Source organism: Arthrobacter sp. efr-133-R2A-63 (assembly GCF_030209795.1).
GTDB lineage: Bacteria > Actinomycetota > Actinomycetes > Actinomycetales > Micrococcaceae > Arthrobacter > Arthrobacter bambusae_A.
The window spans coordinates 1-56,488 of record NZ_JARVRG010000013.1; the positions used below are offsets into that span (position 1 = coordinate 1).

The following is a 56,488-nucleotide window of genomic DNA, read 5'->3' on the forward strand; positions in this document are numbered from 1 at the left end:
CCATCCAGCGGCTCCCACGTCTCGCTGCGCTCAACGCGGGGCCCTCGCCGCCGTGGGCCCATCCAGCGGCTCCCACGTCTCGCTGCGCTCAACGCGGGGCCCTCGCCGCCGTGCGTGCAAGCGCCACCATTAGAATGGACAGATGACCACTACCGTCGGCCCCGGCACAGCCCCCGGCACCTATTCAGCCAGCAACACAGTCACAGACGCAGGCTTAAAGGGAAAAGAACGGACGGACATCTCGGAGCAGTCGTCCACCGACCTCCTCAGCGCCGCTGACATCCCTTGGAACCTCGTGATCTGGAACGATCCCGTCAACCTCATGAGCTACGTGAGCTACGTCTTCCAAAGCTACTTCGGCTATTCCGAGGCAAAATCCAACAAGCTCATGCTTGAGGTCCACAAGAAGGGCCGGTCCATCGTGGCGTACGGTGGCAAGGAACAAGTGGAGCAGCACGCGGTTGCCATGCACGGCTATGGTTTGTGGGCAACAGTTGAAAAGGCAAGCAGCGGCGACGGCCGGGGACGCAAGGGCGGCGCACGTGGCTAAGGCTTTCAAGTACGGACTCAAAGGCATCACCGGGTACCTTGAGCCCGCCGAGCGCGATCTCCTGCGCGGACTCCTGGATGACGTCATTTCAATGCTCGAGCCGGAGCTGTCGAGGAACGAAGATCCCCTGACGGCCTTGATCGGCCTGGACATGGACGTCAAGGAACCGTCCGACCGAGCCCTTTTGCGGCTGTTGCCGAACGTCATGAAGAACGACGACGCCGCGTCCCTCGAGTTCCGCCAGCTCACCGAGCGCTCGCTGAGGGAAGGAAAAATCGGCGCCCTCCGGGCCGCCGCGATGGGCCTGGACCGAAACGAGCTCGTCCTCACCCCGGAGGAGGCGAAGCTTTGGTCCATGGCCCTCAACGATGTCCGTTTGGTGCTGGCGGAGCGCCTCGATATCCGCGACGAAGCGGATGCCGACCATGTCCACGCCATGCAGGACTGGTCCCAGGCCGAAGACGTAGAGAGCTACCTGGCGCTCGTCTACAACTTCACCACGTGGCTCCAGGAATCGTTGGTCCAGGCCATGATGACCTCGATGGACCGGAAGCCCTGAGTGGAATTGCCGGGCCTTGTGGGCCTCCGTGTGACAAAACAGACACGAGGCCCCCGCCACATGTCATGGCTGCAGCACATGCCTTGGCTTATTCTTCTAGAATCATGAACTCAGCATCGGACCCGGTATCGGGTGGGGAGAGCGCCGCCGCCGCGCGGGAATCACAGCGCAAGCCGGATTCGCTGCGCAAGCCGGAATCACTGAACAGCCAGGCACACAACCCCTTGCTGGGATCACGCCCCATCGGTGTCTTCGATTCCGGTGTCGGCGGACTGACCGTGGCACGGTCCATCATCGACCAGCTGCCCCATGAGTCGATCATCTATGTGGGGGACACTGCCAACGGACCGTACGGGCCGCTCCCCATCGCCGAAGTCCGGGCCAATGCGCTTGGCGTCATGGACGAGCTCGTGGACTCCGGTGTCAAGCTCCTGACCATCGCCTGCAACTCGGCTTCGGCCGCGGTTTTGCGCGATGCCCGCGAACGCTATACGGCCCGTTACGGGATTCCCGTCATCGAGGTCATTCAGCCCGCAGTCCGCCGCGCTGTGTCCGCGACAAGATCCGGCCGGATCGGCGTCATCGGGACATCCGCCACAGTGGGTTCCCGGGCCTACGAGGACACCTTCGCCGCGGCGCCGGACCTGACGATCACTTCGGTGGCCTGTCCGGAATTCGTGAGTTTCGTGGAAGCCGGCATCACCACCGGTCCCGAACTGCTGGCCGCGGCCCACGAATACCTGGAGCCGCTCAGGGACGCAGGCGTGGACACCGTGGTGTTGGGCTGCACGCACTATCCCTTGCTCACCGGCGTGATCTCCTTCGTCATGGGGGAAGACGTCACCCTTGTGTCGAGCGCCGAGGAGACCGCCAAAGACGTTTACCGCGCCTTGGCCACCCACGGGATCCAGAGGACCGATCCCGGTGTGCCGCGGCACGACTTCATGGCCACGGGCGACGCTGTCCAATTCGAAACCCTGGCGCGCCGTTTCCTCGGCCCGGAGGTCCTGTCCGTACGCCACGTGGACCACGTGGCCGCCCAATACCCGACCGGAAGCCTCGCGCGGATCACTCCGGAAATGTTGGAGGCCGCCCGCGCCGGCGGCCATCATGCGAGGACGTCCAATTTCGTTGATCCTGCAGCATTCACCATGAACGAATTCGGCGCGGCCCGCGGGGGCCGCATCCAGTGAAACTGACCATTGTTGGCTGCACGGGTTCCTTCCCCGGTCCCGGCTCTCCGGCGTCGTGCTATCTGCTGACGGCGCACGACGGTGAGCGCCAGTGGAAGATCGTCATGGACCTTGGCAGCGGTGCCCTCGGGGCCATCCAGCGCTACACCGACCTCGAAGATATCGACGCCATCTTCCTGACCCACTTGCACCCGGACCACTGCATGGATCTCTGCGGACTGCACGTGGCCGTCCGCTGGAAGCCGGGTGGCTGGGGACGGGAGAGGATCCCCGTCTGGGGTCCCGCCGCGACAGCAGACCGTATGGCCACCGCCTACGGTTTGGAGTTGGACCCGGGAATGCACGAGGAATTCGACTTCAGCAACTGGAGTGAACGCCAATCCGTTCAACTCGGGCCGTTCACCGTGACATCGTACGCCGTGAACCACCCGGTGGAAGAGGCCTACGCCTTGCGCGTGGAGGTCACAGAGCCGGACAAAGACGGCAAAGCCGTGAGCCGGGTCCTCACGTACTCGGGAGACACCGACTCGTGCGCCGGACTCGAAGACGCCGCCCGCAACGCCGATCTCTTCCTGTGCGAGGCCGCTTTCGAAGAAGGGCGCGACGACGGCATCAAGGATGTGCACTTGACCGGCAAACGGGCGGGCCAGGCCGCGACGGCAGCAGGAGCCCGACGCCTCCTGCTGACCCATATCCCGGTCTGGACATCGCAGACCAAAGTCATGGCCGAGGCGCGGCCCGAGTTCGCCGGCGATGTCGCCGTCGCGGTTGCCGGAGTCCACTACACCGTCTGAAGGCCGCCGCCCGACGACGGGATCCGGCTGCGTCGTCCGATGGCGCAGTCCAACTGTGCTGTCCGGCGAGGGCCACGGGATCGCTAAGCTTGCAGTATGACTTCCGAAGCCACATCTGTCCCCGTCATCCGTGCCGACGGCCGCACACCCGATCAACTCCGTCCCATCAGCATCACCCGCGGCTGGTCCAAGCAGGCCGAAGGTTCTGCCCTGATCGAATTCGGCAACACCCGGGTGCTGTGCACGGCTTCCCTGACCGAGGGCGTTCCGCGCTGGCTTAAGGGCGAAGGCCGCGGCTGGGTCACGGCCGAGTACGCGATGCTGCCGCGGGCCACGAACACCCGTTCCGACCGTGAGTCCGTCAAGGGCAGGATCGGCGGACGCACGCACGAAATTTCGCGCCTGATCGGCCGCTCGCTGCGTTCCATCATCGACACCAAGGCCCTGGGCGAGAATACGATCGTGCTGGACTGCGATGTCTTGCAGGCCGACGGCGGCACGCGCACCGCGGCGATTACCGGCGCCTACGTGGCGCTCGCCGAAGCGATCCGCTTCGCCCGCGAGAACAAGATGATCGCGAAGAACGCACAGCCGCTGATCGACACCATCGCTGCGGTTTCCGTGGGAATCATCGATGGCATCCCGATGTTGGACCTGCCGTACGTGGAGGACGTCCGCGCGGAAACCGACATGAACGTGGTGGTCACGGGCTCCGGCAAGTTCGTTGAAGTGCAAGGCACCGCGGAGGGAGCCCCCTTCGACCGCGACGAACTGAATGCCTTGCTGGACCTTGCCCTGATCGGCACCGGCGAGCTGGCGGCAATCCAGCGCGAGACCCTGGCCGAGGCCCCGTGAGCGGGTCGACCACGCCGCGGCTCGTTCTCGCCACCCACAACAAGGGAAAACTGCGCGAACTCCGGGAACTCCTCAGGGGGCAAGTGCCAGGACTCGACGTCGATACCCAAGTGGTCGATGCGGCCGCAGCCGGCGCTCCCGATGTTGCCGAGACCGGCGTGACGTTTGCCGAGAACTCCCTCCTCAAGGCACGGGCCGTGGCTGAAGCCACAGGTATGGTGGCAATCGCCGATGACTCGGGACTGGCCGTGGACGTCCTGGGCGGAGCGCCGGGCATCTTCTCGGCCCGCTGGTCCGGCCGGCACGGTGACGATGCCGCCAACCTCGAGCTCTTGCTGGCGCAACTCTCCGACGTCCCCGACGCCCACAGGGGAGCCGCGTTCGTGTGCGCCGCGGCGCTCGCTGTACCGGCCGCCGTCGACGGCGGGGCGCGCGAGGTGGTCGAGTACGGACAGCTGGAAGGCACTCTGTTGCGCGAACCGCGCGGCGCGGGCGGATTCGGGTACGACCCCGTGCTGCAGCCCGAGGGGCTGGACCGCAGTTGCGCGGAGCTGAGTTCCGAGGAGAAGAACGCCATCAGCCACCGTGGCAAGGCGTTCAGGGCGCTGCTACCGGCCATCGTGGACGCCTTGCGCTAATACTCCCGCCCGGCATTAACCGGAAAAGGCGCCCCGCAACTGCAGGGTGCCTTTCCTATAAGTCAGCGGGTTTAGCGCTCGCCGTGCTTTCCGGCGTCGCTTCCGTCGACGAACTCCTCGGTGGGTTGCGCGCCCCGGTCCGTGGCTTTGCGCTTTGCCAGGATGCCGCGGAGGACCTCGACGGCCACGGGGACCACTGAGAGGAGCACGATGACCACGAAGATGATGTCCAGGTTGTCCCGGACCCACGGGACCTTGTCGCCGAGCAGGTAGCCGAGCAGCGTGACGCCGCCGCCCCAGAGCGCCGCCCCGATGACGTTGAAAATGAAGAACTTGCGCTTGTCCATCTGGGCGACGCCGACAATCACCGGGACGAAGGTGCGGATGATCGGAACGAAGCGGGCAAGGACCAGGGCCTTGCCACCGTGCTTTTCGAAGAAGGCGTGCGCGCTCTCGACGTTCTCCCGCTTGAACAGCTTGGAATCAGGCTTGTTGAAGATGGCCGGTCCGGCTTTGGAGCCGATGAGGTAGCCGCTCTGGTTGCCGATGATCGCAGAAACGACGATGAGGGCGGCAAGAGCCCAGATATTGAACTTGATGGTATCCGTGGCGACGAGGAGCCCGGCGGTGAAGAGCATCGAGTCGCCAGGCAGGAAGAAGCCCACCAGGAGTCCCGTTTCGGCGAACACAATGCCGCACACGAGCAGGACTACCCATGGGGCCAATGCGGGGTCGGCCAGGAAGACCTGGGGGTTCAGCCAGTCGGGGAGGAGCGCGGACATATGCGGCTGCACCTGCCCTGCACCCCCCAAAGCGGATACGGCAAAGTCGTTCATCGCAGAAAGGGTCACCCTTCAAGGGTACGGGACAACCGCCGTCGGGCCCTTGCGACTGTGCCTGGGGGTGTCTGACAGACACTGCCACCAATCGCCCGACATGCGTAGCGTGGTGGACGTGGAGAGAAGAGACGAGAACTTCTGCGTCCGCAGCCAACTGACCATGAATGACGAGGAAGAACGTTTGATGCGCGACGTAGCAATTCCCAGGACAGCGGCCACGGTCGCTCCTGCGTCAGCTCCGGTGTTCCCGTGGGGCGGTCTCCTGATCCTCGCCGCAGCAGGCTTCACCGCAGTGACTACGGAACTCCTCCCGTCCGGGCTGCTGCCGCAGATCAGCAGGGACCTGGGGGTAGACGAATCGGCCGTTGGCTCCCTGACGGCCGCTTATGCCGCAGTCATCGTCTTCACGGCCCTTCCCCTGTCCAGGCTCCTCGGCGGACGAGTCCCCCGTAAGGCGTTGTTGATCGGCACCGTGCTCGCGTTCGCGCTGAGCAATGTCCTGTTGGCGTCGAGCCCGAGCCTGGGATTGGCAGTTGCGGCAAGGCTCCTCGGAGGCGTGGCCCACGGGATGCTGTGGTCAAGCATGGCCCCCTACGTCGCCAGGATCGTTCCAGCGCGCTCCGTCGGAAAAGCAATGGCCATGGTCTTCAGCGGTAACAGCATCGCGCTGGCCGTCGGCGCCCCGATCGGCACGCTCATGGGCTCGGTCCTCAGCTGGCGCGCCTCCTTCCTTATTCTGGCCGGAGTCGGTGCGGTTCTCGCGTTCCTGGCTATTTGGTTGCTTCCTGGCACCCCCGACGAGGACAGTACTACGACGCCGACGCTCCGCGGGGCCCTGAAGCTCCCCGGCGTGATCGCGGTGGCTACAGCCTGGCCGCTCTTGCTTTTGGGCCACTTCACCCTCTTCACCTACATCGCGCCGTTCCTCCATGTCTCCGGCCTGCCGGATGCCTTCACGGGCATTTCGCTGTCCGTGGTGGGGGTCGCCAGCCTCGTGGGGATCTGGATTGCCGGCCTCACTGCGGATTCCCATCCGCGGCGCTCCCTGATTTCCGCGGTCGCCCTGCTGGTGCTGGCCTTCGGCCTCTTGCCGCTGCTTGGCGGCACGTGGGTGGGTGAGCTCGTGCTCGTGACCGTGTGGGGAACCGCCTTCGGGGCCGTCGGCATCTACAACCAGGCAGCAATCCTTCGCGCCGGCGGAGAGCACAAGGACGCCGCGAACGGCTTGACCGTGGTGACCATTCAACTAGGCATCGCCGTCGGCGCCGGATTTGGCGCCCTGGCCCTGACTACTGTCGGAGCCCTGTGGGTGCCGCTAGCTGCAGCCGTCCCGACGGCGGCAGCGCTCGCAATCATCCTGGCCAGCCGCCGCGGCGGCTACCCCGCCGGTCCCCGGGAGAATCGGCCCCGCTCCATCGCGAAGCGCGGGCGCTAGGCCTCGCCAGCTTCCTCCGGCGGGGCTACCTTGGGCGCATGAACGAAGAGCGTGCGCCAAGGCGCCATGGGCGGGAAGAGGAAGGGAAAGCCCGGGACAAGGCGGGCAAGACTATCCCGGGCGAAAGCCCGGGCGTCAAGGTGGACCCGGACTTCATCCCGGATGAAAGCTCTGAAAACCCTAATGAAGAGCGCGCCCGGGAAACCCCCGAAGAGACCGGAAGCTGATTCTCCGGACAGGCATCCGGCAACTGACCGCGTGATGCCGAAAGACCCCGTTCCATCATGTGTTCAGTTCCATCATGAGGGGCGGTAGTTCGTCGGCAAGTTCCCGGGCGAGGTATCCGGGGCTTCCTTTCCGGCTGGCCAGCCTGTCCCCGGCTGCGGCATGGAGGTGCGAACCCCAGCAGGCTGCCTGCGCATCCGTCGTTCCGCGGGCCCGGAGTCCGGCGATGGTGCCGGCCAGGACGTCTCCGCTACCGGACGTTCCAAGTCCTCCGGAACCGGTGGTGATCTCCCAGCAATCCGTGGACCCGGCTGTATCCGCCGGGCCGGTGTTCGGGGGTTGGACAATGACGCCCTGGCAACTGACCACCGCCTGGTACTGGTGGGAGACTTCGGCGATGTCGTTGCGGATGTCTTCAGGATCCTGCCCGAGGAGCAGGCCCAACTCGGTCAGGTTCGGAGTCAGGATGAGATGCCCGGCCCATGGCTGGATATCAGGCAAGAGTCCCCTCAGGACCCCCAGTGCGTAAGCATCGAGGACAATCGTCTGGTTCCCGTGGATCCGTTCCTTGACTACAAGGTTCCGGAGCAGTTGGGCCGTCTCGTCCGCGTCATCAAGGCCAGGCCCGATCAGCACTGCTTCCGCTGATTCCAGTTCCGGCTGCAACGCCTCGTGGGCTGTCGAACGGACGGAGCCGGAGGACGTTTCGGGCAAGCCGATCACCCCTGCCTCCGGCAGGGCGACTGCCAAAGCAACGGCCGTGGATTCAGCAACGGCAAGCGTGAGGCGGCCCGCGCCGGCACGAAGCGCGGCGGTGCCGGCGAGGAGGGCGGCCCCCGGTGTTTTGCGGCTCCCACCTACGACCAGCACCGTCCCCCGATCGAGCTTGTCCGAACCTGGTGCCGGCAGCGGCCAGCTTCGCAAAAGGGTGGGGGTTACCGGGATGGCCGGCAGGTCACGGACGGACATCGGCGTCGCTCCCGTGCTCGGTGAGCGTGACTCCTTGCTCCAGGAGATGGTCTGCGATATTGAAGCTCTGCAGCGTCCAGGGGCCGTGACCTTCGGCGCGGATATACCGCGTAACGGAAGCGTTCAGAATGGTGTTTGTGCCGGCTATATCCAGCAGTTCCTGTTCGGAAAGCCCCTCCAGAAGGTACCGGAAAAGCAGGATGACGGCGTCATGGCCGACCACGAGGACCCGTTCTCTTCCGGAGATCTGTTCAAGATCGGAGAGAAAGCTCCGCAGCCGCAGCGCGACATCGGTCCAGGACTCGCCACCCGGAGGCCTGTAGTAGAACTTCCCCAACCATCGGCGACGCCGGGCCTCATCGGGCAGCCTCAGCTCCACTCCCTTGGCGGTCAGCATGTCCAGGACGCCAAGCTCGCGGTCCCTGAGCCGCTCATCCACGAGGAGCGACACCTTCCAGCCCGCCGCCCCTACGACCATTTCCGCGGTGCGACGCGCCCGGGCGTACGGAGAGCACAAGACCACGTCCGGGCACTGCGACGGTGGGAGCCGGCTGAACGAACTACCGAGAGCGGTGGCCTGCTCGTAACCGAGGGGGGACAGGTCGACGTCGGCATCCCGCGCCGGGACCTCAATGACTTCCGCGCCGGACAGTCCAGCCTTCGAGGCTGCTACGTTTCCCAGGCTCTCCCCGTGACGCACCAGGATCAGCTCGACGGCTCCATGGCCGGATAGTGCCCGCATGCTTTCGCTCACAAGAATCTCCTTCGTCGAGACAGGGACCGGACTGCTTCGGTGTCGCCCCGATAGCCACACGGTCATCGGCGTCGCCGGAGGACGGCGTCTAGCCAAGTTCGGCGCCGCGTCCTTCCCTTGGGTCTATGCTACTGCTAAGCATGCTTATTATTCCGCGATGCTTGAGTTGACATGGGGAGGAGCAAAATGAACGTCCTGATCAAACTACTTGGCCTGGTTGTGGGCATGGGTGCCGGAATGGCGGCGAACAAGGCCCTGGAGGCCATCTGGAGCAAGTCCACCGGGAATTCCGCGCCGAAGGATGCAACCAATCTGGAGGACTCCCTGCCCGGCGTGGTGCTGTTCGCCTTCGCTGGGGGCGCCGTAGGGGCGGTCATCCACGTCCTGACCCAAAGGACAACCAAGAAGGCGTTGATCAGGCTGCAGAAGACGGCGGACGAGGTCTGAACGTTTGCAGGTGACAAGGCCAACAACCCCTGCTGCGCCATGCGGATCCCTTTCCACCTGTAACCTTGACCAGTGGCATTGGACTTTACGGCGATCGACTTTGAGACTGCGAACGGCTTCAGGGGTTCTCCGTGCTCGGTCGGCCTCAGCAAGGTCCGCGGCGGCGTCGTGGTGGAGGAAGCTTCATGGCTCATGCGGCCTCCGGTAAACCATGACCACTTCGAGTACCACAACACCCGGATCCACGGCATCCGCGCCGAGGACGTCGCCGGGGCTCCACGCTTTGGCGAAGTCTTCCCCGAAATCGGCGCTTTCATCGGCGACGATATCCTTGCCGCCCACAATGCGGCATTCGATCTCGGCGTCATCCGTTCCGGGCTCGAAGTCTCCGGTCTGCCGGGCCCCGCTTACGAGTACGTCTGCACGGTGATGTTGTCCCGGCGGTGCTACTCCTTGGTGTCCAATTCCTTGCCCTACGCGGCGGAGGAGGCCGGCGTTCCCCTCGTGAACCACCACGACGCCGCCGAAGACGCCCGGGCCTGCGCCGGAATCCTGGTGGACATCGCGCACCGGAACAACGCCAACAGCATCGCCGAGCTCTACTTGTCCCTCGGCCTGGCCATACCCCGGCAACAGGCTTTCCAGCCCGGAGACGGACTCTCCAAGCAAACCCTCGCCGCGCTCGCGGCCGTCGGTGGAGGGCGCAGCGCGGTCGCTGGCGGGTCCGGCGTCGGGAATGGCGCCGGCCAGCTTGGACGCGCCTGGGGCAATTGGCCTGAAGAAGGCGACAACCCGGCGCCCAACCCCGCAGCGGAACCGGGCCACCCGCTCTTCGGGCAGACAGTCGTTTTCACCGGCGAGCTTGCGATGGCCCGGCCGGAAGCGAAACAGCGGGCAGCGGAGATGGGAGCGAGCCCGGAAAGCCGTGTGACCGGAAGGACAACGGTCCTGGTGGTAGGCGACGGCTTTGTTGCCGGCGATCTCCGGAACGGCCGCCTCACGGGCAAAGCAAAGCGGGTCCTTGAGCTGCACAGCCGAGGCCAGCAGATCGAGGTACTTTCCGAGGGTGAGTTCCTGCAGATGGTCGGCGGACGCTAGCGGCCGCAAAATTCACACGGAGCAACAAAGCTTCCTGTTGTGTAGCAGCGCTCCTAGCCTTGAGCCATGGCACAGGGAAAACAGGCCGATACCGCAGGGTTCACCGCAGCTCCGGCAGGCAGCCGATGGCGCGCCGCCTTCGCCTTCCCCAATCCGGTCAATGAGTATGCCGCCAGGATCACGGCCGGGCTCGTGGTTCTTGCGGCAGTTGCCACCCTCCTGAGCGGCCTCGGTGGGGGACTCGTGCTGATCGCGGCAGGGTTCTGGCTGCGGGTGTTGTTCGGTCCGAGGATCTCGCCGTTCGCTGTGCTATCCGTCAAATTGCTGGCCCCCCGGGTGGGGCCGGCCAAGCTTGTCCCGGGGCCGCCCAAGCGATTCGCACAGGGAATCGGCGCTGCGCTCAGCACGGCCGCCGTGGTCCTGTTCTTCGCCGGTTTCGCCTTGGGCGCCTGGATCCTGCTCGCCTTGCTGATTGTCGCGGCGTCCCTTGAATCGTTTGCGGGATTCTGCCTGGGCTGCGCCATCTTTGGTTTCCTGCAGAAGCACGGACTTATCCCCGAAGACGTGTGCGAAGCGTGCAACAACATCGCGCTTCGCCGGGTTTGACGCGCTCATTGGTTTTGGGCCTCCGGCCACCTAGCCCACGGTGACAGCGATAAGCCGTTGCGCCATGCCACGGATGACCTCAGGGGCCTCAAGGGCTTCAAGCCAGTCCGAGGGCAAAGCTTCTTCGCCATGGAATGCCCCGAGGATATTGCCCGCGATCGACGCGGTGGAGTCACTGTCACCGCTGTGGTTCAGCGCCACGGCTATGGCCTGGCGGAAATGGGCGGCCGGATCCAGCTGGCCCCCGGCGGTGGCGCCGGTTGCCAGCACCGCATAGAGTCCGACGGCGAGTGCCTCCTCCGCCACCCAGCCCTCGCCCAGGTGCGCCGTGAGTTCTTCCGGGCTGAGCAGGGTGCCGGCCGAGGACATCTCCAGCGCCTGGCGGAGCCGCTCGAGGAGTTCGGGAGCCGCATCGGGCAATGCCGACACCACGCCCAGGGCATGTTCGGCCGCGGTCCGTGGATCGGAACCCGCTGTCAGTTTGTGTACGAGGACGCTGAAGGCACCGGCAGTTTGCCGGGCTGAAGGGTGTCCGTGAGTCAACGATGCGGCATCAGTGCTCAGCTTGTAGACGGTGGCTTCGGAAATGTGCGGGACCAGGCCGAAGGGAGCGGACCGCATGACCGTGCCGCAGCCCTTCGATTCCGGATTGACGGGCCGAAATTTGGTCCCCATCTGGCCCGTGGCGAGTCCGCTCAGGCAGGCCTTGCCCGGATGCCTGCGATGCCGGAGGACCTCCTGGCTGTCGATCCACCGCGGTTGGGGAACAGGGGCTGACGACGGCAACACGATGCCCTGGGTCGCGAGCCATCGCAGGTAGGCCAGCCAGAGGCACGCCGTTTCATCCGCCGCGACGCCGTCGTTGGCCCATTCGAGGGCCTCCACGATGCCGTCGACGGTGTACAGCGTCATCTGGGTGTCGTCCGAGAAGTGGCTGCCGCCGTCGAGCTGGCCGAAAGAGGTGAGGCCTGCGGCGCCGAAGCGCGAACGGATGGTGGCGACGTCGTCGAACTCGACGGCGTAGCCAAGCGAATCACCCAAGGCACCACCCAACAGGCACCCGCGGACGCGGGACTCGAAGGATGGCACGGCGGAGGGGGACGGTTCAGCACTCATAGTGGTAATTTACCGTGGCTGCTTCGTCGCTCTTCACCTGCCCGCTTATTCGGTGGCTCGCGAACCAGGAGGCAGTGATGCGTGAACCCGCGTGGCGGAAAACCGAAAAACTCCGGACTACAGATTCTCCCTCGCAAATGAGCGGACCTTTTTTGCGTGGATCCGTACTTCGTTGGCGCTGCGGGCCGGTGCTGTCGCCATCGACCAGCTTGCTCGGAACATCGCGCCGCAGCCCGTGCGCATTGTCTTGTGCGTGGTGCTGTCCATCATCGGCGCGGGGCTCGCGACCCTTGCCTCCCGGAGGTGGGCGCAGATGGAGGCGGCGATGCGCAACGACCAGGCGTTGCCGTTCTTGATGATTGCAAGCGCCCTGTCCATCACCGCCCTCGCCTGCGCTGCGGTCGCCGCAATCGCGTTGGGCGGCTAGGCTCGGATTCAGGAAGCGTCCAGACTGGGCTGACACGATGCTGCGGGGCAAGGATGCGGTCCGCCGCGTGGCGTTGCCCTGGCTGGAGCATTCGCCTCCGCAAAAGAGAACCCGAACTTCGAATTAAGGAATCCCTCGAGATGACCACGACTGTGTCCATTCCCTCCTCCCGCGGCCCCGGGCTCCTTGCCCGGTCGTTCGCTGAAGCTCTGGGGACGCTGTTCCTTGTGGTTGTTGGCTTGGGTGTGTTGATCTTCATCAACCCCCAGGCGGTTCCGATGCCGGCCTCGCTGGCAAGCGGCCTGACTGTCGCCGCGGCCATGCTTGCTTTCGGTTACCTGTCGGGCGGCCACTTCAACCCGGCCATCACGGTTGGCCACCTGGTTGCCGGCCGGATGAAGCTCGTTGATGGGGCCGCATACGTGGGGGCCCAGATTGCGGGCGGCCTCTTGGGCGCTTTGGCGCTCTTCGCCGTCGTACGGACTGTGCCAAATATCCCGGATAGCCGAGCCGTCTTTGAAACCTCGACGTCGGGTTTCGGTGCGCATTCCCCCTTCCAGGTTCCGGTGACCGGTGTGATGCTCGTAGAGGTCCTCGGCGCTGCACTCCTGGTGGGGGTCTTCCTGGGGGTAACCGCCCGGCGCAATCCCAGCAAACTCGCCGCGCCGTTCGCAGTCGGCCTGACCGTCGCAGTCCTGCTGCAGCTGGGTCAATCCACCGGCAATCTCGCCTTCAACCCGGCCCGTGCCACTGCGTCCGCCGTCTTCAGCTCAAGCTGGGCGGTGGAGCAGCTTTGGCTCTTCTGGGTCGCACCGCTCGTGGGCGCCGCGATCGCCGGCCTCATCTTCCGAGGGTTCGGCGAGTCGACTCCTGCGGCTGTGACCGAGGTCGAGGAACCCGCAATTTCTGAGGACGCAGAATCGTTGCCGTCCGACGCCTGGGATGAAAAGTCCGACGACGACGCTGACCCGGCCCTTCCGGAAAGTGCGGCCGACGTTTCCGAGCCCGTTCCGACGCCCGTCGATGAGCCTGCCGAAGCCCCCGCCGCGGCACCCGTCGAAGAGAAGCCCGTCGTCGACCCGGCCCGTGAATTCTTCGATGGCAAGCGGGGCTGACGCAGGGATTCAGCTGCCGGGAACGCCCAGTTACGGCCGGTGCCGCCGCGCCGCACCATTAATGTCCGTGCCTCCGCTTAGCGTGAAAACATGAGGCTTTTGCACACGTCGGATTGGCATCTTGGACGATCGTTCCATGGCGTCGGGATGCTCGATGCCCAGCGCAACTTCATCGAGCAGATGCTGGCAGTCATCCGCGAGCAGTCGGTGGACGTCGTCCTGATTGCGGGCGACGTCTACGACCGCGCCCTCCCCGGCCTGGATGTCGTCAAGCTTCTGGACGACGCCCTCGTGCGCATCACGGACGCCGGGGCCAAGGTGGTGCTGACAAGCGGCAACCACGATTCCGCGATCCGCCTCGGGTTCGCTTCACGCCTGCTGGAGCGCGGAGGAGTCCATTTGAGGACCCGCGTGGAGGACCTCGATTCTCCCGTCCTGTTCCCCTTGGATAGCAACAGCGACAGCAACGACAACGCAGCCCAGGCCGGCGCGCCGGTGCTCGCCATCTACGGCATTCCGTACCTCGAACCGAGGCTTGTTTCCGAACGGCTCGGTACTCAAACCGCAAGTCATTTTGACGTCACCCAAGCCGCGGTGCAGCTCATCCGTGAGGACATTGTCCGGAGAAGCGAAGCAGGCCCGGTGCACTCCGTGGTGTTGGCACACACCTTCGCGAGCGGCGGCATTACCTCGGACAGCGAACGCGATCTGAGCATCGGCGGTTTGGGGGCAGTGCCCCTGGATCTCTTCGATGGCTTCGGCTACACGGCCCTGGGGCACTTGCACGGGCGCCAGGAACTTTCGGAGCACGTCCGGTATTCGGGTTCGCCGCTGGCGTACTCGTTCTCCGAAGCCAAGCACCGGAAGGGTGCATGGTTGATTGACGTAGGCATCGACGGTGTTGAGGGCGTCGAGGAAGTACTGTGGACAGCTCCTCGGGAGCTGGCGATCCTCCGCGGGAAGCTTGCGGAGCTTTTGGAGTCGGAGCAATATTCCTGGGCCGAGACTGCGTATTGCCAGATCACCCTCACGGACTCAGCGCGGCCGGCGCAGGCCATGGAACAATTGCGTGTCCGGTTCCCGGACACCCTGGTGCTGGGCTTTGACCCCGAAGACGCCGCCGGAAGGGTCAAGGCCAGCTACAGCAGCAGGCTTGCCGAAGCCGAGGACGATCTGGGTGTGTGCTGCGGCTTCCTCGACCATGTGCGGGGAAGGCCCGCTGACGAGACCGAACTTTCCGCACTTCGTGAAGCCTTGGAAGCAGTCCGGCTGGAAGGAGCAGAGCTGTGAGAATCCACCGACTCGACATTGAGGCATTCGGGCCGTTTGCCGGACTTCAGTCGATTGACTTCGACCAGCTGGGGGCCCAAGGTTTGTTCCTCTTGAACGGTGCTACGGGTGCAGGAAAGACAAGCGTGCTCGACGCCATCTGCTTTGCGTTGTATGGCTCCGTGCCGGGCGCCCGCCAGGATGGCAAACGCTTGCGCAGCGACCACGCGGAGCCGGCTGCGGAGCCGCGGGTTGTCTGCGAATTTTCGGCGCGGGGCAGGCGCTTTGAGATTACCCGTTCCCCGGCCTGGGACAGGCCAAGCGCCCGTGGACGCAAGGGCTTCACCACCCAGCAGGCCAAAACCCTCCTGCGCGAACGGGTCAACGGCTCGTGGGAGGAAAAGACCTCGCGCAACGACGAAGCCGGCATGGAAATCGGTGACGTCCTGGGGATGGACCGGGAACAATTCACCAGGGTGGTCATGCTCCCGCAGGGGGACTTCGCGGCCTTCTTGCGTTCCAAGGCATCCGACCGGCTCGATCTTCTGCAGAAGCTCTTCGGAACCCAGCGCTTTGAAGCGATCGAGCAACAGTTGGCACTCCAGGCAAACGCCGCGCGCGCGCAAGTGGAGGACAACCGGAACGTCCTGGAGTTGCTCGTGCAAAGGGCGGAGTCGGAGTACGCCCAACTTGGCATTGAAGAGGCCGACACGGCGGATCTTGATGGTCAAGGATCCAGTGGGCCCGCGCCTGAACTCCGGCTCGGGAACCTTGAAGCCCTGGCCCGGGCCGAATCTTTGGCGCGGCAGCAAGCCGCCGGCACTGCCGATGCCGTCCGGCTTCACCTGGCAGACAAGCTCACCTCCGCCCGGGAACGGGTCCAACGGCACGCGAAGCTCGACGCCGCCACGCGACGGCGCGAAGTGCTCTCCTCGAGCGCGGGCGAAGTGCGGGAAACCCGCGAGCGGCTCGGGCGCCACCGGAGAGCCGCCGTACTCGGCGGACAGCTCGACGCCGTAGACCGCGCCACGAACGCCCTCGGCCTGGCGGGCTCAACGGCAGAGTCGGCGACGGCGAAGCTTCGTGCCGCCGCCCTGGACCCAAGCGACCCCGGCACGTCCCTCGCCAGGATCCACGAAACGATGGCGGTCGTGGAAGCCCGGATCGGGGACGAACAAAAGCTCGAGGACATCAGTGCCAGGCTGGACGCACTCACCTTGGCGGCAGGGCAGCGCGAGTCGGCCAAAGCCGAACGCGCCCTTGCTTTGGCCGGCCTCCGTGGCGAGGCAATTGCCTTGGAGGGTGAACTGGCCCCGCTGGAAACGGCCGCTGTGGGGCTGCCCGTCCGCGAAGGCGAAGCAGCAGCAGCGGGGAACACCGTCAAGACCGTAGCCCGTTACGCCATCGCCCGGGATTCCTTGGCCGCGGCAGTGAAGCGCCACGCGTTGGCCCGGGCGCTTTCCCAAGACCTTCGCCAACTCTGGCTGGATCTCCGCGAGTCCCGGCTGGCCAATGCCGCCGGCGAGCTCGCCGCAAAGCTGCGGGATGGCGACGCCTGCCCGGTGTGCGGAAGCGCCGAGCACCCATCGCCGGCGGCTGCCGGGCTCACCGCGCTGGCACTTGCCGAGGAAGAGCAATCCGCCCACGAACGCTATGACGCGAGCGAACACGAACTGCTTCAGGCTTCGGCCGAGCTCGCGTCCGCCGAGCAGGAAGTCGCCGTACTCGCCGCCCAGGGCGGAGACATCGATCCGAAGGAAGCTGCTGCGGCGGAGGCGCGGGCCAAAGACGCCCTGGCTTCGGCGCGTTCCGCCGTCGAAGGGCTTGAACGGGTCAAGGCAGACCTCGCACGCACCGCGGAGCGTATTTCCCGTTTGGAGGAGGAACAACTCCGGGAGGACACTGCAGCGGCTCAGGCCGAATCCACCATGGTTCTGCTGGACGAGCAACGTGAGGCCTTGGACGCCATGCTTGGCGGTCTCCGTGATGGCTTCGACACGCTACGCAGCCGGATAGAGGCATTGACCGCGCAACGCGATCTCCTGCAATCGGCTGTGGCCGCGGGCGTCCAGCTGGAACGTGCCCGGGAGGCTGTGGATGATGCGTCCACAGCTTTGGACCGCGCCCTTTCGGCGAACGGGTTCGAGACCGCGGAGGCTGCGCGGCTCGAAATCCTCGACGAGCAGCATGCCGCCAGGCTTGAGGAAGCCATCAGGGCCGCCGAGACCGAGAACGCAAGACTCGCGGAACTCTTCGAATCCGAGGACCTCGTGCTCGCCGCAAAGGAAGCGCAGATCGGAGAGGTGCCCCTGACCGCCGTCGAGCTTGCCGCCCTCGAACAGGAGGCCGGGCAAAGCGAAGAAACGGCCCGCCGTTTGGCTCTATCTGCCGGGCTGGCTGCACGGACCGTGACCAGCCTGGCCGCAATCCGCTCGCAGTACGAAGAGGCTGCCGACGCCGGGCGCGGCCCCCGCGAACGCGCCCGGGTTCTCAACGAACTCGCCGAGACCGCCAGGGGGGCAGGTGACAACGGTTACAAAATGAGTCTCAACAGCTATGTCCTGGCCGCTCGCCTTGAACAGGTCGCGGCTGCGGCCTCGGAGCGGCTGATCGCCATGAGCGATGGCCGGTACACCCTGCAACACACCGACGCCAGGGCAGCACGCGGCGCGAAATCCGGCCTGGGCCTGGAAGTCGTGGACGAGTGGACGGGCCAGCGGCGGGACACCGCAACGCTGTCCGGCGGGGAGTCGTTCATGGCTTCGCTCGCGTTGGCCCTCGGGCTCGCGGATGTGGTCCAGCACGAAGCCGGAGGCGTGGACATCGAGACCTTGTTCGTGGATGAGGGCTTCGGGAGCCTTGACAAGCAATCCCTTGAGCAGGTCATGGATGCGCTCGAAGGACTGCGCGACGGCGGCAGGGTAGTGGGGCTTGTCAGCCACGTTGCCGAGATGAAGCAGAGAATCGGCAGCCAGTTGCAAGTGACCAAGAACCGGAATGGCTCCACTGTGCGGATCGTCGACGCCGCGGCGGCCTGACAATGCCGGTTTGAGGCGCTCCCGCAGGACCCGGCCCGCTGGAAAAGGCACAGCCGTCCGGTAGACTTGGAGGGTTACACCGGGTCGCGCGCATCGGGAGGAGGGACGATGCGCACCTTTCAGCGAACCCGGAATCATGAACTCCTCCCCACAGAACTCCACGGCGAGCACCGCACTGCAGGCTGCCTCTTCAGTTCCATCCGCGCCCCCGAAGGCCGCGCCCCGTCGTTCGCGTCTGCCTGGCCGCTTCGCCCGCCTGCCTGAGCTCGCCGGCCGGAACTTCCTGCCGTTGGGACTCTTCGCACGGCTGCCCCTCGCCATGCTGACTGTCGGCACCCTCACCCTCGTCACGGCCGTCAGCCATTCCTACGCCATCGGCGGCCTCGCCGCGGGAGCCGTCGGTATCGGATCGGCCTTGGGAGCACCGGTGCTCGGTTCGCTCGCTGACCGCTCAGGGCAGCGCCCGGTCCTGCTCGTAGCCGCGGCTGTCAATGCGGTGACAGTCATTGCATTGCTCGTTGCCGCGTACCTGACGCCCGATTTCAGCACCCCCACGGACGCGGCCGCCATTTTGCTGACTGCGTTCCTGGCCGGAGCGAGTTGCCCGCAGGTGGGGCCCATGGCCCGTGTCCGGTGGATGGCGCTGACTGCCGGGAACTTGAATCCACGGAATCCGAACACTGGAGTCGGGGCGAATCCCACGGGTCACGGAAGTGTGGCGTCCAGCCGCGCAGACCTGGACACCGCTTTGTCCTACGAGGGCACCGCGGACGAAGTCACTTTCGTCCTGGGTCCGGCGTTGGTCGGCATTCTCGCCAGCCTCGTGGCCCCTTGGCTTCCGCTCGCATTGGCGGCCGTCCTGACAGCAACTCTCGTACCGGCCTTCGCCGTCCATCCCTCGCAATTGGCTGTGGTGCCGGCAAAGCGCAAGGCGCGCACCGGCGTCGTGAGCATCCCTGCCGAGCGGAAGTCGGGTGCCTTGGCGTGGCTGAAGGTCGCCGTTCCTGTGCTGGCCATGGTCTGCATGGGAACATTCTTCGGGGCAACCCAGAATGCGTTGAGCGCTTTCTCCGCCCAGTTCGCCACGGCGGAGATTGCGGGACTGATGTATTCCGTCATGGGCCTGAGCTCCGCCGTCGCCGCGCTGTCCGTTGCCTATTGGCCGCGGCGCTTCGGCCTGGCCATCCGTTGGGTGCTCGCCGCGGCCGCGATGACGGCCTTCTCGCTGCTGTTGTTCCTCCCCGCCGGGATCTGGCCGATGGCCATCGTTCTCTTGGTGCTCGGAATCCCCGTGGGACCCGTCATGGTGACCGTCTTCCGCATCGGGGGAGTCGTGGCTCCGGCAGGTCGGATGGCAACCGTGATGACCGCCCTGGCGAGCGGCATCGTGGCAGGTACTGCGTTGGGCGCCTATCTTGCCGGCCAGTTGGCCCAGACGCAGGGTCCGGGCGCCGCATTTGTGGTGTCGACCGCTGCTTCGGGCGCGCTTCTGGTGCTCGGCATCGTTGCAGGACTGGTCCTTCGGCGCAAGCCAAGCACCCAGCACTAACGACGCCCGCTCACTTATGGGCCGCTTTCGGGGAACCCTCTTTCAGATCATCTGCACGAGCGTTGCCGGTTTCGGCCTCATAAGTGAGCGAGCGTTGGAAGGGGACGGTGCGAGCCCATCGGCGGGGTCCGTTGCCTGGAGCCCACGGGCGGGTCCTTACGCCAGCTGGGCCCCTATGCGGGCCGCGCTCGCTGCCAGTGCTTCGCCGACGGCGGCCTGGTCCTGTTCGCGGCGGATGTAGACGACGGCGATCGCGGCGGGCCGCCCACCCGGCACCTGGATTGGGGCGGCGAGGGAAGACAATCCGGCGATGACCTCGTCGTGGCTTGCCGCGTAGCCGAGCCTGCGGGCTTCGGATGCTTCCGGGCGATAGGGCAGGCCAGGAGCGCGGACGGCCCATTCTTCCTTGCTCATGGTGGACTGGATGGCGATCCCAGGCGCCCCGGTGTTCACGGGGTGGCGCGTGCCGGGATGTTGTGCCAGGGTGGCGGCCGAGTGGCGCGGCTCGACCGTGACCAGCGTGACGCAGTCCTGATGGTCCCAGACCGCGACGAAAGCCGTCATGTTCAGGGTGTTGGCAAGCTGGGTCAGCTCCGGAAGGGCGGCCGTCTGGAGGTCGCGGGAGACACCCCTGGCCAGCACCGCAAGTCCGGGCCCGGGCTGGACACGTCCGGCGTCGTCGCGCACCAGCAGGGAGTGATCCTCAAGCGTGCGGAGGATCCGGTAGGCCACCGAACGATGAACACCCAAGGCGCCGGCGAGTTCCGCAATGGTCAGGGGGCGCTCGGCAGCCGCCAGGATTTCGAGGGCCTGGATGCCCCGGGAGAGGGTCTGCGACGGCGAGACTGTCGCCGTCGTTTCCTGCAGGCTCTTAGCGGCGCTGGGAGACATCATGCGCTCCATCCTATGTTGGGTCTAACGCGGCTTGCCCGCCGTCTTGTGCTGTGACACGCAAGAGACTATGGTTCTTTATGAGAATTTGTTGTTCAAATATAGAACAAATCCATATATAGAACAATCTCCTAGAACAATCTCCAGCCAGGGATCCACGATGATTGCCAAGTCCAGCCAGAATGCGGAGCCGGGACCCCTCGGCCGCACCTCGAGGCCGCGGGCACATCATTTCCGCGGCAGCCTGGGCCGCTTCGCCACAGGCGTTGCCATCGTGACATTCGACGGCGTCAGCAAGCGGCATGGCATTACCGTCAATTCCTTCACCTCGGTGTCCATGGAGCCGCCGCTGGTCCTCGTCAGCATCGCCCGCAACACCAAAGCCCACGACGAGCTTGCCGGGCGCCCATTCACCGTCAATATCCTGGGCGCCGAACAGAAGCAGCTGGCCTTGCATTTCGCGGGCCGTCCCGGGCCCGAGCCCCATTGGGTCGAAGGCGACATTGCGCCCCGGCTATCCAACGTCCTCGCCTATTTCGAATGCACGCCATGGGCTGCCTACGACGGCGGTGACCACACCCTCTACCTGGGTCAAGTGGTGGATTTCAACTACCGCAGCGGCGACGCACTCGCCTTCGCCAACAGCTCCTTCACCACCATCCCGGAAAGCCAATTGGGAATGGAGGATCTTTTGTAGTTGATGCGGGGCCCGTCGACGTCGCATCCACATGCCGTTTCAGCTCAACCATCATTGGAGACAACCATGGGAATCCGGACCGGACAGCAGTACCTGGACAAGCTCAACTCGATGAACCCCCACGTCCTGATCGACGGCGAAACGGTCACCGAGAAGATCGCCGACCACCCGTCATTCAGGAACGTGGCCCGCACGTACGCGAAGCTCTTCGACATGCAGCATGACCCGAAGTATGCGGACGCCCTCACCTACGAGTCCCCGACGACCGGCGACCGGGTGAGTGCCTCGTTCCTGGTGCCGCGCAGCAAGGAAGACCTCGAGCATCGGCATGCAGCTATCCGCACCTGGGCTGAGTATTCCCTTGGATTCCTGGGCCGGACGGGCGACTACATGAACGGCGCCCTTACGGCGCTTGCCGCCGCGGAAAAATGGTTCGCCCAGGCCGATCCGATGTTCGGCGAAAACATCCGCAAATACTACGAGCATTGCCGCGAAAACGATCTCCTGGCCACGCACACCCTGATTCCACCGCAAGTCAACCGTTCGGTGTCAGGTTCCGAGCAGCTCGGCGGCCAGCTCTCGGCCAGGGTGGTGGAAGAACGCGAAGATGGCATTGTGGTCCACGGTGCGCGGATGCTCGCCACGATCGCACCGATCGCCGACGAGCTTCTCGTGTTCCCCTCGACGCTTCTGCGCTCGACGCCGGAAGATGCTCCCTATTCCTACGCGTTTGCCCTCCCGAACGATGCGCCCGGCATGCGCTACCTGTGCCGGACGTCGCTCTACAACGGCGGAGGCACCCACGACGAGCCGCTCGCCAGCCGATTCGAGGAGATGGACGCCGTCGTCGTTTTCGACCATGTGTTCGTGCCCAACGAGCGCATCTTCATGCTCGGGCATCCTGAGCTGTGCAATGCCTTCTATTCCGAAACCGGCGCCGGGGCCCTCATGACCCACCAGGTGGTCACGCGGACCATCGCGAAGAGCGAGTTCTTCCTGGGCCTGGCCTCCGAGATTGCCGCATCGATCGGGGTGGACGGTTTCCAGCACATCCAGGAGGACCTCGCGGAGCTGATCGAGACCGTCGAAATCGGCAAGGCCCTCATGGTGGCGGCGGAAGCCCAGGCCGCTCCGAGCCCGGACGGCGTGTTCCTGCCGCACTGGCCCACCCTGAATGCGGCCCGCAACTGGTACCCCAAGGTTGCCCAGCGTTTCCCCGCGATCATCCGGAAGTTCTCGGCGTCCGGCCTCATGGCCCTGCCGGGCGAAGCGGACGTGGCCAGTGAGGCATTGCCGGACATCGAGCTGTACCTGCAGGCGAAGACGCTGACCGGCCCGGAGCGCGTGCGCCTCTTCAAGCTCGCCTTCGATGCCAGCATTTCCGCGTTCGCCGGGCGCCAGGCCCTGTATGAGTACTTCTTCTTCGGTGACCCTGTCCGCATGGCGGCCGCCCTGGTGAACAGCTATGACCGCGAGCCGGCCCGCGCGCGGGTGCGGGAGTTCCTCGAGCGGAAAGACTGAACGCGCCACGGCGCGGACGACGACGACGGCGGCGAGCGTCGCCGTCGACTTCCGGCAGCTGTGCGGGAGGATCTGGCCAAACAGAGGGGCGCCCGCCCACGGAAAAAGGGGACTGACGGTGCTGACCGTCAGTCCCCTTTTCCGTTGCCGGACCGCTCTCAGGGCCTGGGGTAGATGGCGTTGGTGCGGTAGAGGAAGGCCGCGGTGGCGTCGCGGGCGACTGCGATGCCGGGCCGGAATTCCGACGTGCCGTCAGGGAGGGCCCAGCCGGTGGTGATCTTGTTGTTGGCGAGCCAGGTGATTTCCTTGTAGAAGGGGTAGTTGGCAGGCACATCGATGAAGTTGCTGCTTACCGTGACTGCAGGACTTCCGTTGAGGCGATAGATGAAGGCTGCCATGGCATCGCGGTTGACAGTGCCTTGTGGATGGAAGGTCGGTGCCCCGTTGGGGCCGTCGTTATAGCCGGTGGTAATACCTTGGTCTGCCAGCCAGGACACTTCCTTGTAGTAGGGGCTGTTCGTTGGATAATCGGCGAACTTCGGTGTTGCCGGCGGGGTGTACGCAGGGCTGCCCATGTAGCGGTAGATGAAGGCGGCCATGGCTTCGCGGCTGATGGACTCCAAGGGCCGGAACTGGCGGGTCTGGTCCGGCATGGCCCAGCCGGTGGTGATGCCTGCGTCAGCGGCCCAGGTGATTTCCTTGTAGAAGGGGTAGCTCGAGGTCACGTCGGTGAAGGAATACGACGCAGACGCCGATTCATTCTTCACGATGAGGTCGTCCACGTAGATGTCGGCCTGCTGCGTCGGGTGTTCCGAGCCCAGCATCACACTGCTCACGGACGTTGCCGAGATGTTGAGGGTGCTGGAGGAGAAGACGGACTTGTCATCGAACCAGACTTGGGCCGCCGTGGCGCTTCCATTGGCGGTGACGTCCATCGCGATATGGTGCCAGCTGTTGAGCGCAACGGTCCCGACCATCGTTGTATAGCTGAAGGTGCCGTCCGGCGCAGTGACCCTCAACACGAAGTTGGACGTGCTGTTGTAACGGAAGATGTCCATGATCCGTGTCGCCCCGGAGAAGAAGCGGAAGTAGGGAACATCGTTGCCTGCCACACCGGCGGTGGTGATGTTGAACCAGCCGGCCGCGTAGGCATGGGTGGTGCCTGAGGGAAGGGGCACGGACATATTGGAGATCGAACCGGCATCAATCGTTGCGTGCAGGTAGGCGGAGCATGCGCCGTCGTGGGCCATGGTCGAGCTGACAGCGGCCGTTCCGGTCCCTTGCGTGACGGGTGAGTACGGGGACAAGGTCCCGGATTCGAAGTTGTCGGCAACCACCGTGGTGCCGGGGAAGCTGTCCGTAGGTGCAGCGGTTCCCGGCTGGCAGGTGACCGACGCTGCCTCGGCGGGTGCCGCAACAATTGCCGCGCTTGCACCCAAAGCGAGGCCGAGAATTCCGGAGAGTCCCAACCGGTACAGTCGTTTCATTGTCCGTCCTCCAAGCTACGGTCGACACCCGGCTTCCTCGGAGGTGCGAGGAAGCCGGCTTTGATCTGCCTGTGGCGAAAGTTGTTGCGACGGTCCCCGGCCCAGGCACCCGGCAATGCCGTCGAGAACCAATGGCACCATGGGTGCGGTTACAGTTGCGTTACCAAATCCAGGATTGCAGTGCTGGCCGGTGCGGATTCTCCGCAAGGTCAAAGTCGGGTGTTGAACACGTCCCGCCCGAAACTCCGCAGCCCGGGTGCTCCGGCATATCCGAGACGGGGGACGGCGAAGATGTCCTCCATGGTGGCGAGAAGGCTGTAATGGTTGTACATCGTCCCGCTCGTGGTGCCTGGACTGCTGAATGGAGACAGCACCAGCGCGCCGATAAGTCCTCCGGCTGTTCCCCCCGGCAGGCCCGAGGGGCCGGTTGCGTTACCGTCCGCCTCGTCGAAGGTGATGACGAGCGCGCCGTCCTGCCTGTAGGCCGGTGAGTTGAGGATCGCGGGGACTTGTTCCTTGAGCCAGGCGTCGGCGCTCTCCAGCCCGCCGGGCTGTCCGTCGACGCAGGGGCTGTCGTGGCCGTCGTGGCAAAGGTTGGGGCTGATGTAAGTCAGGTTCGGGGTGGTGGCGGCAGACTGCAGGTCCTTCGCGAGGTTGGAGTAGTCCACGACGTTGTTTTGGCAGTCGGTGGAGGACGTGATGCTGGCGAAATAGACGAAGGGATTGTGGCGGGTGGCATACTGGTCATTGATTTTGGCGTTCTGGGAAGTGTCCTTGGCGCCCGGGTTCGGGTGGCGGCACGCCGTGCCCATGTCTTCCATGTATCCCTTCCAGGTTTTCCCGGCGTTGCTGAGTTGCCCGGCGAGCGTCGGGACTGAAGCGGGGTAAACGCAGCCCGATCCGAGCACCTGGCCCGGGTCCGCGGTTCCTGTCTGGACGAACGGGGCATACGTCGTGCAGTCATTGCGCGTCATCGGGTTGGATGCCTGTCCGGAGATCTGGGCGAGATAGTTGGGGTTGGAATGGTGGGCGACGCCGTAGTACTGGGTCAGGAGGACTCCTTGGCTGCGCAGGGTCTGGGAGAGGTAGGGGGCTGCCGAGTCCGGGCCCCAGGTCTTGTCGTAGCTCTGGTTTTCCAGATTGATCACGAAGACGTGCCCGATCTTCCCCGCTGCCGCGGCCGTCGGCAGGGGGCTGTCGGTGGGCGACGGGGCCGCCGACGTCGGGACCGTGGACGAGCCGGTCGTGGCGGTGGTGCTCGGACCGGGAGCCGGTGTTCCGTCACCCGACGGACCTTGGCAAGCCGTGCCGACCACCAAGAGCGCGGCAACCAGGACGACGCGCTCAACCCTGGGTCGGCGGTGCTGCGGACGGACGCGGCCCGGGACTCTTCTGCCGGATGTCATTCTGAGTTTCATCTGATCCTGCTTCCTCCACGATCCTGCCGATCCCGGGCGGCAGACTTGGCCGGCATGCCGGCAGGTCCGCGCCGAACGGTGACGCTTCGTCTTGGCGGTAGCAGGTATCGCGGAAGCGTTCCGGTTCGGACACTTTTGCACACTATGTCCAACGGGGCCATGGTTACCGGCTTCGGGTTCGCTGTGAATTCGCAGCCAAGGCAATGGATGCTGCCGCTCCACGTCCCGATCATGGACGAAGAGGGCGGGCCTTGTATCGGCGTGGGTTTGCCGCCACACTGGCTCCCATGCACGTGGACGAGCGGCGAAACAGCAGGAATTTCAAGACTGCGCGCCGTGCGGGCATCCCGATCGTTCTCGTCGCTTCCTTGGCGCTGGTCCTCTCCGGGTGCGTCGCCGGACCCCCGGGTGGCCCGGCGTCGCCGGGCGCAAGCCGGTCGGCCGGAACGTCGACGGCGGGGGCCGGCGCAGGGCAGTCCCGGGCGACGGGACAAATGCCCGTGGGGGACCTGCCCGGGTGGCGGCAGGTATTCACTGAAGACTTCAGCGAAGGGGACGTTCCGCTGGGGAGTTTCCCCGGGCCCGCGTACAACGCCAAATGGAGTGTCAATTACGCCGACGGGACACCGGACACGGCCGGTCAGCAAAGCGGTGGCAAGTCGGGCTACTACCCATCGAAAGTGCTCAGCGTCAAGGATGGGATGCTCGACATGTACCTGCACAGCGAGAAGGGTATCTCGATGGGTGCGGCACCCGCGCCGAAGCTGCACCCTGCCAACGGGCGTCCGTACGACAGCCTGTTGTACGGCCGGTATTCGGTGCGGTTCAGGTCCGAGGCATTGCAGGGGTTCAAGACGGCGTGGCTGTTGTGGCCCGATAGCGGAGTCTGGCCGCAGGACGGAGAGATCGACTACCCCGAAGGCGATCTGTCCAAGTCCTTTTACGGCGCAGTCCACCAGGCTGGCTCGGACAAGAACATCTTCCATGAAAACCCGTCCGGTGCCCGGTTCACGGCATGGCATACCGCGACCACCGAATGGACGCCCGGGCGCGTTGAGTTCTTCCTCGATGGTGTCTCGATCGGTGTCAGCACGGTCGGCATCCCCGACAAGCCGATGCATTACATCCTCCAAACCGAATCCTGCCTGACCGGCTGCCCCGCGCCGGCAACGGCCGGGCACCTGCAGGTGGCCTGGGTGGCAATCTGGGCGAAAGCGTAGGCGCACTGTCCGCACGTTCGTTATGGCGCCGGTTCCTCTCGCCGCGACCGCCGGTCCACGGCAACGAGCAGGCCCAAGGTCAGCACGGCCAAGCCGGATACAGCCGCCGATGGATGCCAGAAACCGGCGTAAAGCATCGCCGTCGAGAGCAGGATGGCCAAGGCGAGGCTGAAGCTCACCGCTATCGCCACGGCCAACGGGAGCATCTCGAATCCGGTTCCTTTCCGGATGCGCCGGGGTTTCAGGAACAAGATGAGGGCCGTTCCCGGGCCGGCGAGCAGGAACGGGCCAATGACAGCAAGGCGAAGTCCCTCCGGGCCGGTGAAGGACAAAGGAATCGACGCCACTGCCATAACCGCCACTACCGCGCCGATCGTCGCGACGCTCCGGTGCCTAGATGCCATTCGGTGCTCCTTGCAGGTGGTAGACCACACCGCCGGCATTGCGGGACTCCAGCGACCAGCCTCCCTGGAGGGCGCACCTGTCGATGAAGTGTTGCAAGCCTTCGCTCGGCCCCGTGTTGAGAACACCGGATGCGCTGACCTGGCTTGCAGTGACGATCAAGTAGGCGCCCGCGGACGGGACGAGCTGGGTTATCGACAAGCAGCCGGGCTGCGGGTCCCCAGGGCGTGCCGGCTCCGCTGGGAGGACCGTTTGGTACCGGTATCCGGCGTAGTGCGCATACCTCCAGGCCGTGTCGTGAACGGCCTCGATGAGGACCGAGCCATGCGGGGCGGTGGCGTACAGCTGATTGACGAGGGCGATCTCATCCGGAGTGAAATTCTCGATGGCATCATTGCCATACCGGGTGGCGACTGTGCCCGTGGCGATGATCGATCCGAGCAGCAGGAGTACGCCCATCCGACGCAGTCCGGGCGGACTCGGGCCACGGGGAAGCAGCGGAAGCACGACCAGGCTCGCGGCGAACGGAAGGCTGAAGAGGTAGATCCGGAGCAGCAGCTCGCCGCCATACGACTGGAGCGGAAACATGACGAAGGGCGCCACGGTCCCCAGTGCGGCAGCCAGCCACGGCCTCCGCAGCCGTCGCCCGCGGAGGCTGCCTAGTCCTGCGAGGACCCAGACCAGGGCTCCCTCCGCGAGCCGGGAGTAGACGATGAACTGGTGGGCCGGACTACCGCCCACCCTGTTGAGCAACGAGGCTGAAGCGGCGGCGTTGATGTTGCCGATGGACCCGAAGAGCGTGTGCAGGTGGCCGATGAGGAAAGGGGTGGCGGCCAGGACCAGCCAGCAGACCGGAAGCAGTAGCGCCAGGACCGGAAGGAAGCGCAGCCGGCACCTTCCGCTCAGGGCGAGCAGTGCCAGGATGGGGATCGCGGCAAAGGGAGTGAGCTGATGGGCAACCGTCATCCCGGCCAGCAGCACTACGCACACTGCGGCCAAGGTGATGAAGGCAGACCCCGGCAATTCGCCTGGTATCGGCGCCGGTTTGCCTGGTTCGAGTCGACGGGCAAGATTCCTGAGCCGGCCGGCGGGCTTGCCCGCCGGCTTCCACGGCCACCCGGGGAAAACCGTCAGGACACAGGCGATCAAGGTCAGCAGCAGCAGCAAGGCGCAAGCCTGTGGGGAGAGGTAGTCCTGCCCCACCCAGCTGGCCAGGTAGAACATCCACACGGCGGCCCATGCTTGCCTGGGACTGGAGCCAAGGCGCAGGGCCAGCGCCAGCAGGGCAGGCATGAACAGGACGTTGACGCCGACCGGCGCCCACGTGGCAACCCAGGTCAGGTCATGGACTCCCGTGGTATTCGAGAGCATCGCCAGCAGCCCGAAAAACCCGGGCCAGTTGAAGTAAGCGTCCAGCTTCCGGTCCAGTCCTCCGGTTTGCGTGATGTAATCCGTGATGCCCAAGTGGCGGTAGCTCGCCTCCAAACGGGGCAGGCCATGGATGATCGGGTCGGCCCCATGCAGGACGACGATCAACACCAGAAGCTGAACGACGAGCAGCCACGGGCGAAGAACCTTGAGGCCGAGGGAACCGACGAACCCGGCGAGGCTCAGGCCCAGGGCAAAAAAATAGCTGGGAGGCAGGACCTGGATCAGGCCGGCACCGCCAATGTCCTGGGCGTTTACTGTTTTGAGCGCCCACACCCCCAGGATCAAGGCAGTTGCCGCCATCACCGCGAGGGCACCCGGAATCCGCGGGTCACCGCGCTCGGCCCGATGTTGGGCGGGATGCAGGCGCTTCGGGCCGGAGGCGACGAGGGGCAACGTCCCGACGTCGGATCGGTGCAAGCGGGTGGAGGAGACACTCCAAGGGGCTTGTACGGCCATTACGGTGCCGGTACTCCGTGCGCAGGCGACCCGGAAGTGCGCCCGATATTCCGTCTGGTCCAGGCGGTTCCGTGGCCCCGTGAGAAACGGTGCAAGCGGCCGCCGGCGACCACGGCTGCTCCCAGTTGGGAGACCAACCAGAGCACGGACACTCCCGTGAGGCCAAAGTGCTGGGCGACTGCGGGAGCAGGTGCCACCGCGAGGACGCACGCGGCAATCGCGACCACCGTGGCTTCAGCCAAACGCCCGGTGGAACGGCACACCCCGTAATAGACCTGTGTGACGCAAGTGAACATCAGCGCCGGGACCAGGAACGGCAGCAGCACCCACGCCGAGGCGTAGCCGGACCCCAACAACGGCAGCAGCAGGGAGCCGGCCGCCAGCAGCAACACCCCGGCAAGCCCGGTGAGGAAGAGGCTCATCTGCAAAGCCCTCCGGACCAGGCCTGGAGGTGAAGGAACGCGAGGATCGGACGTGTCGGCAGCAATAGCGGTCTGGAGTGAATAGCCAGCCGATTGGGGCACGAAAAAGATCGCTGAAGCCAGCATCCAGACGACGTACCAGGCTGCTGCGGCCGAGGTATTCAGCGCCGCCGCAACGACGAGCGGGAGAACGTAGCCCGGCGCGCGGTCGGCAAGCATCAGCGCGTGCTGGCGAAGGCCCGGACCCCAGACTTTCACCACTTCGCGCCAGTTCGCTTGCGTCCACTCCAGGGCGGTATCTGTGCGTCCGAGCTGGCGCAGGCCGAGGAGCACGCTCGCCAAGGCACCCATGGCCACGGCAACGACGATGGCGGAAGGATCCCGGTAGCCGGCGAACAGGCAGACGGCGAGGGTGCCAAGCTGGAACAGGGCCTGCACGAGACTGCGCGTCAACGCGCGATCCGCCCGCGCCTGGGCGACGGCGATGTGGTCGAACTGGTATGCGACGGCGGCGAGGAGCGCCGCGGCGAAGAAGGCGGCGCTCATCACGGGGTTCGTCCACGCGGTGCCGACGCCGGATCTCTGGAAAGAGGTTACGACGAGCAAGCCGGTGGCCATGAGGAGCGACGAAAAGCTCACGGCGGCGACGCTTGCCGGAATCAGGGCCCGGCCCTGGTCGGCTTGGGCGGGAAGCACGGACAGCGTGGCCGGGCCGACGCCGAGCATGCCCAGTTGCACGGTCAGCATGGTGGCTGCGACCACAGCCGAGGCCAGCCCCAGGCGGTCGGCAGGAATCACGACGGCGGCGAGGGCCCAGAACAGCAGCCCGGCCGCCATTGGCGCAATGCGGGCCGCCGCGAGCCACACGGCGTTCCCGCCGAGGGACAGTCCGTGCCTGGGGAGTCGCAGCAAGGTGCTGCCAAAAGCCCCGTAGTTGTAGAGGACGAAGCCGGCCCAATAGGGGAGGTATCGGGGAGCGGTGGCCAAGGAGAGAAGGACCCCGCGGGCCGTCGCGAGCAGGGGCAGGAATACCAGCCAGGCGGCGCGGCGCGGGTGCTTGTGCATCGTGCGCGCCAAACCGGCGCCGTCCTGAAGCCATTGGTCGCGGGCGTATTCGAAGCTGTCAGCGAACCGGTGCCTGACGAAGGTGGTGGGCGAGACGCCGAGGCGGTATCCACCGGCCTCGAGCCGGATCCGGAGTTCTATGTCTTCGCCGGACCGGAAGCTTTCATCGAATCCGGCGTCCAGCAGCACGCTGCGGCGCATGAGGGTGGCGCTGACGCCGAACCAGGAGCGGACCCTGCTGTGGTTATGGTGCCAGGCGAGGGCGGCACCCCAGTAGCCCGCGCCGTCGGGCTCGCTCACCAGTCCGAATTGCAAGCCGTCGAAGCCGCCCGCCTGGAACTCCTTCATCAGGTTCTCCAGAACGCCAGGGGGCACGATGACGTCGGCGTCGATGAGAGCGACAAGGTCGGCGTGCGCGGCCCTGGCACCGAGCATCCGCGCCGCCGGGAGTCCGCGCCCCTCGTCGGAGATGACGCGTGCCCCGTACGAACGGGCTATCTGCACGGTGGCGTCATGCGAACATCCGTCGATGACGATGACCTCGCGGGGGTTCTGGTCAAAGACGGACTCCAGGCATTCGGCGAGCCAGTTGGCGGCGTTACGGGCCGGGATCACCACAGACACGTCCAGGACGCTGCCGGCGTCCTCGTTCCTGCTCACGGCCCGCCATCCACCAAGGAGGTGACCGTGCCCGCGACATAGTCCGAGGTCTGGTCCGCGGACCACGCCACCGGAAGGCGCAGCACGAAGCACGGAACGTCACCCAGCGCCCTGGTGACTACGGAGGTTTTCGCGGAGAAGTGCTCGCCCAATGGCACGAGGCCAGTGGCCCCCAGGGCCTCGATGAGTCGCCGGGAAACCAAAGGCAATTCCGAATGGAAGTTGCCGACAATGCGGGCCGCCATCCAGGCCTCTGTGCGGCGTTCCAACCTGGCTTCCGCTCCGTCGAAACGTTCGAGGAAGACGGCGATCCGCGCAGGCGCCCGGGGAGCGATCTTCCCTGCGCCGAATACCTGTTCCGGGTGGACCATCCTGTGCTCGGGCGACCACCGCCGGGTGAACGCGGCAGTGCGTGGATAACGGACGATGACAGGGTGTACAGCGGTGGCCACACCGCTGATCGTCGACGTCAACCAGCCGGGCGCGAGCGGCTTGCGGACTCCCTGGAACAAGTCCGGATAGATTGGCCGGTGGTGGGGTTTGATGAACATCGGTTTCGCGTAGGACAGGAGCGTCCCCTCCGCAGTGATGAATCCCCAGTCATCGGCCATGAAGCCGACCTCCGGCATGGCCAGGAGTTTCGCGACTGTACTTGTCTTCCCGACCCCGCCCCATGCGGGCATCAGGATGCCCGCGCCCCGATAGTTCACCATCGCCGCGTGGACCATCGCGGTATCCTGCCGGATGCACAAGTGGTCCAACAACGGCACGACTGCCGTGAGGAGCTCGCCCGCCCCTTCGATCACGAATCCGTTGTCGGTCCGGGTCACCTGGACCCGGTCCTCCGGGAGGAACAAAGAATCGTCTGTATACCGGTAGGCGTCTTCGGCATGGGATTGCGAGGGAACCGGACTGACGCCGCCGCTGATGTCCAATTGCAGGGGGGACGTCGAAGGGCCCAGGAACGGGGCCAGCATGTCACGTAGCTGCGCCTCGCCTGGGGTGCCCTGGGCGACCCTGATGGCGACGCGTCCGTGGACGTCAAAGACAACTGCCGGTGACGAGGCAATCTGCTGGTTAATCACTGGGCCTGCCTCCACTGGTGTCGCGAATAAGCCGGTACAAAACGGAGCCGGACACCCGCACTTGGGGCGATGACGTTTCCCACAGGCTCTGCAGATAGCCGATCGCGGTGACAGCCAGAACCGCCACAATCACTCCGGCCCTGGCCAGCCCTCCCATGTCGCCGTCGCGCGTGCACGAGCGTAGTCCGGCAAGGACAGCTCGCGGCAGCACCCGGCGGACGTATCGGCGTTCCGGTCCAAGGATTTCGCCACGGCCGAGGAGCCGTGTCACCTGGGCCTTCGAAACACCTTCAGACCAGGCTCTCGCCAGCATGTAGCGCAGGGTGCCACGCGCAGCCGGCACATGGTGGCGGACCACGGCCGCCGGCTCGTAAACCACCCGTGTTCCCGGGGCGCCGATGGACGCCCGCAGGCACAATTCGGTTTCCTCGCATCCAAGCGGGCGGCCGCCTTGCCGGCCAAGGGACGCATTGAACCCGCCGACGCGCTCAAAGACATCGCAGCGGAAGGACATGTTCGCCCCGATCACGTTACGAACCTGCGCCGCGACCCTGGGCAAGCCCTTATAGGTACACCCGACAATCCAATCCAGCTCTTCGGGAAAGTGCGCCGGCCTGCCTGATTCCCACACGGGTTCAACCCGGCCACCGACCGCCAACACGTCCGGATCGTCATAGAACAGGACAAGCCGGGCCAGCCAGTCCGGGGCGGCTTCGGCGTCGTCGTCGAGGAAGGCCACAATGTCACCGGTCGCCGCCTTCACCCCGGTGTTGCGGGCGCCGGAAAGACCCCGCGGCCCGGAGTTCTCCACCACTTCGACTCCAAGAAGCGCGCCCGTCAGCCGCCGGTACAGTCCCAATCGCCGGTACAGGTCCTCGTTGTGGTCGACGACGACGACAACCTGTTCCGGCCGGAACGTTTGGGACTGGACCGAGGCGATCCCGCGGAGCAACAACTCCCACCGGGCTTCGGTGAAGCAACAGATCACCACGCTGACGCTTGGCCAGCCGGCGGCGCTCCCGGGCATCAGCCGTCCGCCAGCATCGCCAGGACCGTTTTCGGGTCGGTGGGAACATGGGGGAGCCTCATGTCCGGGTACCGGTACTTGACGCGCCGGAGCGCCTCCGGCCGTACCCCCGCCGTCGGCGCGTCCCAACCGACGCACTCACGGGTCAGTGTGCGCAGGACCCGCCAGCCGTCCCGGAAGGTCTGCAGATGTGAATTGCCCGAAATGCGGGACAACTCGTGGCTTGGCACCTCAGCGATCCGAAGCCCGGCCCGCGCCGCGCGGGACACCAACTCCGTCTCGATTTCGAAACCGTCGGACTTCAGTTCCAGGACCTCAAGGCACTCCCTGCGGAAAGCGATGTATCCGTAGCAAAGATCCGAGAAGTTACAGTGCAAGGCTTTGTTCGCGAGCCCCGTGAGCGCCCGGTTGCCCAGGTTGCGCAAACGCGTCAAGTCATCGGATCCGCCGCCGGTGACGTAACGGGAGCCCTTGACGAAGTCGTGGTCGTGCTGCAGGGGCGAAACGAACCAACCGATCTCCCTCGGATCCATGCTGCCGTCTGCGTCGAGCATGACGATGATGTCCCCGGTAGCGGCGGCGAACCCTGCCCGCATGGCGGCGCCCTTGCCGGCATGCAGCTCGTTCACTACGACGACGTCGAAGCGGAGCGCGCGAGCCACATCCACAGTAAGGTCCTCGGACCGACCGTCCACGATGATGACTTCGTCCACGTACGACGGCATCCGTCTGAGCACCCACGGCAGATTGAATGCCTCGTTCAAAGTGGGAATCACCACGCTGATCGAAGCCGCCGGGAGCGAAGTCCCTTGGGCCGAAGCGATTGGTGCCCTGCCGCTGGAAGGCTCCAATTGTCCAATGGACATCGCCTTCACCCCCGTCCGTTCAGCTGCACGAATGTAGAACACCTGCTGGGAAGCACCCGGGGGCCGCTTGTGCACGGTCGCCGGAAAAGGGGGCCTGGATTGTTCATGGCCGCACCTCGATTTCGCTCGCCGTTTACATGCGCCAGGTCAGGAGCATGTTCGGATGAGCATGGGACCGAACCCGTTACAGCACCGTTACACGCAGGCGTGGCTTTGCCGCGGTCGCTTCGGTCAGGTGCCTTCCGACGTCAGCGGGGACAAAATTCCATTACGAGTAAGTAGGGCATTCGTTAGGGATCCTTGATTCAAGTAGCGGCCACTCGTGACCGGGCCCGTGAACGCTGACTAGTGTCTGACGACGTACCGTTTTGCCCACCAGGAATCCGACGTTCGATTGGGGTACGAGACGTGGTTTCATCACCAGACCCTCAGTGGTCCTTGACCTTGCTCAATGGTTGGACCCTGAGCAGGGATGGCCGGCGCCAGAAAGTAGCGCACCGGCAGCAACGCCTTATCACCGCGCTGGCCCTCCTCGGCGAGCGGCCGCGCACGTTCCTCTCCGGGCTTCTCTGGCCCGATTCATCCGATGCCCAGGCTGCGGTCGGCCTCAGGGTGAGTATCTGGCACATCAACCACGAGCTCCCCGGCTTGCTTGATGCCGACGGAACCACGGAAGTCTCGGTGGCTCTCAGCGAGCAGGTTCTCGTTGATATCACCGAACTCGAGCGCGAGCTTCACGCCCCGGCGTCTGAGCTGACCGATTCGTATCACAGGTGGGAACGGCTGCGGACGGCGGAGCTGCTTCCGGGATGGTACGAGGACTGGATCCTGGCCGAACAGGAACGCTTCCGCGCAGTGCGGACCGCAGCCCTCGACTCCATCGCCGCGTTCCATCTCAGCCAGGGAAACGCCGAGGAAAGCAAGGCCGCCACCACTGTGGCAATCTCCCTTGAACCATTCCGGGAGTCCTCGTACCAGTTGTTGATCCAGGCACACCTCGCCACCGGCGACCTTGTCTCGGCCCTTCGCACCTACAAGAGCTATTCTGCGGAGCTGAGGCAGGAATTCGGGGTGGGCCCGTCCCCGTCCCTCGCCAAGCTCATCCGCCATGCCGTCGGGGCGAGCGGCCGTCAAAACGCCGTCGGAGGCTTCCCGTTTACCCAGGCATTGCCCTCGAGCCACAACGTGATGACGAACCGGCGGCCGACGGCGTAGTCAGGTCGGTCGTCGAACGCCTGTGTCCATCGGTTGGAACTACCCCGCCCGCTCCAAAAGCCGCACGGCGTCGTCGTCGGTCAATTGCTCGAAGTGCTCGTAGAACGCGCCGACGGCGTGGAACTTGCCCGGCGTGTGCACGCACATCATGAAATCGCACACCCTGCTGATGGACGCCTGGGCTTCGAGGGATGACACCGGAACGGCGGCAACCACAGTCGCCGCCCCTCCCGCGCGCACGGCCTCGACGGCGGCGCGCATCGTGGCGCCCGTCGCGAGTCCGTCATCGACAAGGACCACAGTCTTGCCCGAGAGATCGAAGTTGATGCCGGGGTAGGTCTTCACACGCCGGAGGAGTTCTCCGCGCTCGCGTGCCTCCACCGCGTCCAGCGACGCCTGGGTGATTCCGTGACGCAACATGCGTTCCGCAAGGGGCCGGTTGAGGATGCGCACGATCCTGCCGTTGGACCACGCGAGCGCGCCGAACGCTGTTTCTTCACGCCCCGGGATGCCGAGCTTGCGCACCAGGACGGCGCCGTACGGCTGGTGGAGCTCGACGGCGGCAGCGGCCGCCACCGGGATCCCGCCGCGGGCGAGGCCCAACAGGACGGTGTCCGGCCGTTGCCGGAGCTGCGGAAGCCCCGCTGCCACGCGGCGTCCGGCGTCCGCGCGGTCCTTGAAGCGCATGCCCATTCGTCCCACTTCCACGTCATCCAGCGCTGAATCAAGCCTACCTTTCTTGCCGGGACCGCTCGGCGCTGCCACGATGGGCCATGTGAACAAGCCGATCGGTTACTGGACCAAACGCCTGGATGCCGCATTGGAGGCGCATTTGGACAGCACCTTGGCGAGGTTGAAACTCAGCCGGAGGCAGTGGCAGACCCTCAATGTCCTGGCAGAGGCGCCACTCAGCCCCCAGGACCTTGACGGAACACTCAACCCCTTCTGGGGCGGCGACACGCGGCGTCGCGAAAATGAACTCGCCGCGATGGTGGGCCGCGGCATGATCATCATGGTGGACAGCCGCATCAGCCTCAGCGAACTGGGCCACGCGAAGCACGCGGAAGCGCAAAGATTCGTAGAAGAGGCGCGCCAGGACCTCTCGATGGGGATCGGTATCGACGAATACGCCATGGCCGTCAGCGTGCTGGAGCGCATGACGCTCAATGCGGAGCGGCTGGCGGGCTAGTCAGCCGCTCCGCATCTACGTAGACGCCTACCTAGACACCGAGGAACGCGACCGCGGCGTCCTTGAACACGCGGCTCGTCACGGCGTTGCTGTGGTTCCGCCCCGGGACAAGCAGTTGTTCAACCATGCCGCCGGCGCGGGCAGCGATGGACGCGAGTTCCGGCATCGTGACGGCGCGTTCGTCCTTATCGCCGGCCACCAGGAGCATCGGCATGTGGGGGACGGCTTCGGCCGGATCGAACGGTTCACCCTTGATCGCTTCGATGAGCGACAAGAGCGCAAAAAGATCGTTGCTCGGCAAGAGTTGCGCCATCTTCAGCAACCCTGCCGTGGACTCGTCTTCAATGGGTGTGCCGTCCGCGAGATAGCGCTGGGCCGCCGCGAGATCGAAGGACGCCAGCGGGTCTTCCTTGTTCGGGCCGCCCAACACCAGCCGGTGCACGAGTTCGGGCTGGGTCGCCCCGAATTCCCAGGCGAGCCGGGAGCCCAAGGAATAGCCGATCACGTCGAGCCCGCTGGCAGGGTCACCGGCGCGCACGGGGCGCGCACCGGCGTCGGCAACTATCTGGAGCAGGTCCGCGCGGATCCGGCTCGGGGAGTAGGAGTCCAGGTCCTCGGGCGAACTGCTCTGGCCGTGCCCGGGAAGGTCCACCGTGATGACCCGCCGGCCGGCGGACTTGAGGGTGGAGATCCAGCCCGTGTCGCCCCAATTGAGCTTGGTCGAAGAGGAGAAACCGTGCAACAGCAGGACAGGGCGCAACCCGGTGTCGGTGCCTTCGGCAGGCTCATGGACTTCCACGAACAGGTGCGGGTCTGTCCCTTCCACCGTGTGGATGTGCTCTTCCGTGTGCCTGCCGCTCATGGTGTCAGTCCTCATCAAGTACGGCGCTCAGGCGGACCCGGCGCTTCGGTGCGTCATCCTGGGGAACGGTGCCCACGATGCCGGCAGTATTGTCCGGCACCTCGAACACCACCAGCGGCTCGCCGACGTTGATGGTCTCGCCCGGCGCGCCGTGGATACGGATCACTTTACCCGCCTGCGGGCTCGGCAACTCGAGGGCGGATTTGCTCGTTTCCAGTTCCACGAGCGGCTGGTTCCGTTCCACCTGGTCGCCGGGGGAGACGAGCCAGTCCAGCACGGTGGCTTCGATGAGCCCTTCGCCAAGATCGGGCAGGGGGAAGCTGATTTCAGCCACGTCGATACTCCAGTACTCGTTGGATCCCCAGGAGGATACGGTCAATGTTCGGAATGTATTCGTCCTCCAGGTCGCCGGAGGGATACGGCACGTCAAAGCCGGTGACGCGTTCGACGGGCGCCTTGAGCGTGTCGAAGCAGCTTTGCGTGATCAGCTGGGCCACTTCGGCTCCCAGTCCGGACGTCAGCGGAGCTTCGTGCACGACGACGGCGCGCCGCGTCTTTCCGACGGACGTCGCCAGGGCTTCGGCGTCGATCGGCTTGAGCCAGCGCAAATCGAGGACCTCGACGTCGATTCCGTCCTCCGCGGCGAGTTCGGCAACCTGCAGGCACCGGGCAACCATGGCACCCCAGGCCACGAGCGTCAGGTGGCGGCCGGGCCGGACTACGCGGGCGCCGGTGAGGGTACCGCCGTCGGAGGTGCCGACGTCGCCCTTTTGCCAGTACCGGGACTTCGGTTCCATGAAGATCACCGGGTCAGGCCGCGAGGCCGCGTACTTGAGCAGGTGATAGGCATCGTGCGGGTCCGACGGTGAGACCACCTTGAGGCCCGGAACGTGCGCGAAGAGTGCCTCAAGGCTTTCCCCGTGGTGTTCGGGGGCGCGGATGCCGCCGAAACTGGGCACACGGAGCGTGATGGGCATCGGCAAGGTGCCGCGGCTGCGGTAGTTCATCCGGGCGATCTGGCACACGATCTGGTTGATGGCGGGATACGCGAAGCCGTCGAACTGAACCTCCGGGATCGGGTGGAAGCCGGCCATGGCCAGGCCCACGGACATGCCCAGGATGCCCGATTCCGCAAGCGGCGTGTCAAAGACCCGGGATCCGCCGTGCTTGGCCTGCAGCCCGTCGGTGATGCGGAAGACTCCGCCCAATTGGCCGCAGTCCTCGCCGAAGACCACCGTTTTGGGATCGTTCGAGAGGATCTCGTCCAACGCGCGATTGAGCGCCTGTTGCATGGAAAGCTTGACGGATTGGGTCTCGGTAGCCGCCGCGGCTTCAAGGATGGCGGTGGTGCTCTCAGACATGTTCGGACTCCTCGCGCCAACGGGTGGCCTGGTTTTCAAGGGCGGGGGTGGTTTCCTGGAAGACGAAATCGAACATCTCGTTGCCAGGCCGGGGGCCAAGCGCTTCGATTCCGGCACGGATCGCTTCTTCCTCTGCCCGGGCGGCCTGGTGGGCGGCGGTGAGGAATGCCTCGTCGGCTACGCCCTCTGCGAGCAAGCGCTCGCGGAGGCGTTCCAGAGGGTCCGTGCCGGCGTCGATGCGCTCGTCGTCGAGGCTGCGGTACCGGCCGGGGTCGTCGGCGGTTGAATGCGGCCCGCGGCGGTAGGTCATGGCCTCGACTACCACCGGACCGTTTCCTGCGCGGCAGTGGGCGAAGGCGTTGCGGGTGGCCTCATGGACGGCGACCACATCGTTGCCGTCCACTTGGATGCCCGGGATCCCGTAGCCCGCGGCGCGTGCAGCCACCGAGCCGCCGGCAACTTGCCGTTCGGTGGGCACGGATATCGCCCAGCCGTTGTTCTGGATGAAGAAGACAACCGGTGCCTTCATCACGGCGGCAAAGTTCATGGCCTCATGGACGTCGCCTTGGGAGGACGCGCCGTCGCCGAAGTAGCTGAGGGCCACTCCGTCTTCCCCGCTGAGGGTCTGGCCGTGGGCCCAGCCGACGGCGTGGAGCACTGATCCTGCCACCACGGCCTGGATGGGCGCGAGGCGGCTGGCAACGGGATCGTACATGCCGCCGTGCCACGTTGCCTTGTGGGTGGACATGTACGCCACCATGTCCACGCCCATGGTCCGGGCGACGCCCATCTCGCGGTACGTCGGAAAGGCGAAGTCACGCGCAGTGTCGAGGGCATAGGCGCTGCCGACCTGGGCGGCTTCCTGGCCGAGTTCCGGAGCGTAGCCGGGGATGATTCCCTGCCGCTGCCAGGCGACGGCGGAAGTATCGAGGTATCGAACGGCAGCCATCAGGGAATAGAGCTCCCTGAGCTGTCCGGGGGACAGGGGCGCGGCGTCGGCTGCGGCCACGACGGGAAGAAGTGAGTCCATGGACGTGACCGTAGTCACTGTTTTGATCGTAGGCAATCCGCCTAATCAGCCCTAGTCAAACTGCCATGAACTGCCAGCGGTTCTGCAGGAACGCTTTACAGTTTGTGCACGTTCCGGCTCACCCAACTAGCTCGCAGTTGTTGTCGTTATGAGGGCTCATAACGACAACAACTGCGAGCTGGTTGGGTTTGCTTAGGCGTTTCGTGCGGACTTGGCCTTGGCACCGATCCGGCATGCCACGGCGATGCACGCGATCAACAGGAACGTGCCGATCAGCTGGCCGGCGCTCTCGGCATTCGAGAAGCCCACCGCGAAGATCAAGGCAAGCAGCGCCAGGCCGAACACGGTGAGGAAGGGGAAGCCCTTCATGCGAAGCGGCAGCTCGGTTCCTTCGCGGTCGGCGCGGCGGCGCAGGATGAACTGCGACACGAGCGCCGTTCCCCAGACCACGAGGCACGTGGAACCCACGAGGTTAAGCAATGCCGGAAGCACGTGGTCGGGGAACAGCAGTTCCAGGATGGTGGCAATGAAGCCGAACGCAACGGAAACCCCGACGGCGGCCATGGGCACCTGGGCGCCGCGCAGCCGCGACAGGAAGGCCGGAGCTTCGCCGCGCTCAGACAAAGAGAAGACCATGCGCGAGGCACCGTAGAGATTCGCGTTGAGCGCGGAAAGCAGCGCCACGACGGCAACGAGGGTGATGGCCGTGCCGGCTCCCGGGATGCCGGCAAGGTCCAGGACACCGGCGAACGGCGACTTCAAGGCGTCGGAGTCGGAGGGAAGGACTGCGGCGATGACGAAGACGGAACCGATGTAGAAAACCAGGATGCGCCACACCACCGTGCGGATGGCCTTGCCGACACTGTGTGCGGGATTCTGCGTTTCCGCGGCAGCTACGCTCACGATTTCGGTGCCGCCGAAGGCGAAGATCACCACGAACAGCGCCGCGGCAATTCCGGACCAGCCTGACGGTGCAAAGTTGCCCGTGAGGTTTCCAAGTCCTGGTGAAGTTGCGCCGGGCAGCCAGCCGAACAGCAAGGCTGCGCCGATGACGAGGAAGGCCACGATGGCTGCGACCTTCAGGATGGCGAACCAGAACTCGAATTCACCGAAGTTCCGGACCCCGGCGAGGTTGATCGCGGTGAAGGCCACCATGAAGACCAAAGCAAGCGCCCATACGGGAATGACCGGCCAGACGGAAAACAGCAATCCTGCTGCGCCGAGTGCCTCCGCGGCGATGACCACTACCAGCTGCAGCCACCATAGCCAGCCGACGGTGGACCCTGCCGTCTTGCCCATGGCCTTTTCCGCGTAGACGGAGAATGCGCCGCTGTTGGGATTGGCGGCCGCCATCTCGCCCAGCGCCCACATCACGATGATGATCAGGGTTCCCGCCACAAGGTAGGAAATGAGTACCGCCGGGCCTGCCGCGTGGATTCCGGCGCCCGAGCCGAGGAAAAGACCCGCGCCGATCGCGCTGCCGAGGCCCATCATGGTGAGCTGGCGCGGCTTCATCGAGTGGCCGAGGCCGTGCGAAGGAATGGCGGGTCGAACAGCGGTGGACTTCGTTGTCATTCGTGTTTGCCTTCTTGTGGATGGTTTGTCAGCTGGTCCTCGTGGGACTTATCGAATTTACCGCTTCCGAAGGAAAGTGGCGAAAAACACCCGTGAGATGATGGTTACAAGCTGGTGCGACATCTGGGCATGGAGTGCCGATTTGTACAGCTCATGGGCGGAAGTGGGAAAAACTGATGGTTGTCGACGAGCTGGACGCCAAGATTGTCCGATTTTTCACCGACTCCCCGCGGGCGTCTGTCCTCGAGGCATCCAGGGTCCTGAAGGTCGCCCGTGCCACGGTCCAGTCCCGGCTGGACCGGATGGCCGAGCGCGGAGTGGTGGCTCCGTGGGTTCCGCAGCCCGATCCCGCCGGCTTCGGCTATCCCGTGGTCGCTTTCTGCTCGCTCACCATCAACCAGGACCTGGGGCACGACGCGGTCGTCGAAGCCCTGGCCGCCATTCCCGAGCTCATCGAGGTCCATACCGTTTCCGGCAGTTCGGACCTTATGGTGCGTGTGGTGGGCAAGTCGAACTCGGACCTGCAGCGCGTGCTGGACAAGCTCATTGCCACCAAGACCGTGCTCCGTTCGTTGTCGGTGATTGTGCTGAACACCCATTTCCAAGGCCGCACCTTGCCGCTCCTGGAAGCTGTGGCCAAGGAGACTGCCGGCTGAAACATTTGGACACTGTCCGCTGACAGTCGTACCATTAGTTCTAGTCATTTTGACTATAACTAATTTTCTGGTCCCTACGGCAAAGAAGCGGGGTGAAAACCGTGTACGCCCCCTCCGCCAATGTCGCAGAGCGCAGGCTCGCGCCGCCGTCGTTGGCCATATCGACGGTGATCTTCGCCCTCCGCCCGAGTGAAAGCTCCGGCCGCCCTACGCTGTGGCTGCCGTTGGTGCGCCGCATCCGCGAACCGTTCAAGGACATGTGGGCGTTACCCGGCGGCCCGCTGCAGCACGACGAATCCCTCCAGGATGCCGCTTCCCGGAACCTGCGCGAGACCACGGGGCTGGCTCCCCACTACCTCGAGCAGCTCTACGCTTTCGGCGGCCTCCACCGTTCCCCCGCCCAGCGGGTCGTGTCGATTGTGTACTGGGCCTTGGTGCAGCCCACGGAAGCCGCCCTGGCCGACGAATCCGAGAATGTCCGCTGGTTTCGCGCGGACCGGCTCGCTGCATTGGCCTTCGACCACAACGCAATCGTGGACTACGCCTTGTGGCGGCTGCGCAACAAGATGGCATATGGGTCCATCGCCTATCACTTGCTGGGTGAATTCTTCACCTTGGCACAGGTCCGCGAAGTCTACGAGGCTGTCCTGGATCGCCAGCTGGATCCGGCGAACTTCCGCCGGCAAATCAAGGGGACACCGGAAATCGAGGAAACCGGTGAATACCTCCAGGGCGGGAAACATCGCCCGCCCCGCCTCTACCGCTTCACCGGCACGCCCGGACTCGGGCCAGATAACAGGAGTACACCATGAGCAGCGTCAACACAGCTATCCAGCTGATCACGCGGGAAGAAGCCGAAAGCGGCCGTTCCGCGGCCGGCTCGACGTGCAGCCCCGCCCTGGCGGAAGGTCCGTGGGAGTACGACCTCGCCGAAGCCCTCGCAGGCATTCCGGCCTATGGCCCGGGCGCTTCCAGTTCCGACGACGCTCCGAAGGCCACGCCCCGCCAAGGCCAGTTGCCGGAAGAGTACAAGGTGGCCAGCGACGCCGAGCTGGACGCCCGGATCCGCGCCGCCAAGGAGACCCTGGGGGACCGGGCCGTCATCCTCGGCCACTTCTACCAGCGCGATGAAGTTGTCCAGTACGCGGACTTCGTGGGCGACTCCTTCCAGCTCGCCAACGCCGCCCTGACCAAGCCCGACGCCGAGGCCATCATCTTCTGCGGCGTGCACTTCATGGCAGAGACTGCCGACATCCTGTCCAGCGAGGACCAGGCCGTGATTCTGCCGAACCTGGCCGCCGGCTGCTCCATGGCGGACATGGCGGACGAGGACTCGGTGGAGGAATGCTGGGAGCAGCTCGAGGAGCTCTTCGGAACCGCCCCCGATTCCGAAGGCCGTGCCCCGGTCATCCCGGTAACCTACATGAATTCATCGGCCGCATTGAAGGCCTTCTGCGGACGCAACGGCGGCATCGTCTGCACGTCCTCGAATGCCAAGACGGTGCTCGAATGGGCCTTCGAACGTGGCCAGAGGGTCCTCTTCTTCCCGGATCAGCACCTGGGCCGCAACACGGCCAAGGCCCTCGGCGTGCCGCTGGAGCAGATGCCGATGTGGAACCCGCGCAAGGAACTCGGCGGAAACGACGATCAGACCCTGTTGGATTCCCGGGTCATCCTCTGGCACGGTTTCTGCTCCGTCCACAAGCGCTTCAACGTCGGCCAGATCGAGAAGGCCCGCGCCGAATTCCCGGGCGTGAACGTCATTGTGCACCCCGAGTGCCCCATGGAAGTTGTCGACGCCGCGGACGGCGCGGGCTCTACCGACTTCATCAAGAAGGCCATCGCCGCCGCAACCGAGCCCACCACCTTCGCGATCGGCACCGAGATCAACATGGTGAACCGCTTGGCCGCGGAGAACCCGCAACACACCATCTTCTGCCTCGACCCGGTGATCTGCCCTTGCTCCACGATGTACCGCATCCACCCCGGCTACCTCGCATGGGTGCTCGAGGAACTGGTGGAAGGCCGCGTCGTCAACCGCATCACCGTGGACGACTCGGTCAAGGACAACGCCAAGATCGCCCTCGAACGCATGCTTGCAGCACGGCCGCTCTAGGCCACACCCGGTACCAACCAGTCGAATCGAGCCTCTCATGACTGCAGAACGCATTCCCGGCGCTCCGGCGCGGCGACTCGTCGTCGTCGGAAGCGGCATCGCCGGACTTTACTCAGCGCTGCTGGCCGCCGAGGCCGGTGCGGAGGTCGTCCTGCTGAGCAAGGGCGCGCTCGCGGACAGCAATACCTTCTTCGCCCAAGGCGGGATTTCGGCAGTGCTTGAGGAGCCAGCCCCCGGCGACACCGTCGCAGCGCACATCACGGATACCCTCAAGGCCGGCGCGGGCCACTGCAACGAGGAAGCCGTGCGGGCGCTGTGCACTGAAGCGCGCCTCGACATCAGGGGGCTGGAGCGTTTCGGTGTCCGTTTCGACGCGGACGACGACGGCGACCCCGCCTTGGGGCTCGAAGCCGCCCACTCCGCGCCGAGGATCCTGCACACCGGCGGAGACGCCACCGGAGCCGGGGTCGCGAACGCGCTCATCCTGGCCGTCCTCGACGCGCAGGACGCCGGGACAATCCAGGTGCTCGGACATGCCCAGGCCACGTCCCTGATCCAGTCCGAGGGGCGGGTAACGGGCGTTGAATTCCTGCGCCACGGCCGCGTTGAGAGCGTCCTCGGCGATGCCGTGCTGCTGGCAACCGGTGGCGCGGGGCAGCTGTTTGCACAAACCACCAACCCCTCCGTGGCAACGGCCGACGGACTCGCGCTCGCCTGGAGGGCAGGTGCCGAGCTCGCAGACCTGGAGTTCTTCCAGTTCCACCCCACGAGCATGGTCCCCTCCGCTGCGGGAGGACCAGCCCACCTCGGCGCCGATCCGCTCCTCATCTCCGAAGCCGTCCGTGGCGAAGGCGCCATCCTGGTGGACGCGCAGGGCGAGCGGTTCATGCCGCGCTACCACCCCGACGCCGAACTGGCACCGCGCGACGTCGTCTCCCGCAGCATCGCCCTCCACCTGGCCTCGCTTGGCGATCCGAACGGCCACGTCTTCCTAGACGCCCGTGGGGTGGAAGCGAACAAAGGGGTGGGTTTCCTTGAGAAGCGCTTCCCCACCCTCAGCGCCCGGACCCGTGAAGCCGGCATCGACTGGACCCTCGAGCCGGTTCCTGTTGCCCCTGCCGCCCACTACTGGATGGGGGGCGTAGTCACCGACCTGTTCGGCCGCACGTCCGTTCCTGGGTTGCTCGCTGCGGGCGAAGTAGCGTGCACCGGAGTCCAAGGCGCGAACCGCTTGGCGAGTAACTCCTTGCTCGAAGGGCTTGTGTTCGGGCGGCGGGCTGTCGAGGCTTTCCTTGCAGACCCCGACGCCGGGTCGCCTTTGGCGTCGCCTGACGGCATCCCTCTGCGTGCTCCCCACGATCTCCCTAACCTCGCAAGCTCGGCCAGGGAACCCGGATCGCGTGGGCCCACGGCCGCGGGCGGCCTCGCTTTTACGCACGCTGCCGGGACACCATCAGACGAAGGTCGCCTCACCGCGTGGAAACCCGAGCCGGCCGGACTACTCGCGTGGCAACCTGAGCTTGTCCCTGAGCCCTTCTCCAGGACCGCGCTTCGGAGGCTCATGACGGCCAAGGCGGGGGTGCTGCGGACCGGGGGCTTGCTCCGGGAGGCTGCTGAGGCACTCGAGGCCTGGGCCGACGTCGTGCTTCCTGAGAATGTGCCGGACTCGGTGGATTCCGTGGTTCATGAGGATGCCAATTTGCTCCTTGCCGCGCAGTTGTTGGTGCGGTCTGCGGGGGCGCGGCGGGGGTCGCTCGGGGCGCATTATCGGAGTGACGCAGTCGAAACCCGGCGCGAAGAAATTGTCCAGAGATACACGATCCGCCGGAAAGCGAGCCTCGTCCATGACTAGCCTGACCCTCCCCGCAGCATCCGTCCGGGACATTCTGGAGCGGGCTTTCGCGGAGGACGCGCCGAGTGGCGACATCACCTCGCAGTTGCTCATTCCCGCCGAGGCCCGAGCCACCGCGGTGCTCAACGCCCGGGTTCCTGGGGTCTTCAGCGGAGGAACGGTGTTCCGTGATGCCATGCTGCTCGTCGACCCGGACACCGAAGTGGAGCTGTTGCTCGCGGACGGTGAAAAGTTCGACGCCGGCACCCATCTGGCGCGGGTCAGCGGCCGCGCCCGCTCGGTGCTGCTCGCCGAACGCGTCGGGCTCAACCTGGCCCAGCGCATGAGCGCCATCGCGACGAAGACCGCGGAATTCGTCGCATTGGTCGACGGCACCAAGGCACGCATCACGGACACGCGGAAGACAACCCCCGGACTGCGGGTGTTGGAACGCTACGCCGTACGGTGCGGCGGGGGAGCCAACCACCGCTACAGCCTGTCCGACGCCGTCCTGGCCAAGGACAACCACCTGGCCGTGATGACCGGTGGCGATTCCGCCAAGCTCACCGCACTGCTCAAGGCCGCGAAAGCCCAGCTGGGCCACACTACGCACTTCGAAGTGGAAGTGGACAGCGCCGAGCAGATCGAACCCGTGCTGGCGGCCGGCGTCGACACGATCATGCTGGACAACTTCTCCCTGGAGGAGCTCCGCGCCGGCGTGAAGCAGGTGGCTGGCCGAGCCGTCGTCGAGGCGAGCGGCAATGTCAACGTCAACACCGTGGCGGACATCGCCGCAGCCGGAGTCGATGTCATTTCCATCGGCGGACTCACGCACAGCGTCAACGCGCTGGACCTCGGCCTGGACGTGACGCTCGACGTGACACCGGACCTGTCCCCGGCGCTCGGCTGACGCCATGATCTTCCTCGACGCCGCGGCGACCACACCCGTCCGCAGGGAAGTCCTCGAAGCGATGTGGCCGTATCTGACGGGGGAGTTCGGCAATCCCTCGAGTCATCACAGCCTCGGCGAAGCAGCCGCGAATGCGTTGTCCGGGGCCCGCGCGACGGTCGCGAAGGTCCTGGGTTGCCGGCCGGGGGAGATCACCTTCACCTCCGGTGGCACCGAGGCGGACAACCTGGCGGTGAAAGGAATCGCGCTCGCGAGGCGTGCGGCGGATCCTGCCCTGAATCGCATCGTCATCAGCGCCATCGAGCACCCCGCCGTCGAGGAATCCGCGCTCTACTTGCAACGCGTCCACGGCTTCGAAGTGGACGTGGTCCCCGTGGACCGGCACGGCGTGGTGACGGCCGAGGCGCTCCGGGCCGCCCTGACTCCGGAGACGGCACTCGTCAGCATCATGTATGCGAACAACGAGATCGGGACGGTGCAGCCCGTGGCCCAACTCGCCGAGGTGGCCGCCGAACATGGCGTGCCGTTCCACACGGACGCTGTCCAGGCCGCAGGCTGGCTACCCCTGGCCGTCAAGGAACTCGGGGTAGACGCCCTCAGTATCTCGGGCCACAAGCTCGGCGCGCCGAAGGGCAGCGGCGTGCTTTATGCCAAGGGAAGGCTGCGCCTGGAACCGCTGGTCCATGGCGGCGGCCAGGAACGGGGCAGGCGCTCCGGGACCGAAAACGTCGCGGGTGCCGTTGCCCTGGCCACGGCACTGACGCTCTCCCATGCCGGGCAGTCCGCGCTGGCAGGGCGTGTCTCGGAGTTGCGTGATGCCTTCATCCACGCTGTCCTTGAGGCTGTGCCGGATGCCGTGCTGACCGGCCACCCCTCGCAACGCTTGCCGTCCGTCGCGTCCTTCTGTTTCCCAGGCACGAGCGGGGAGTCGGTCCTGCTGGAACTTGAGCGGCTTGGCGTGGTCTGTTCGAGCGGCTCGGCCTGCGCTGCCGGATCCGATGCTCCGTCGCCGGTCCTGCTGGCTTTGGGAATCGAGTCGGAGGTGGCCCACACTGCTGTGCGCTTCAGCTTCGACTCCACGGTGACGTCAGCGGAACTGGAACAAGCCGCGGAAGCCGTGGCTGCCGCCGTCGGGAGCGTCCAGGGGCTCGGTCGCCGCTGACCGCCCCCACCCCAACTAGCTCGCATTTGTTGTCGTTTAGACGGCTCAAAACGACAACAAATGCGAGCTAGTTGGGAATCAAACGTGGCGGGCCCGGCGGAAAATCCAATGCCGCAGCATGGTGAACCGCACGGCCGTCGCGACGAATCCGGACAGCGTGGTGGTCCAGAGGTCTTCGGCAAGGGTGGCTTCTGGCCGCAACGCATGCAGCACGCCCAAGCTCCCGCCCGTGATGACCAGCGCGACGGCGATCACGATCAGTCCGTTCAGGTGGTCCCGGGTCATCTTCCGGTTGCCGGTGATCTTGAAGGTGAGCCGCCGGTTCAGGGCCGTATTCATGAGCGAAGTGATGATCAGTGCTCCGGCGTTGGCAGGTTGGGGTCCCATCCATGGCCGGAACAGCGCATACAGCGCCAGGGAGGTGACGGTGCAGATGATCCCGACGCCGGTGAAACGGATGAGCTGCCTGACCACCGGATAGCGCAGCACGCCTTTGCGGCGATTGCTTGTCTTTGGCCTGGAAAGGGACGTCTGCCGCGTCTCAAGTGCCGGCACGGCAGGAGGCTCCATGGCTCAAGCCTTTCATATCTAGCTGGGAAATTTCTCCCAAGATGCTGCAATTACGGGGTTGCTGAGCTCTCCGATGCCCTCGATGCGGCAAGTCACGAGGTCTCCGGGTTCGATCCTGGCGCACTCGGCCGGGAAGCCGGTGAGGACCAGGTCGCCGGGGTGCAAGGTCATGAACGACGTGAGGTAGACAAGGATTTCGTCTACCTTCCAGCCGAGGTCCGCGGTGCTGGCGGTGCGCAATTCCCGGCCGTTGTGCACGATGCCGATTGAAAGATCGCCGTCGTTGAGGTCCGTGACGATCCACGGGCCAGCGGGGGTGAAGGTGTCCTGGCTTTTTGCGCTGATCCACAGTTCGTCGGTCTTCTGCAGGTCCCTCGCCGAGACGTCGTTGCCGATCGTGAAACCGAGGATGGCGTCGCGCGCGGTGTCGAGCGTGAGCCCGCGGACCTTGTGTCCGACGACGACGGTCAGTTCCGCTTCGGGGTCCACGTAGCCGACGTCCGAGGCGAGTTCGATGGCGTCACCCGGTCCGACGACGCTTGTGGCGGCCTTGTGGAACGCCTGGGCGGGTAAATCCCGGCCGGGCTGGCCGGTGTTGTGCGCCATGCCGAAGACATTGGCCGGAACAGATGGCGCCAGGAACGTGAACGCGTCCTCGGAAACTTCGGAGCCTCCAATCCAGCCGGGCCGCCCGGCGCTGCTGCGGTTTGCGGGGGAGCCCGGGAACGGGCTGTCCACCACGGTCCAGCTCCGGCCTTCCGCGGAGGCGAAGTCGACGGCGTCGTTCGCGACGAAGAAGTGTTCGTCCGGTGAGGCGGGGGAGAGCGGGCGGACGCGGGCGATCCGGCGGGCACGGGAGGAAGTCATGAAGACATCCTACGTCCTTCGGCCTCATGAGGCCGTCCCATTTAGACCGGCAGGTAGAGCTCCCCCACCGGGATGTCTGCGGCCAGGCGATTCGCCGGCCCGGCCAAGGGGCAGGCCCAGGCCTCGTTGTAGGCGCAGGACGGGTTGTAGGCGAAATTGAAGTCGAGGACGAACTCCTGCTGCCCGGTTCCGCGAAGGCCGTGGAAAGCGCCCTTGATCGTGTCCAGCAAATACCGGCCCGCGCCGTAGCTTCCTCCGGGTTTGCCGGCTGTCGCATCGCGGAAGGGCACGAAGATGCCGCCGCCATAGCTCCGCAGGCGCCACACGGCCAGCGAGCCAAGCTCGTCGAGGTCGAAGGTGCCGAGGCGGACAAACGGCACCACCCCGTCGGTACCGGTCCGGACGTTCATCTCCTGGCCCGCGCCCTCCGGCGAAAGGGCGGCATAGCGGCGGAACCGGGAATCGTAGTCCGCAGTGCGCAAGCCCGAGAAAGCCTGCTTGCTGGCGGGAGTCAGCGCCGAGGCCGGGTGGGTTCCGAACATGCGGTCCCGCTCCTGGCGCCAGTACACATGGGCCTGGAAGGGATCGTCCAACGCGATCTTGCGCACGTCGTCGTACATGGCGAACGTGCGCAAACGCCAGTCCGCGATGTCCACGGCGGAGATGTCCGCCACATTGTTTTCGTCCTCATCAAGCAGATCGGGAGCCATGCGTCCAGCCTAGTCCTACGATGCGGGCCCAAGCGGCGCCGGAGTCCGTCTGCCGGTTTCGCACATGCGAAACGCCGCCCCGGACGGGCAGCCGGCCGGCTCAACGCCGCTAGGCTGGTGCGCATGAGAGCAAAGCGGATCCCGTTGAAGTTTTCAGTCTCCGTCCTGGGTGCGCTCATCGTGGTCGCCGCGGCTGGCTGCAGTTCCCAGGGCGCGGGCGGGCCGGTCTGGACGGCCGGGTCCAACAGCGCGGCACCCGGGAGCGGGTCGCCGTCGGGCTCCGGTACAGCCCCGCCGTCGGCCGGTTCCACTGCTTCGGGAAGCCCCTCCGCGGGAAGCACGGCGACGGCCGGGGCCACGGCCGCGGCGTGGAAGACGTACTCCGACGCAGCCAAGAAGGTCAGCTTCGATCTTCCGACAGACTGGATTGCGCAATCGGTCACGCCCGACGCCGGCTCCATGCCAGGCGCGCTGAAGATCGAGGTCAAAGACGCCAAGGCCGGGTATCTGGCGACGCTTCATACCGGGCTGCCCTCGGCCAGTCCGGCCGACTGCAATCCGGCCGCCAAGCGCCCCTACACGGTGGTCAGCAGCGTGCCCATTGACCTGCCCCACGCGGACGGCGATTCCATGATCCCGCCGCACGTGGTGTTCCGGGTCATCCAGGGCTACAAATTCTTCGGTTCGTACGGCATCACCAACCTGGTGGCCGGAACTGACGGCCAGGCCTGCCAGCTGCGGAACCTTGTGGTGGGGCCCGCCGGAAAGGGCAACTACTACTTCGGGGACATGCCTGCCGTGCATGCCTTCGCCACCGACGAAGTGGTTGCTCCGGCGAAGTCCTTCGATACCTTGGACCAAGCGGCCAAGTATGTTGACCAGAGTTCGGAATTCGCCAATGTCCAGCGGATGCTATTGTCTCTGAAGGTCAATCTGTAGAACCACGGTTGACAGACATTCGTCGGCGCCAACTCAGCCTCATTAGTGGGTTGTCCAGCCGCAACACTCCGGAGATCCATGGAACGCAACGTTGCTGCCCAGCTCGTTTTCAAGACCGTAGCCAATACCAAGGTGGCGATGGCAATAGCCGTGGCCAGCAATCCTGGCTACGAATCGTTGACCGAAGAGCTGTCAGTCACGGTGGAAGGCGAAGCTGTACCGCTGACTGAGCTGGCGGACCATCACGGCGGACGCTTCCACTACATGGAGTTCGCCGAACCCAGCGAGGTCACGGTTGATTACCGCGCCTCGGTGGCAGGCCTCGGTCTCCCCGATGAGTCCTCCCGGATGGAGCTCATCCGCTATGTCCGGCCCAGCCGTTATGCCGAGTCGGATCGGCTCCTTCCGACGTCGTATGCCGAGTTCGGCGGGCTGCATGGCGAGGAGCTGTTGCAGGCCGTCCGGAACTGGGTCCACGACGAACTCCGGTACGTCAGTGGTTCCTCGCGCGGGACGGACGGTGCGGTGGAAACGCTCCTGCACCGCAAGGGCGTGTGCCGCGACTTCGCGCACCTTGCCATTGCCCTCCTGCGCTCCAAGGACATTCCTGCGCGACTCGCCGCTGTGTATGCGCCCGGCCTGAGCCCCATGGACTTCCATGCCGTGGCCGAGGCACACCTCGACGGCACGTGGTACGTCATCGATCCCACCGGCCTGGCTCCGCGCGAATCCATGCTTCGCATCACAGCCGGACGGGATTCCTCGGACACCGCGTTCCTCTCCACGGTGGGCGGCAGCCTGTCGTTGAAGAGCTTGAAAGTCACCGCGGTGGTGGCCGACGAGTTGCCGGATGAGGATCCGGCAAAGCTCGTCGTCCTCCGCTAGCCGTCGCGCGCCTACTTGTGCGCGACGAACGCCTGCAGCTTTTCGGTCAGGCGTAGAAGCTCGCGCTGTTCGTCCGCTGTCAGGGCCGGTGCCACGAGTTCGGCGATGTCGCGGATGTGCTCGCGGCCGATCTCCTTCTGCAGTTCCTGCCCGGCCGCGGTCAGCCCGAGCAGGATCCCGCGTCCGTCGTCGGGGGCGATGCTGCGTTCCACGAGTCCGCGCTTCTCCAACCTGTCAACCAGCCGGCTCAGGCTGGATTGGCTGAGCAGGACGTGATCGTTGATCTCGTTCAGGCGCAACTTGCCGGTGGGGCAACGGGACAGAGTGAACAGGACGTCGTACTCCTTGATGGGAAGCTTCTTGAAGGCCGGCCCGGCCTGGAGCCGGCGCATCACCGCCACCTGGGAGCGGAACAAGGACTCCCACGTCTCAGCGGCGAGGCGCACGGCGGACGAGGTGGGCGCGGTGGTGGTCACGGGTTCCGCCCGGCGGAATCGGCAACCGCCTCACTGGCGGACGCGAGCACGGATGCCGCCACCCGGGATGCATGGGTGGGTGCGTCAGGTACATGGGCCGGCTTGCGGTCCTCGAATTCCTTGCGCAGGACGGGCAGGACTTCCTCGCCGAAGAGGTCCAGTTGTTCCAGGACGGTCTTGAGCGGCAGTCCGGCGTGGTCCACCAGGAACAGCTGGCGCTGGTAGTCGCCGAAGTATTCGCGGAACGTCAAGGTCTTTTCGATCACTTCCTGCGGGCTGCCGACGGTCAGCGGCGTCTGGGACGTGAAGTCCTCGAGCGAGGGTCCGTGGCCGTACACCGGGGCGTTGTCGAAGTAGGGGCGGAACTCCTTCACGGCGTCCTGGGAGTTCTTGCGCATGAAGAACTGTCCGCCGAGGCCCACGATGGCCTGGTCGGCGTTGCCGTGGCCATAGTGCTCGTAGCGTTCGCGGTACAGGCCGATCAGCTGCTGGTAGTGCTCCTTGGGCCAGAAGATGTTGTTGGCGAAGAAGCCGTCGCCGTAGTATGCGGCAAGTTCCGCGATCTGCGGGCTGCGGATGGAGCCGTGCCAGACGAAGGGCGCGACGCCGTCGAGCGGGCGGGGCGTGGAGGTGAAGTTCTGCAGCGGGGTGCGGTACTTGCCGCTCCAATTGACGGTGTCCTCGTCCCAGAGGCGGCGCAGCAGGGAGTAGTTCTCCACGGCGAGTTCGATGCCGTCCTGGATGTTCTTGCCAAACCAGGGGTAGACGGGAGCGGTGTTGCCGCGTCCCATGATGAGGTCCACGCGGCCATCCGCCAGGTGCTGGAGCATCGCGAAGTCCTCGGCGATCTTGACCGGATCGTTAGTGGTGATCAGCGTGGTGGACGTCGACAGCGTGATGCGTTCAGTCTGCGCTGCGATGTAGGCAAGCGTGGTGGTGGGGGACGATGAGAAGAAGGGGCGGTTGTGGTGCTCGCCGATCGCATAGACGTCCATGCCGATCTCTTCGACCTTCTTGGCGATCGCCACGGCGGCCTTGATGCGCTCGTTCTCCGTGGGGGTGTGGCCCGTGGTGGGGTCAGTGGTGATGTCGCTGACGCTGAATACGCCGATCTCCATGATGTGCCTTTCTGCCTGCCCGATTGGTGTCCGGGCTCTGCCAACAGTCTATCCCAAAATAGATGCATTTGCATGTATCACTGCTTGCAACAGGGCACAACGCCATTTTGTTCCCGGTGAGCCGCCCTACTCGGCGGGGCTGGAGGCGGACCGGCGGCCGGTGACTTTGGGAGTCATTCCGGTGGTCCAGTCCAGGTGCTCGCCCTCGCCATGGCCGGCGATGCCGTCCTTCACGACGTCGGGGCGTTGCGTGAGCGCCTTGAGCAGCGCCTTCTTCTCCCGCCGGCCTTCGACCAGTTTGTAGAGGACGGGAACAAGGACGAGCGTCAAAGCCGTGGACGACACAAGGCCGCCGATCACGACGATCGCGAGCGGCCGGGAAATGAACCCGCCGCCTCCCGTGAGGCCCAAAGCCATGGGCGTCAGGGCGAATACGGTCGCAAGCGCTGTCATGAGGATCGGGCGTAGCCGCTGCCTGGCGCCGTGGGTGATGGCATCCGCCACGCTCATCCCGGGACTGCCATCGTGTGGTTTGCGGTACTGGTTGATGAGGTCGATCAGGACGATCGCATTGGTCACCACGATTCCCACCAGCATCAGCATGCCGATCAGGGAAGGCAGCCCGAGCGGAACACCCGTGACGAGGAGCAACGCGATGGCGCCGGTCGCCGCGAACGGCACGGACACCAACAGGATGAGGGGCTGGATGAGGGACTTGAACGCCGCCACCATGATGACATAGACGATGGCGACGGCGGCCAGGAGCGCGAGGCCGAGCTGGCTGAACGAGTCCGCCTGCTGTGTCGTGGCGCCACCGATCGTGGCTGTGACGCCTGCCGGCAGCCGCACGGCGGCCAGCCGGTCACTGACTGCCGTGCTGACGGAGCCAAGGTTGGAGCCCGACGGCGTGACGGTCACCTTCGCGGTGCGCTGGCCGTTGCTGCTGGTGATGGATACGGGAGTGTCCACCTGCTCCACCGACGCGATACTGGACAGTGGAACGGGCCCGGCCGGCGTCGGGAGACTGATGGCGCTGACATCGGCAATGCTGCTGAAGTGCGTGCCTTCGCCGATCTGTACCGGGAAGTCCGTGGTGTCGATACGGACGGTTCCTGCGGGGATGGGACTGACCGTGGACGCCAGGACGCCGGCAACTTGTTCTTCGTTGAGCCCGGCTGCGACGGCCTTGGCGCGATCGACCTTAACCTGGACCACAGACTGGCTCGCGTCCAGGTTGGTGGCTACCTCGGCGCTTCCGGGCACACCGTCCATGGCCTTCGCGACGGCGTCGCTTGCCGTTTTGAGATCCGCTGCGTTGGCGGCGTTGATGGTGATGTCCACGCTGGAAGACGTGCCCAGCCCGCCTTGCTGTGCGCCGACAGTGACCTTCCCGGCAGCCGAGGCGCTGGCGAGCCGGGACCGGACCGTGTCCTGCAGTTTCTGCTGGTCGGCCTTGTCGTCGGTCACCACCGTGAATGTCGAATTGGAAGCCCCGCTTGAGGTGAGCGCGGCGAAACCCGTTTGGGCGTTGCCCGACGTGACCTGGACATCCTTGATGCCATCGATGCCCCGCAGGACCGATTCCACCTGCGCAGCGGCGGCGCCGGTCTGCTCCAGGCTGGTGCCCGCAGGAAGGACCTGGCGCACGGTCATGCTGTTCTGGCCGGAGTCGCCGAGCAGGTCCGTGGCGAGCAACGGGGACATGGCCGCAGTACCACCCAATACCAGGACAGCGGCCACGATTGTGATGACCGGGTGCTTCTGGGTTGTGGACAGGATGGGCAAATAGCCGCGCTGCAGCCGGCTGCGTTGCTCTGCCTCGTGCGCCCTTGTCCGGGCGTTCTCCGCGGCATGGGCGTCCACGGCCGCGGCAGCGGATGGCGACTTGAGGAACCAGTAAGCCAACACCGGAACGATGGTGAGGGACACGAGCAACGAGGACAACAGGGCGATGGTCACCGTCAGGGCGAAGGGCCGGAACAGTTCGCCTGCCAGGTTGCCCACGAAGGCGATCGGCAGGAAGACGGCAACCGTGGTGAGGGTGGACGCCGTGATGGCACCGGCGACTTCCCGGATGGAATTGAGGATCGCCGCGAGCTTGTGTTCGCCGTAGCTCAGGTGCCGCTTGATGTTCTCGATCACCACGATCGAATCGTCCACCACCCGGCCGATCGCGATGGTCAACGCTCCGAGGGTGAGGATGTTGAGCGAGTAATGGGTCGCCGATATTCCGATGAACGTGATCAGGAGCGACAACGGAATGGACACCGCCGTCACGAGCGTAGAGCGCACGGACATCAGGAAAACGAGGATGACTGCGACTGCGAAGCCAAGTCCAAGGAGGCCTTCAGTGGTGAGGTCCTTGATGGATTTCTCGATGTACGGGGCCTGGTCGAACACCGGCGTGAAGTGCGCATTGGAGCCGAGCTCGGCTTCCATCTGGGGAATGGAATCCTTGACGGCGTGTGAAATGGCGACGGTGTCGCCGTCGGGCTTCTTCGTGATGGACAGGGCCAGCGTCGGTTTACCGTTGGTCCGGGTAATGGATGTTGCGGCGTCGTCCTGGATGCTGACGTCGGCAACGCCGCCGATGGTGGTGCCGGCCTTCGCCCCGGTGAGGGGCAAGCCCTTGATGACGTCGAGGGAGTCCACCGGGCTCCCGATCTGCAGCGAGAGGGTCTTGCCCTGATCCTCGATGGTCCCGGCCGGGACCAGGGTCCCGTTGTTCTTGAGGGCATTCGTGAGCGATTGGACCGTGGCGCCGCTGGCGGCCATCGCCGGGGCTTTGGGCTGGATCAGGATGTGCTGGGTGGCCCCGCCTGTCACGTCAGCGCTGCGGACCCCGTCCAGCTTCTGGAGCCGGGGAACGCTCAAGCGCTGCAGGTCCGTGTT

The 56,488-nt window shown here is 65.4% G+C and carries 54 protein-coding genes (1 of these 54 cut by a window edge); 29 read left to right on the plus strand and 25 right to left on the minus strand.

Annotated elements, in window-relative coordinates; all coding sequences use genetic code 11:
- Positions 1-142 precede the first annotated feature (142 nt).
- The 6 genes from clpS (at position 143) to rdgB (ending at position 4,589) form a co-directional block, all read left to right on the plus strand.
- The gene (clpS, locus tag QRN45_RS06565; protein WP_078108496.1) at positions 143-550 is read left to right on the plus strand and encodes an ATP-dependent Clp protease adapter ClpS; all 408 of its coding nucleotides are present in this window, start codon (positions 143-145) and stop codon (positions 548-550) included.
- Complete coding sequence (locus tag QRN45_RS06570) at positions 543-1,109, plus strand: DUF2017 domain-containing protein (RefSeq protein ID WP_078108497.1); 567 nt, start codon at positions 543-545, stop codon at positions 1,107-1,109. Before clpS ends, QRN45_RS06570 begins: the two co-directional genes overlap by 8 nt.
- 104 nt (positions 1,110-1,213) lie before the next feature.
- Positions 1,214-2,302 (plus strand): glutamate racemase, encoded by a 1,089-nt coding sequence (gene murI, locus QRN45_RS06575; protein ID WP_264636588.1) that lies wholly within the window; start codon positions 1,214-1,216, stop codon positions 2,300-2,302.
- On the plus strand, positions 2,299-3,096 hold the full coding sequence (locus QRN45_RS06580; protein ID WP_284762746.1) for an MBL fold metallo-hydrolase: 798 nt from the start codon (positions 2,299-2,301) through the stop codon (positions 3,094-3,096). Before murI ends, QRN45_RS06580 begins: the two co-directional genes overlap by 4 nt.
- A gap of 96 nt (positions 3,097-3,192) precedes the next feature.
- Positions 3,193-3,951, plus strand: coding sequence for a ribonuclease PH (gene rph / locus QRN45_RS06585; protein WP_078108499.1), 759 nt, complete (start codon positions 3,193-3,195; stop codon positions 3,949-3,951).
- Positions 3,948-4,589, plus strand: a complete 642-nt coding sequence (gene rdgB / locus QRN45_RS06590) for an RdgB/HAM1 family non-canonical purine NTP pyrophosphatase (RefSeq protein WP_241707424.1) — start codon at positions 3,948-3,950, stop codon at positions 4,587-4,589. The genes rph and rdgB overlap by 4 nt, the downstream gene beginning before the upstream one ends.
- 71 nt (positions 4,590-4,660) lie before the next feature.
- On the opposite strand, the gene QRN45_RS06595 is transcribed toward rdgB, so the two are convergent.
- Positions 4,661-5,425: a DedA family protein gene (locus QRN45_RS06595; protein WP_264637960.1), complete on the minus strand. Its 765-nt coding sequence runs from the start codon at positions 5,423-5,425 to the stop codon at positions 4,661-4,663.
- 187 nt (positions 5,426-5,612) lie between these two features.
- Here QRN45_RS06595 and QRN45_RS06600 point away from each other — a divergent pair, with 187 nt between their 5' ends.
- On the plus strand, positions 5,613-6,863 hold the full coding sequence (locus QRN45_RS06600; RefSeq protein WP_413542331.1) for an MFS transporter: 1,251 nt from the start codon (positions 5,613-5,615) through the stop codon (positions 6,861-6,863).
- Positions 6,864-6,901: 38 nt separating this feature from the next.
- Positions 6,902-7,090 carry a hypothetical protein gene (locus tag QRN45_RS06605; RefSeq protein ID WP_241707426.1) on the plus strand — a complete coding sequence of 63 codons (189 nt, stop codon included), beginning with the start codon at positions 6,902-6,904 and terminating at the stop codon, positions 7,088-7,090.
- 55 nt (positions 7,091-7,145) lie between these two features.
- Here the strand turns inward: QRN45_RS06605 and QRN45_RS06610 are convergent, their stop codons facing one another.
- Both QRN45_RS06610 and QRN45_RS06615 read right to left on the minus strand, forming a co-directional pair.
- Positions 7,146-8,057 (minus strand): NAD(P)H-hydrate dehydratase, encoded by a 912-nt coding sequence (locus QRN45_RS06610; RefSeq protein ID WP_264636586.1) that lies wholly within the window; start codon positions 8,055-8,057, stop codon positions 7,146-7,148.
- Positions 8,044-8,799 (minus strand): histidine phosphatase family protein, encoded by a 756-nt coding sequence (locus tag QRN45_RS06615; protein ID WP_264637959.1) that lies wholly within the window; start codon positions 8,797-8,799, stop codon positions 8,044-8,046. Before QRN45_RS06615 ends, QRN45_RS06610 begins: the two co-directional genes overlap by 14 nt.
- Before the next feature lie 198 nt (positions 8,800-8,997).
- Between QRN45_RS06615 and QRN45_RS06620 the strand changes: the two genes are divergently transcribed.
- From QRN45_RS06620 to QRN45_RS06630, 3 genes are all read left to right on the plus strand, one after another.
- On the plus strand, positions 8,998-9,258 hold the full coding sequence (locus QRN45_RS06620) for a DUF4235 domain-containing protein (protein WP_264636585.1): 261 nt from the start codon (positions 8,998-9,000) through the stop codon (positions 9,256-9,258).
- 72 nt (positions 9,259-9,330) lie between these two features.
- Positions 9,331-10,356, plus strand: a complete 1,026-nt coding sequence (locus QRN45_RS06625) for a 3'-5' exonuclease (RefSeq protein ID WP_264636584.1) — start codon at positions 9,331-9,333, stop codon at positions 10,354-10,356.
- Positions 10,357-10,422: 66 nt separating this feature from the next.
- A complete protein-coding gene (locus tag QRN45_RS06630; RefSeq protein WP_241707430.1) occupies positions 10,423-10,962 on the plus strand; it encodes a DUF4395 domain-containing protein in 540 nt (179 codons plus the stop codon).
- Positions 10,963-10,992: 30 nt separating this feature from the next.
- Here QRN45_RS06630 and QRN45_RS06635 read toward each other — a convergent pair whose 3' ends face one another.
- Positions 10,993-12,078 carry an ADP-ribosylglycohydrolase family protein gene (locus QRN45_RS06635; protein WP_241707431.1) on the minus strand — a complete coding sequence of 362 codons (1,086 nt, stop codon included), beginning with the start codon at positions 12,076-12,078 and terminating at the stop codon, positions 10,993-10,995.
- Between the two features lie 91 nt (positions 12,079-12,169).
- On the opposite strand from QRN45_RS06635, the gene QRN45_RS06640 reads away from it, so the two are divergent.
- From QRN45_RS06640 to QRN45_RS06660, 5 genes are all read left to right on the plus strand, one after another.
- Complete coding sequence (locus QRN45_RS06640; protein WP_264636582.1) at positions 12,170-12,505, plus strand: YidH family protein; 336 nt, start codon at positions 12,170-12,172, stop codon at positions 12,503-12,505.
- 140 nt (positions 12,506-12,645) lie between these two features.
- Positions 12,646-13,620, plus strand: a complete 975-nt coding sequence (locus tag QRN45_RS06645) for an MIP/aquaporin family protein (protein ID WP_241707433.1) — start codon at positions 12,646-12,648, stop codon at positions 13,618-13,620.
- Positions 13,621-13,710: 90 nt separating this feature from the next.
- Positions 13,711-14,910 (plus strand): exonuclease SbcCD subunit D, encoded by a 1,200-nt coding sequence (locus QRN45_RS06650; protein WP_284762749.1) that lies wholly within the window; start codon positions 13,711-13,713, stop codon positions 14,908-14,910.
- Complete coding sequence (locus tag QRN45_RS06655; RefSeq protein WP_284762751.1) at positions 14,907-17,927, plus strand: AAA family ATPase; 3,021 nt, start codon at positions 14,907-14,909, stop codon at positions 17,925-17,927. The genes QRN45_RS06650 and QRN45_RS06655 overlap by 4 nt, the downstream gene beginning before the upstream one ends.
- A 136-nt stretch (positions 17,928-18,063) precedes the next feature.
- On the plus strand, positions 18,064-19,476 hold the full coding sequence (locus QRN45_RS06660; protein ID WP_284762753.1) for an MFS transporter: 1,413 nt from the start codon (positions 18,064-18,066) through the stop codon (positions 19,474-19,476).
- A gap of 156 nt (positions 19,477-19,632) precedes the next feature.
- On the opposite strand, the gene QRN45_RS06665 is transcribed toward QRN45_RS06660, so the two are convergent.
- The gene (locus QRN45_RS06665; protein ID WP_241707526.1) at positions 19,633-20,367 is read right to left on the minus strand and encodes an IclR family transcriptional regulator; all 735 of its coding nucleotides are present in this window, start codon (positions 20,365-20,367) and stop codon (positions 19,633-19,635) included.
- Between the two features lie 160 nt (positions 20,368-20,527).
- On the opposite strand from QRN45_RS06665, the gene QRN45_RS06670 reads away from it, so the two are divergent.
- Together QRN45_RS06670 and hpaB are read left to right on the plus strand one after the other, a co-directional pair.
- Complete coding sequence (locus QRN45_RS06670; protein ID WP_078108511.1) at positions 20,528-21,064, plus strand: flavin reductase family protein; 537 nt, start codon at positions 20,528-20,530, stop codon at positions 21,062-21,064.
- 66 nt (positions 21,065-21,130) lie between these two features.
- On the plus strand, positions 21,131-22,585 hold the full coding sequence (hpaB, locus tag QRN45_RS06675) for a 4-hydroxyphenylacetate 3-monooxygenase, oxygenase component (RefSeq protein ID WP_078108512.1): 1,455 nt from the start codon (positions 21,131-21,133) through the stop codon (positions 22,583-22,585).
- 158 nt (positions 22,586-22,743) lie between these two features.
- Here the strand turns inward: hpaB and QRN45_RS06680 are convergent, their stop codons facing one another.
- Together QRN45_RS06680 and QRN45_RS06685 are read right to left on the minus strand one after the other, a co-directional pair.
- Positions 22,744-24,072 (minus strand): S-layer homology domain-containing protein, encoded by a 1,329-nt coding sequence (locus QRN45_RS06680; protein WP_241707437.1) that lies wholly within the window; start codon positions 24,070-24,072, stop codon positions 22,744-22,746.
- 209 nt (positions 24,073-24,281) lie between these two features.
- Positions 24,282-25,490: an alkaline phosphatase family protein gene (locus QRN45_RS06685; protein ID WP_241707438.1), complete on the minus strand. Its 1,209-nt coding sequence runs from the start codon at positions 25,488-25,490 to the stop codon at positions 24,282-24,284.
- A 287-nt stretch (positions 25,491-25,777) separates the two neighbouring features.
- Between QRN45_RS06685 and QRN45_RS06690 the strand changes: the two genes are divergently transcribed.
- A complete protein-coding gene (locus QRN45_RS06690; RefSeq protein ID WP_241707439.1) occupies positions 25,778-26,710 on the plus strand; it encodes a glycoside hydrolase family 16 protein in 933 nt (310 codons plus the stop codon).
- A gap of 20 nt (positions 26,711-26,730) precedes the next feature.
- Here QRN45_RS06690 and QRN45_RS06695 read toward each other — a convergent pair whose 3' ends face one another.
- From QRN45_RS06695 to QRN45_RS06720, 6 genes are read right to left on the minus strand one after another with little or no spacing between them, the layout of a single operon-like run.
- Positions 26,731-27,114: a hypothetical protein gene (locus QRN45_RS06695; protein WP_241707440.1), complete on the minus strand. Its 384-nt coding sequence runs from the start codon at positions 27,112-27,114 to the stop codon at positions 26,731-26,733.
- Complete coding sequence (locus tag QRN45_RS06700) at positions 27,104-28,999, minus strand: hypothetical protein (RefSeq protein WP_241707441.1); 1,896 nt, start codon at positions 28,997-28,999, stop codon at positions 27,104-27,106. The genes QRN45_RS06695 and QRN45_RS06700 overlap by 11 nt, the downstream gene beginning before the upstream one ends.
- Positions 28,999-31,146, minus strand: a complete 2,148-nt coding sequence (locus tag QRN45_RS06705; protein WP_241707442.1) for a glycosyltransferase — start codon at positions 31,144-31,146, stop codon at positions 28,999-29,001. The genes QRN45_RS06700 and QRN45_RS06705 overlap by 1 nt, the downstream gene beginning before the upstream one ends.
- Positions 31,143-32,231, minus strand: coding sequence for a hypothetical protein (locus QRN45_RS06710; RefSeq protein ID WP_241707443.1), 1,089 nt, complete (start codon positions 32,229-32,231; stop codon positions 31,143-31,145). The genes QRN45_RS06705 and QRN45_RS06710 overlap by 4 nt, the downstream gene beginning before the upstream one ends.
- On the minus strand, positions 32,224-33,258 hold the full coding sequence (locus tag QRN45_RS06715; protein WP_241707444.1) for a glycosyltransferase family 2 protein: 1,035 nt from the start codon (positions 33,256-33,258) through the stop codon (positions 32,224-32,226). The genes QRN45_RS06710 and QRN45_RS06715 overlap by 8 nt, the downstream gene beginning before the upstream one ends.
- Entirely contained in the window at positions 33,258-34,124 is an 867-nt protein-coding gene (locus tag QRN45_RS06720; RefSeq protein ID WP_241707445.1) for a glycosyltransferase family 2 protein, read from the minus strand. The genes QRN45_RS06715 and QRN45_RS06720 overlap by 1 nt, the downstream gene beginning before the upstream one ends.
- A 408-nt stretch (positions 34,125-34,532) precedes the next feature.
- Here QRN45_RS06720 and QRN45_RS06725 point away from each other — a divergent pair, with 408 nt between their 5' ends.
- Complete coding sequence (locus QRN45_RS06725) at positions 34,533-35,339, plus strand: AfsR/SARP family transcriptional regulator (protein ID WP_241707446.1); 807 nt, start codon at positions 34,533-34,535, stop codon at positions 35,337-35,339.
- Between the two features lie 39 nt (positions 35,340-35,378).
- On the opposite strand, the gene QRN45_RS06730 is transcribed toward QRN45_RS06725, so the two are convergent.
- On the minus strand, positions 35,379-36,032 hold the full coding sequence (locus tag QRN45_RS06730; RefSeq protein ID WP_241707447.1) for a phosphoribosyltransferase: 654 nt from the start codon (positions 36,030-36,032) through the stop codon (positions 35,379-35,381).
- An 82-nt stretch (positions 36,033-36,114) separates the two neighbouring features.
- On the opposite strand from QRN45_RS06730, the gene QRN45_RS06735 reads away from it, so the two are divergent.
- Positions 36,115-36,528: a winged helix DNA-binding protein gene (locus QRN45_RS06735; RefSeq protein ID WP_264636580.1), complete on the plus strand. Its 414-nt coding sequence runs from the start codon at positions 36,115-36,117 to the stop codon at positions 36,526-36,528.
- Between the two features lie 31 nt (positions 36,529-36,559).
- Here the strand turns inward: QRN45_RS06735 and QRN45_RS06740 are convergent, their stop codons facing one another.
- From QRN45_RS06740 to QRN45_RS06760, 5 genes are all read right to left on the minus strand, one after another.
- Entirely contained in the window at positions 36,560-37,390 is an 831-nt protein-coding gene (locus tag QRN45_RS06740) for an alpha/beta fold hydrolase (protein ID WP_241707449.1), read from the minus strand.
- A gap of 4 nt (positions 37,391-37,394) precedes the next feature.
- On the minus strand, positions 37,395-37,724 hold the full coding sequence (locus QRN45_RS06745; protein ID WP_078108520.1) for a biotin/lipoyl-containing protein: 330 nt from the start codon (positions 37,722-37,724) through the stop codon (positions 37,395-37,397).
- Positions 37,717-38,751, minus strand: coding sequence for an alpha-ketoacid dehydrogenase subunit beta (locus QRN45_RS06750; RefSeq protein WP_241707450.1), 1,035 nt, complete (start codon positions 38,749-38,751; stop codon positions 37,717-37,719). Before QRN45_RS06750 ends, QRN45_RS06745 begins: the two co-directional genes overlap by 8 nt.
- A complete protein-coding gene (locus QRN45_RS06755) occupies positions 38,744-39,781 on the minus strand; it encodes a thiamine pyrophosphate-dependent enzyme (RefSeq protein ID WP_241707527.1) in 1,038 nt (345 codons plus the stop codon). The genes QRN45_RS06750 and QRN45_RS06755 overlap by 8 nt, the downstream gene beginning before the upstream one ends.
- A gap of 192 nt (positions 39,782-39,973) precedes the next feature.
- A complete protein-coding gene (locus QRN45_RS06760; protein WP_284762761.1) occupies positions 39,974-41,356 on the minus strand; it encodes an amino acid permease in 1,383 nt (460 codons plus the stop codon).
- 176 nt (positions 41,357-41,532) lie between these two features.
- On the opposite strand from QRN45_RS06760, the gene QRN45_RS06765 reads away from it, so the two are divergent.
- The 6 genes from QRN45_RS06765 (at position 41,533) to QRN45_RS06790 (ending at position 48,031) form a co-directional block, all read left to right on the plus strand.
- Entirely contained in the window at positions 41,533-42,012 is a 480-nt protein-coding gene (locus tag QRN45_RS06765; protein WP_284762763.1) for an Lrp/AsnC family transcriptional regulator, read from the plus strand.
- A gap of 101 nt (positions 42,013-42,113) precedes the next feature.
- On the plus strand, positions 42,114-42,824 hold the full coding sequence (locus QRN45_RS06770; RefSeq protein WP_078108561.1) for an NUDIX hydrolase: 711 nt from the start codon (positions 42,114-42,116) through the stop codon (positions 42,822-42,824).
- A complete protein-coding gene (gene nadA / locus QRN45_RS06775; protein ID WP_284762765.1) occupies positions 42,821-44,128 on the plus strand; it encodes a quinolinate synthase NadA in 1,308 nt (435 codons plus the stop codon). Before QRN45_RS06770 ends, nadA begins: the two co-directional genes overlap by 4 nt.
- A gap of 37 nt (positions 44,129-44,165) precedes the next feature.
- Positions 44,166-45,980 (plus strand): L-aspartate oxidase, encoded by a 1,815-nt coding sequence (gene nadB, locus QRN45_RS06780; protein WP_284762767.1) that lies wholly within the window; start codon positions 44,166-44,168, stop codon positions 45,978-45,980.
- The gene (nadC, locus tag QRN45_RS06785) at positions 45,973-46,869 is read left to right on the plus strand and encodes a carboxylating nicotinate-nucleotide diphosphorylase (protein ID WP_284762769.1); all 897 of its coding nucleotides are present in this window, start codon (positions 45,973-45,975) and stop codon (positions 46,867-46,869) included. The genes nadB and nadC overlap by 8 nt, the downstream gene beginning before the upstream one ends.
- Positions 46,870-46,873: 4 nt before the next feature.
- On the plus strand, positions 46,874-48,031 hold the full coding sequence (locus QRN45_RS06790) for a cysteine desulfurase family protein (protein ID WP_241707456.1): 1,158 nt from the start codon (positions 46,874-46,876) through the stop codon (positions 48,029-48,031).
- A 78-nt stretch (positions 48,032-48,109) separates the two neighbouring features.
- Here the strand turns inward: QRN45_RS06790 and QRN45_RS06795 are convergent, their stop codons facing one another.
- The 3 genes from QRN45_RS06795 to QRN45_RS06805 are packed head-to-tail and all read right to left on the minus strand — an operon-like array spanning position 48,110 to position 50,178.
- Positions 48,110-48,601, minus strand: coding sequence for a GtrA family protein (locus QRN45_RS06795; RefSeq protein WP_241707457.1), 492 nt, complete (start codon positions 48,599-48,601; stop codon positions 48,110-48,112).
- Positions 48,602-48,619: 18 nt separating this feature from the next.
- A complete protein-coding gene (locus tag QRN45_RS06800; RefSeq protein WP_284762773.1) occupies positions 48,620-49,468 on the minus strand; it encodes a fumarylacetoacetate hydrolase family protein in 849 nt (282 codons plus the stop codon).
- Positions 49,469-49,509: 41 nt separating this feature from the next.
- On the minus strand, positions 49,510-50,178 hold the full coding sequence (locus QRN45_RS06805; RefSeq protein ID WP_264636572.1) for a DUF1684 domain-containing protein: 669 nt from the start codon (positions 50,176-50,178) through the stop codon (positions 49,510-49,512).
- 123 nt (positions 50,179-50,301) lie between these two features.
- Here QRN45_RS06805 and QRN45_RS06810 point away from each other — a divergent pair, with 123 nt between their 5' ends.
- Together QRN45_RS06810 and QRN45_RS06815 are read left to right on the plus strand one after the other, a co-directional pair.
- Entirely contained in the window at positions 50,302-51,117 is an 816-nt protein-coding gene (locus QRN45_RS06810; protein WP_284762774.1) for a hypothetical protein, read from the plus strand.
- Between the two features lie 78 nt (positions 51,118-51,195).
- Positions 51,196-52,002, plus strand: coding sequence for a transglutaminase-like domain-containing protein (locus tag QRN45_RS06815; protein WP_284762775.1), 807 nt, complete (start codon positions 51,196-51,198; stop codon positions 52,000-52,002).
- A gap of 11 nt (positions 52,003-52,013) precedes the next feature.
- Here the strand turns inward: QRN45_RS06815 and QRN45_RS06820 are convergent, their stop codons facing one another.
- The 3 genes from QRN45_RS06820 to QRN45_RS06830 all read right to left on the minus strand — a co-directional run.
- Positions 52,014-52,478, minus strand: coding sequence for a MarR family winged helix-turn-helix transcriptional regulator (locus tag QRN45_RS06820; RefSeq protein ID WP_078108567.1), 465 nt, complete (start codon positions 52,476-52,478; stop codon positions 52,014-52,016).
- The gene (locus QRN45_RS06825) at positions 52,475-53,596 is read right to left on the minus strand and encodes an LLM class flavin-dependent oxidoreductase (protein WP_241707463.1); all 1,122 of its coding nucleotides are present in this window, start codon (positions 53,594-53,596) and stop codon (positions 52,475-52,477) included. Before QRN45_RS06825 ends, QRN45_RS06820 begins: the two co-directional genes overlap by 4 nt.
- 126 nt (positions 53,597-53,722) lie before the next feature.
- Positions 53,723-56,488, minus strand: the 3' portion of a protein-coding gene (locus QRN45_RS06830) for an efflux RND transporter permease subunit (RefSeq protein ID WP_241707464.1). The gene runs 456 nt beyond the window's last position; only the last 2,766 of its 3,222 coding nucleotides appear in the window; its start codon lies beyond the right edge, outside the window; it ends in the stop codon at positions 53,723-53,725.

Bases quoted from the DNA above. Each gene is read 5' to 3' on its own strand.
- QRN45_RS06765 (WP_284762763.1), top strand. From the start codon at position 41,533: ATGGTTGTCGACGAGCTGGACGCCAAGATTGTCCGATTTTTCACCGAC.
- QRN45_RS06650 (WP_284762749.1), top strand. From the start codon at position 13,711: ATGAGGCTTTTGCACACGTCGGATTGGCATCTTGGACGATCGTTCCAT.
- QRN45_RS06690 (WP_241707439.1), top strand. From the start codon at position 25,778: ATGCACGTGGACGAGCGGCGAAACAGCAGGAATTTCAAGACTGCGCGC.
- murI (WP_264636588.1), top strand. From the start codon at position 1,214: ATGAACTCAGCATCGGACCCGGTATCGGGTGGGGAGAGCGCCGCCGCC.
- QRN45_RS06695 (WP_241707440.1), bottom strand. From the start codon at position 27,114: ATGGCATCTAGGCACCGGAGCGTCGCGACGATCGGCGCGGTAGTGGCG.
- hpaB (WP_078108512.1), top strand. From the start codon at position 21,131: ATGGGAATCCGGACCGGACAGCAGTACCTGGACAAGCTCAACTCGATG.
- QRN45_RS06800 (WP_284762773.1), bottom strand. From the start codon at position 49,468: ATGACTTCCTCCCGTGCCCGCCGGATCGCCCGCGTCCGCCCGCTCTCC.
- QRN45_RS06740 (WP_241707449.1), bottom strand. From the start codon at position 37,390: ATGAGCGGCAGGCACACGGAAGAGCACATCCACACGGTGGAAGGGACA.
- QRN45_RS06700 (WP_241707441.1), bottom strand. From the start codon at position 28,999: ATGGCCGTACAAGCCCCTTGGAGTGTCTCCTCCACCCGCTTGCACCGA.
- QRN45_RS06750 (WP_241707450.1), bottom strand. From the start codon at position 38,751: ATGTCTGAGAGCACCACCGCCATCCTTGAAGCCGCGGCGGCTACCGAG.
- QRN45_RS06815 (WP_284762775.1), top strand. From the start codon at position 51,196: ATGGAACGCAACGTTGCTGCCCAGCTCGTTTTCAAGACCGTAGCCAAT.
- QRN45_RS06660 (WP_284762753.1), top strand. From the start codon at position 18,064: ATGAACTCCTCCCCACAGAACTCCACGGCGAGCACCGCACTGCAGGCT.
- QRN45_RS06715 (WP_241707444.1), bottom strand. From the start codon at position 33,258: ATGCCCGGGAGCGCCGCCGGCTGGCCAAGCGTCAGCGTGGTGATCTGT.
- QRN45_RS06730 (WP_241707447.1), bottom strand. From the start codon at position 36,032: ATGGGCATGCGCTTCAAGGACCGCGCGGACGCCGGACGCCGCGTGGCA.
- QRN45_RS06790 (WP_241707456.1), top strand. From the start codon at position 46,874: ATGATCTTCCTCGACGCCGCGGCGACCACACCCGTCCGCAGGGAAGTC.
- QRN45_RS06810 (WP_284762774.1), top strand. From the start codon at position 50,302: ATGAGAGCAAAGCGGATCCCGTTGAAGTTTTCAGTCTCCGTCCTGGGT.
- QRN45_RS06760 (WP_284762761.1), bottom strand. From the start codon at position 41,356: ATGACAACGAAGTCCACCGCTGTTCGACCCGCCATTCCTTCGCACGGC.
- QRN45_RS06795 (WP_241707457.1), bottom strand. From the start codon at position 48,601: ATGGAGCCTCCTGCCGTGCCGGCACTTGAGACGCGGCAGACGTCCCTT.
- nadB (WP_284762767.1), top strand. From the start codon at position 44,166: ATGACTGCAGAACGCATTCCCGGCGCTCCGGCGCGGCGACTCGTCGTC.
- clpS (WP_078108496.1), top strand. From the start codon at position 143: ATGACCACTACCGTCGGCCCCGGCACAGCCCCCGGCACCTATTCAGCC.
- QRN45_RS06600 (WP_413542331.1), top strand. From the start codon at position 5,613: ATGCGCGACGTAGCAATTCCCAGGACAGCGGCCACGGTCGCTCCTGCG.
- rph (WP_078108499.1), top strand. From the start codon at position 3,193: ATGACTTCCGAAGCCACATCTGTCCCCGTCATCCGTGCCGACGGCCGC.
- QRN45_RS06605 (WP_241707426.1), top strand. From the start codon at position 6,902: ATGAACGAAGAGCGTGCGCCAAGGCGCCATGGGCGGGAAGAGGAAGGG.
- QRN45_RS06680 (WP_241707437.1), bottom strand. From the start codon at position 24,072: ATGAAACGACTGTACCGGTTGGGACTCTCCGGAATTCTCGGCCTCGCT.
- nadA (WP_284762765.1), top strand. From the start codon at position 42,821: ATGAGCAGCGTCAACACAGCTATCCAGCTGATCACGCGGGAAGAAGCC.
- QRN45_RS06645 (WP_241707433.1), top strand. From the start codon at position 12,646: ATGACCACGACTGTGTCCATTCCCTCCTCCCGCGGCCCCGGGCTCCTT.
- QRN45_RS06670 (WP_078108511.1), top strand. From the start codon at position 20,528: ATGATTGCCAAGTCCAGCCAGAATGCGGAGCCGGGACCCCTCGGCCGC.
- QRN45_RS06595 (WP_264637960.1), bottom strand. From the start codon at position 5,425: ATGAACGACTTTGCCGTATCCGCTTTGGGGGGTGCAGGGCAGGTGCAG.
- QRN45_RS06685 (WP_241707438.1), bottom strand. From the start codon at position 25,490: ATGAAACTCAGAATGACATCCGGCAGAAGAGTCCCGGGCCGCGTCCGT.
- QRN45_RS06825 (WP_241707463.1), bottom strand. From the start codon at position 53,596: ATGGAGATCGGCGTATTCAGCGTCAGCGACATCACCACTGACCCCACC.
- QRN45_RS06615 (WP_264637959.1), bottom strand. From the start codon at position 8,799: ATGCGGGCACTATCCGGCCATGGAGCCGTCGAGCTGATCCTGGTGCGT.
- QRN45_RS06635 (WP_241707431.1), bottom strand. From the start codon at position 12,078: ATGAGTGCTGAACCGTCCCCCTCCGCCGTGCCATCCTTCGAGTCCCGC.
- QRN45_RS06755 (WP_241707527.1), bottom strand. From the start codon at position 39,781: ATGGACTCACTTCTTCCCGTCGTGGCCGCAGCCGACGCCGCGCCCCTG.
- QRN45_RS06805 (WP_264636572.1), bottom strand. From the start codon at position 50,178: ATGGCTCCCGATCTGCTTGATGAGGACGAAAACAATGTGGCGGACATC.
- QRN45_RS06610 (WP_264636586.1), bottom strand. From the start codon at position 8,057: ATGTCCGTCCGTGACCTGCCGGCCATCCCGGTAACCCCCACCCTTTTG.
- nadC (WP_284762769.1), top strand. From the start codon at position 45,973: ATGACTAGCCTGACCCTCCCCGCAGCATCCGTCCGGGACATTCTGGAG.
- QRN45_RS06620 (WP_264636585.1), top strand. From the start codon at position 8,998: ATGAACGTCCTGATCAAACTACTTGGCCTGGTTGTGGGCATGGGTGCC.
- QRN45_RS06665 (WP_241707526.1), bottom strand. From the start codon at position 20,367: ATGTCTCCCAGCGCCGCTAAGAGCCTGCAGGAAACGACGGCGACAGTC.
- QRN45_RS06630 (WP_241707430.1), top strand. From the start codon at position 10,423: ATGGCACAGGGAAAACAGGCCGATACCGCAGGGTTCACCGCAGCTCCG.
- QRN45_RS06720 (WP_241707445.1), bottom strand. From the start codon at position 34,124: ATGTCCATTGGACAATTGGAGCCTTCCAGCGGCAGGGCACCAATCGCT.